We start from the raw sequence: 40,785 nt of genomic DNA, 5'->3' as shown, positions 1-40,785 counted from the left end.
GTAGCCATGTCGTTCTGTGAGCCAAGGAGTTGCCAGACATATTTGTCTTCCTAAGACCGCTTGGCCTCCGACTTCGGGAGGCGAAAGCGCTGTTCGATCGGTGTCGCTTTGCCAAGGTGATTCATCTGGCTGCGCAGGCCGGCGTCCGATATTCAATCCAAGATCCGCACGCGTATGTCGACGCGAATATGCAGGGCTTCCTCAACATCCTGGAGGGATGCCGGCATAACGGATGTCAACACCTGGTTTACGCGTCGTCATCCTCGGTCTATGGCGCAAACTCCAAGCTCCCGTTCTCGACCGAAGATGGCGTCGATCATCCGATCAGTCTCTACGCGGCTTCCAAGAGGGCAAACGAGTTGATGGCTCATTCCTATAGCCATCTTTATCGCCTTCCCACGACGGGGCTGCGTTTTTTCACGGTGTATGGCCCGTGGGGCCGTCCCGATATGGCGATGTTCATTTTTGCCAGATCCATTCTGGCTGGAGAGCCAATCCGGCTCTTCAATCACGGTCGAATGCGTCGGGACTTCACCTATGTCGACGACGTTAGCCAGGGCGTCGTTCGTCTCATCGATCGAGCGCCGCAGGGCCTCCAGGATTGGAACAGCGACAAACCCGACCGAGCGACCAGCAGCGCTCCGTGGAAGATCTACAATATCGGGAACAACAAGCCCGAGGAACTGACATATGTCATCTCGCTCCTCGAGAAGGAGTTGGGTAAGGTGGCGGTGAGGGAGATGCTGCCGATGCAGCCCGGCGATGTCGAGGCGACCTACGCCGACGTCAAGGATCTTGAGCGGGATATCGGCTTTCGGCCCGCGACACCAATCGAGGAAGGTGTCGCGCGCTTCGTCAAATGGTACCGGGACTACTACCGGATTTAGCAACAGTAGCTGACTTTCTCAAATCTGGGTAATCGGATGAAAATCTTTGTCACCGGCGGCGCCGGCCAGGTCGGATCAACCGTCATCGATATGTTCTTGTCGCGCGGCGACGAGGTGGTTGCGATCGACAACTATACGACCGGCCGGGCCGACAATCTGACCAAACATGAAAACCTGACCTTGGTCGAAGACACGATCGCGAATGCGGACGTGATCAATCGACTGTTTTCAGATTTTCGGCCCGAGATCGTCGTTCATACCGCGGCGTCCTACAAGGACCCGGAGGATTGGGGAACCGACGCTCTGGTGAATGCCGTCGGCACGGCAAACGTCGCGAAGGCCTGCAAGACCTTCGGCGTATCTCGCCTGATCTACTTTCAGACGGCGCTTTGCTATGGCACCAAGCCGCTACAGTCCCCGATCCCACTCGATCATCCGATCAATCCCGTCAATTCGAGCTATGCTATCTCGAAGACGGCCGGGGAGAACTACGTGCAGTTTTCTGGCGTGGATTGGGTCACTTTCAGGCTCGCCAACGTAATCGGACCAAGAAACGTATCCGGTCCGCTGCCGATTTTCTATGGCCGGTTGGCGAAGGGACAGAAGTGTTTCGTTACGCCAGCCCGGCGGGACTTTTGTTATGCGGGTGATTTGGCAAAGGTCGTTGTCAGGGCCGCCGATGGGGTCGGTCGCGGCACCTATCATTTTTCCTCGGGCAAGGACGTCGCGATCAAGGAGCTCTACGACGCAGTCGTGCGGGCAATGAAGATCAACGACTATCCGGAGCCCGAGGTTAAGCCGCTTGGTCCGGATGATGCCGCTTCCATCCTTCTGGACCCCGAACGCACGTTCAAGGACTTCGGCGCAGTTGAGTTCACGTCGCTCGATGAGATCGCCCGTCTGTCGGTTGAGCGCTGGCAGAGGGAGGGCGTCGTCGGTGGCTACACACACCTGAAGGAAGCGCGTGCGGAAATCCGCACCTGATCGGATCAAGTTCGATGCGCATCATTATCACTGGCGGGGCGGGGTGCCTCGGCTCGAATCTTATCGAGCACTGGTTGCCGCAGGGGCACGAAATCCTTGTCATCGACAATTTCGCGACCGGCAAGCGTGAGGTCGTGCCCGCGCTTCCGGGCTTACATCTCGTCGAAGGTTCGATTGCCGATCGTGATCTGGTGGCGAAAGCCTTTGCCGAATTTTCTCCAACTCACCTGGTACATTCGGCCGCTTCCTATAAGGATCCGGCAAACTGGCGTGAGGACATCGCAACGAACGTTGAGGGAACCGCGAATCTCATTGAACTCGCGCGGACCGCGGGTATTCGCCGGATCATAAATTTCCAGACCGTCTTGTGCTACGGGCGTCCCGAGAGCACGCCTATTGCCGTCGAGCATCCGCTGCGGCCGTTCACGAGCTATGGCATTTCAAAGGTTGCCGGCGAGCAATATCTGGCCATGAGCGGCCTGCCTTTCGTTTCCCTGCGCCTTGCGAACGTCGCGGGCCCGCGCCTCGCAATCGGTCCGATCCCGACCTTCTACAAGCGACTGAAGGCGGGACAGGCATGCTTCTGCACGGCGGCCTACCGGGATTTCCTCGATATGTCCGATTTCCTCGCCGCAGTAGACATTGCGACGGGCGACGGCGCGCCGACCGGCATCTTCAACGTATCCAGCGGAACGGGACATTCCATCAAGGACGTATACGATCTGGTCCGATCGCATCTGCAGCTGCCGGCCGATCCGGATGTCAAGGTGGTGCCTGTCGGAGAGGATGATGTTCCGTCCGTGGTACCGGATCCTACCAGGACGCAAGAGGTCCTGGGCTGGAAGGCAAAGGTTTCGTTTCAAGAGACAATTCGGCGGCAGCTCTCGTGGTACGACGCCCACGGAGTGACGGACGTCTACAGTCACCTGGCTGCACCTAAGGGGTGAAGATGAATTCTTTCAATGGAGCCACTGTCCTTGTCGTTGGCGGGGCTGGATTCGTCGGATCAAATCTCGTCAAGAAGCTGCTGGAGCAGGCACCAGCTCGGGTCGTCATAGTCGACAACCTGTTGTCGGCTGACATTTCAAACGTGCCGGACGATCCACGGGTCGAATTCATTCGGAACTCCATCGCGGATGACGCAGTTCTTGCGGCGTTGCCGGAAAATCTGGACTACGTGTTTCACCTGGCCTGCTATCACGGCAATCAGTCGTCGATCGCCGATCCGCTCGCGGATCACGAGAACAATACGCTCACAAGTCTGAAGCTCTTTGAAAGGCTCAAGAGCATTGGCTCGTTACAGAAGGTTGTGTACGCCGCCGCAGGCTGTGCCGTGGCCGAGAAGACCTTCCAAGGGGCCGAGGCTACGCGAGAGGATGCGCCGGTTTCTCTGTTTCACGACAGTCCGTACTCGATTTCGAAGCTGATCGGCGAGATGTACGGCAACTACTACTTTGCGCGGTACAAGCTGCCGTTTGTGAAGGCGCGCTTTCAGAACGTTTACGGTCCCGGCGAGATTCTTGGCGCCGGCCGCTGGCGCGGAACGGTGCATACCGTATGGAGAAACGTTACGCCGACTTTCATATGGAGAGCGCTGCACGACGACGCCTTGCCGGTTGAGAACGGCGGGATCGCATCTCGTGACTTCATCTATGTGGAAGACATGGCGAGAGGATTGATGGCGTGCGCGCTTTCGGGCGAGCCCGGCGAAATCTACAATCTCGCCTCTGGCGTCGAAACCAGCATTCTTGAACTGGCGACCCGCGTGAATTCCATCGTTGGCAATGTGACGCCGATCGCGCTGACGCCGGCGCGGGATTGGGACAGGTCCGGGCAGCGCTTCGGCGATCCGGCCAAGGCGCGTGAGAAACTCGGCTTCGTCGCGACCGTGGCGCACGAGGATGGTCTTCGGAAAACCATCGATTGGACGCGCGCAAATCGCGAGCGCATCATCGGCTGCATGCGAAATCACGTTGCGCAGCTGCCCGATGTCGCAAGGTATTCCTGAATGCTGAAGATTCTCACGGTTGTCGGCGCCCGTCCGCAATTCATCAAGGCGGCGGCTGTCAGTCGTGCGATCCGCGAGACCAACGGACTCACGGAAGTAATGGTGCATACCGGTCAGCATTTCGACCCGAACATGTCCGACGTGTTCTTCGAGGAGCTGGATATTCCAAAGCCGCAGCATCATCTCGATATCCATGGCGGTGGTCACGCCGACATGACGGGACGTATGCTGATCGCGATCGAGCCTATCCTGCTCACGGAAAGGCCCGACTGGGTTGTCGTCTATGGTGACACCAATTCGACTTTGGTCGGCTCGCTCGCGGCGTCGAAGTTGCACATTCCGGTCGCGCACGTTGAAGCGGGGCTTCGTTCGTTCAATCGCCGGATGCCGGAGGAAATCAATCGGTTGGTAACCGACCATCTTGCCACGTTGAATTTCTGTCCGACGGCCGCGGCCGTTGCCAATCTCGCCGCCGAGGGCGTAACCAAGGGCGTACATCACGTCGGCGACGTGATGTACGATGCGACTTTGTTCGTGACGGACAAGGCCGAGGAAAGTTCGACCATACTCACCAGCCTCGGGCTGGTCCCGAAGACATATTCGCTTGCTACGATCCATCGCGCTGAAAACACCGACGACCGGGAGCAGCTTCTGGCCGTCGTGCGGTTTCTGCAGGATCAGTCGCAGAAATACCCTGTTGTTCTACCGCTGCACCCGCGCACCCGACAGGCGGCTTTGCGTATGGGAGTTGCTCTCGACGGCTTGAAGATCATCGATCCAGTCGGCTACTTCGATATGGCCAAGCTTCTGCACAACGCAATTGAAGTCTATACGGACTCGGGAGGCGTCCAGAAGGAGGCCTATTTCCATCGCGTGCCCTGCACCACACTGCGTGACGAAACCGAGTGGACGGAAACGATTGCACACGGCTGGAATCGGCTCTGGATGCAACCGGCGCAGGCCGTTCGGCGCGAGATAGAGGAATACGGGACCGGTCGCGCAGCCTATAATGTCACGCGTTTGTTGAGTTCTGGCGGCTTGGCTTAGGTTGATCGAAGCGTAACTGCCGAGTACTGAAGCTTCGTAGCCTCCGCTGCTCGATTCAGTTCAGGACGACCTGCTGCAAGCCCCCATTTTGCAGGCGTTCGCTTGCCGCAGTCGTCGACGCTGCCGTCTGGTCGAATGCTGACCGCGGCGTAACGTACCAGAGCAAGAACAGCAGCCCGGTGCCGTTCGTCAGCAAGGCGGTCGAAAGCGGTACATTGAGGAGAACCTGGGGGAGCAGCCCCGCGGAGAGCAGCACGAATTGCGCGGGCAAGCCGGACGACAGGCGATTGCCGAGGGCAATGATCAGGCCGCAGCCCAGCGCGGATACCGGGGCGAGCACGAGGCCGACCGAAGCGACCCCTTCGGTGGCGAACAGCGAAGCGTTGAAGGCGCCGAGATCGTAGGCCTTGGCCATGACGGCCCATATCGGCTCGTCATAGGCGCATGCAACCACGAGCTTCAACGCGTTGATCTGGCAGAAATGGGTCAGCGGGTGCGCCGAGAAGTAGTTGTTGTAGACTTCAAGCGCGAGCGACGGGATCGCAACCATCCTGGTGTTGACGGTGCCGAAATAAACCAGTGCGGGCTTGAGCGGCAGCACCTCGGCCTTGACCAGGAAGAACAGGATAGTGCCGATCAGGATAGGCAGGAAAAACGACAGGATCGTCGTGACCCTGGCCTCAGCCAGCTTGCAGATCAGCGCGAGAAACAGCAGCCAGACCGGAGCAAACAGCGCCATCTTGGTCAGCATGATCGGGTAGAACATCAGCATCAGAAGCAGAGCGGCCCCTGCCTGCCAGATCCGCTTGCTGGCGACGAAGCAGGCGAAGGCGAACGGCAACAGGGCGTTCGAGACCATCCAGACCGCATATCGCAGGACGCCGGGCAACGCGAGCTCCGCGCGATATTTGTAGATCTCGGCGAGATCGACCAGCTTGAGGTTGTAGAGAGACCCGATGCCGATGATTGCGGCCGAGGCAATCAGGATGACGGAAGGCATCATGTGAAAGGCGCGCGCCGGCATGACGACGGCCTGCCGTACCGGCGCGGTGATGAACAGCACGGGGGCGAGGAATGCGAGCGCCGAAAGCACGATCGAGGCGAGCGCCAGGCGATGATCGTAATCGAGCACCGAAAATTCGATCAGCCAGAGATACCCCAGGACCATGATGTAGAAATAGAAGCCGACGAGATAGCCAAAGCTGAAGCGACTGATTGCGAACAGGATGACGACGGGACTGAACGCCAACACGTTGACGATTGCGGATGCCAGGTGTGACTTGTCGAAGGCGATGACACCCGGGAAGGAATCGGTGATCGTGATGCAGTACAGCGAGATGCAGCAAACCACGACGTGGGCATAGGCAAGCAGGGCAAGCTTTGCCTGGCGCCATCCGAAACCAGGCTCCAGCTGAATAGCGCGATCGTTCATTCTCACCTACCGCCGTATCGGGCTGCGCGTTTGGACCGTCTCGTGGATAGTCATCGTATTCGGCAGACTAACCCGCGATCGCCAACCGATGCCGCCTTTCGAGCCAGGGGCATGGCACGACGCCGATAAGACGACAAGAACAATGCCGGTCCTTCATCCTATTATTCCTGGTTAATAACGCAAATGCCGCTTGTTGCTCCGCGGGGTAGGGGAGCGGATGTCCCCGATCGGATCGCCGTTACCTGGCGAGGCTTGTCGCAAGCACCCTTGCCACGCTCACAAAGGCCAAGCGCGCCGAGGCAGCGCGAAATCGTGGTGCCGCGGCCACGCCGCCTGACTGGTGCATGGCCTTGCCTTACCCCGAGTTTTCTGGGTAATGGACGTTATCGCGCGGCTCGCAAGGCCGCTTGTTCCCTCGGCTCTTCGGCCGGCTGCAATGGCCGGCCACGAGACAAGACAGGGCCTGTTGCATGATCAGATTTGGCCTGCTCGGGTGCGGGCGTATCGCCAAGCGTCACTCGGATCTCCTGGGTGGCAATCACATCGAGGGAGCGAGCCTGGTCGCGGTCTGCGATCCGATCCGCGCGCGCGCCGATGCGGTTGCCGGGAAGTTCGGCGTTGCGGCCCATTACGACATGGACGAATTCCTGGCGCGGAAGGACATCGATGCCGTCGCCGTGCTGACGCCGAGCGGGCTGCATCCCGCGCATGTGATCGCCTGCGCCAAGGCCGGCAAGCACATCGTGGTTGAGAAGCCCATGGCGCTGCGGCTGCAGGACGCCGACGACATGATCCGGGCCTGCGACCAGGCCGGCGTCAAGATGTTCATCGTCAAGCAGAACCGCTTCAACGTGCCGGTGGTCAAGGCGCGCGAGGCGCTCGACGCCGGCCGCTTCGGCAAACTCATCCTGGGGACGGTCCGGGTGCGCTGGTGCCGCGACCAGGCCTATTACGACCAGGACGATTGGCGCGGCACCTGGGCCTATGACGGCGGCGTGCTGACCAATCAGGCAAGCCACCATGTCGACATGCTGGAGTGGTTCTTCGGCGACGTGGTGAGCGTGCATGCGCGCGCGGCAACGGCACTGGCCAATATCGAAACCGAGGATACGGCCGTCGCGACGCTGAAGTTCCGCAACGGCTCGCTCGGGATCATCGAGGCGACCACCGCGGCGCGCCCGACCGATCTTGAGGGCTCGCTCTCGATCCTGGGCGAAAAGGGCACGGTCGAGATTTCGGGCTTCGCGGTCAATCAGATCCGGCACTGGCGCTTTGTCGACGAGCTGCCGTCGGACAAGGACGTCGTGGAGAAGTTCTCGGTCAACCCGCCCAACGTCTACGGCTTCGGCCATCAGGCCTATTATCACCATGTGGTCGATTGTCTGGTGAACCAGCGCGCCGCGCTGGTCGACGGGCTCGAGGGCCGCAAGAGCCTGGAGCTGATCTCGGCCCTCTATGAGTCGATCGAGACCGGCGAGGAGGTCGCGCTGCGCTTCACGCCACGGCTGAGCCGGCTGGGCGTCGTTTCGTGAACCGGCCGGAGGTGCATCAGGCCACCGTGCGCGATGTCGCGTTCGGCGAACGCGTCAAGATCGTCGAGCCCTGCAACCTCTATGGCTGCAAGCTCGGCGACGACTGCTTCGTCGGCCCCTTCACCGAAATCCAGAAGGGCGTGATCGTGGGGGCGCGCACCCGCGTGCAGTCGCATGCCTTCGTCTGCGAGCTCGTCACCATCGGCGAGGATTGTTTCGTCGGCCACGGTGTGATGTTCGTCAACGACACGTTCTCCACCGGCGGCCCGGCGCGTGGACGCAAGGAGCTGTGGCGCGAGACGGTGATCGGCAACCGGGTGTCGATCGGCTCCAATGCGACGATCATGCCGGTCAGGATCGTCGACGACGTCGTCATCGGCGCCGGATCGGTGGTGACCAAGGACATCACGATATCAGGCACCTATGCCGGCAATCCGGCGCGCCGGCTGCTGACGAGCCAATAGGGCAATAGGGGAATATCGATGGCGGTGCCGTATGCCGACCTGCAACTGCAATACCAGTCCATCAAGGGCGAGATCGACGCTGCGATCGCCGGCGTGATCCGCGACAACGCCTTCATTCGCGGCAGCTATGTCGACGCCTTCGAGCGCGAATTTGCGGCGGCGGCCGAGGTCGCTCATTGCGTGTCCTGCGCCAACGGCACCGACGCGCTTTACCTTGCCATGCGGGCGCTGAAGGTGAAGCCGGGCGACGAGGTGATTACGACGGCGCATTCCTGGATCTCGACCGCGGCGATGATCACCCATTCCGGTGCCACCGTCGTCTTCTGCGACACCGACGAGGCGACGTTCACGATCGATCCGGCGGCCATCGAGGCCGCGATCACGCCGCGCACGGTCGGCATCATCCCGGTGCATCTGTACGGCCAGCCCGCGGACATGGACTCGATCATGGCGATCGCGCAGAAGCACAGGCTGTGGGTGGTCGAGGATTGCGCCCAGGCCCATCTCGCGCGCTACAAGGGCCGCATGGTCGGCACCTTCGGCGCGGCCGCGACCTATTCATTCTATCCCGGCAAGAATCTCGGCGCGATGGGCGATGCCGGCGCGGTCGTCACCAGCGACGCGGCGCTCGCCGAGCAGATGGCCATGCTGGCGCGCCATGGTGGACTGGTGAAGCACCAGCACCACATCGAAGGCATCAACAGCCGGCTCGACGGCATGCAGGCGGCGATCCTCTCGGCCAAGCTGCCGCACCTCGCCGCCTGGACCGAGGCCCGACAGGCCGCGGCCGAGGTCTATGATGCCGGCCTCAACCAGATCGAGGATGTCGTGGTGCCCGAGGTCGCGCCGGCACGCAGCCACGTCTATCACCTCTACACGATCAGGCATCCGCGCCGCGACGCGCTCGCCGCCCATCTCAACGCCAACGGCGTGCAGACCGCCATCAACTATCCCACCGCGCTGCCGTTCCTGCCGGCCTATGCGCGGTTCGAGCATCGGCCGGAGCAGTTCCCCAACGCGCATCGCGATCAGGGCCGGATTCTCTCGCTGCCGATGTTCGCTGAGATCACGCGCCAGCAGCAGGACGAGGTGATCGAGCTGATCCGGAAGTTCTGATCGCGATCGCGACCACGCGCCTGACGCTGTGGTCTTCAGCTCCCGAGCAGCAGGGGCCTCAGGAACAGCTCCAGATTGGAGCCTGAGAACAGGTAGCCCTTCAGCCCGGCCGCACGTGCCGCCTCGAGATCCGTCGGTTGATCGCCGACCAGAAAGCTGCGTTCGACGTCGACCGGAAAGCGTTCCAGCAGATCATTGATCATGCCCGGCGACGGTTTGCGCCGGTGGCTGACCTGCCGATATCGTTCAACCGTCCCTTCAGGATGGAACGGGCAGTATTCGAAGGCGTCGATATGCGCGCCGATCCTGCCGAGCTCATCGGCCATCCACTCGTGAAGCTGCCGGACGTGCGTCTCCTCGTAGAGACCCCTTGCGACGCCCGACTGGTTGGTCACGACGAACGCAAAATACCCCATGTCGTTGACCGCCTTGACCGCCTCGCGCGCGCCGTCGATCCAGAGCAGCCTGTGGCTTTCGAAGAGGTAACCGATGTCCTGGTTCAGGACGCCGTCCCGATCGAAGAAGACCGCTGGTCTTCGCGGCTGATCTCCGGAAGCGCTGCTCATGAGGTGATGATCCGTTCGTCTCCACGAGGCATGAACTAGCTCATTAGTTCACAATGCCGCGCACGACAAATGCGGACTGACCACGCCCGGGCGAGTCGCGAGAACTATCGCTCGTCCGCAATCACCTTGCCGTCGTTCGGCAGCGAGCCGGTGCCGACGAGTTCGACGGTGCCCCCCAGCTTGGTGACCGCACGCAGCGTCGCTGCAACTTCGCTCAACAGGGTATCCGGCGCCGAGGCACATTCGGCTCTCAACGTCATCGCGTCGGCCTCGCCGGCGCGCGTGACGACGAGGCGCAGCCGTCCAAGCTCGGGATGGCGCTTGCCGATCTCCGCGATCTGCTCGGGGCGCACGAACATCCCCTTCACCTTGGTGGTTTGGTCGGCGCGGCCCATCCAGCCCTTGATGCGCATGTTGGTGCGCCCGCACCGGCTCGCGCCGGGCAGGGCAGCGGTCAGGTCGCCGAGCGCGAGGCGTATCCAGGGATGGTGCGGATCGAGCGAGGTCACCACGATCTCGCCGACGTCACCCGGCGCAACGGGATCGCCGGTGCCGGGCTTGACGATCTCCAGGATCAGGTCCTCGTTGACCGTCATTCCCTCGCGCGCCGCCGTCTCGAACGCGATCAGGCCGAGATCGGCGGTGCCGAAGGCCTGGTAGGCCTCGACGCCGCGCGACTTCATCTCCTCCTGCAGCGATTTCGGAAATGCCGCGCCTGAGACCAGCGCGCGCTTGATCGACGATACGTCACGGCCGGCGGTGGCGGCCGCGTCGAGCAGGATCTTCAGGAAGTCCGGGGTGCCGCTATAGCCGACCGGGCGATAGGCCTCGATCAGCTCGAATTGCTGCTCGGTATTGCCGGGGCCCGCCGGGATCACCGCACAGCCGAGCGCCCGCGCGGAAGCATCGAAGATGAAGCCGCCGGGGGTGAGGTGATAGCTGAAGGTGTTCAGCACCACATCCCTCTCGCGAAAGCCCGCCGCGAACAGCGCCCGGGCGCCGCGCCAGGGGTCCGCCTGGCGGCCCTCGGGCTCGAAGATCGGTCCGGGCGAGGTGAACAGCCGGGCGAACGAGCCGGGCGTGTCGGCCACGAAGCCGCCGAACGGCGGGGCGGCCTTGTGCAGGGCCGGCAGTTCCGACTTGCGCAGCACCGGCAGTCCCGCCAGCGCCTCCCGGCTGGTGATGGAGGCGGGATCGGTGCCCCTCAACAGGTTGGCATAGGCGGGCGCCGCCATCGCCTTGCGCAGCACCTCGGGCAGTCGGGCGAACAACGCGGCCTCGCGCTCGGCCGGATCGCGCGTTTCAAGGGCGTCGTAATGGTCGGTCATGGCAGGTCCTTGAGAGGATGTGCGCGGGTTGCGTGCCGGTCCGCCCGTGCTATCAGACGGTGACCGCTGACATTGGGACGGTTCCAGGGAGCACGATGGCTGAGGCAGAGAGCGTTGCGGCGGACGGGGCCGCCGACGTCGTCGCGAGGCTGAAGCGCCGCATCATTGGCGAGGCCCTGCCGCTGTGGTCGACCGCAGGCTGGGACAGCACCGCCGGCGGCTTTGTCGACCGGCTGCATCAGGACGGGACAGCGGACCGCGCCGCCCCGCGCCGGATCATGGTGCAGGCGCGCCAGATCTATTGCTACGCCAAGGCGGCCCAGCTCGGCTGGTATCCGGAAGGACGCGCGGTCGCGCTGAAAGGGCTGGACTACCTGCTGGCCAAGGCCAAGGCGCCGGACGGCCGGCCCGGCTTCGTCTACAGCCTGACCGCGGAGGGCGGCGTGCACGATCCGCTGCGCGACACCTACGGCCACGCCTTCGTGCTGCTCGCGCTCGCGACCGTCTACAGCCTCGACCAGGACTCCCAGATCCGCGCCGAGATCGACGCGCTGCTGTCGTTCCTCGACACCCAGCTGCGCTCGCCCCATGGCGGCTTCCACGAGGGCCTGCCGCCCTCGATGCCGCGCCGGCAGAACCCGCAGATGCATCTGTTCGAGGCGATGATCGCCTGCTTCGACGCGACCCACGACTTGTCGTTCCAGAACCGCGCCGGCGATTTCTTCGCGCTGTTCCTCGCCAACCTCTACGACAAGCAGACGCGCACTCTCGGCGAATATTTCGAGGAGGACTGGTCGAAGATCCCGCCGGTCAGCGTCGAGCCCGGGCACCTCGCGGAATGGGTCTGGCTGCTGAAGGGATTCGAGCGCATCACCGGCTGCCCGACCGGGCGCCCGCGCGGCGAGCTGCTGGCATCGGCGCTGCGCTATCGCGACGCGGCCACCGGCTGCCTGGTCGACGAGGGCGACGCCGAGGGCAACATTCGCCGCCACACACGGCGGCTGTGGCCGCAGAGCGAGCTGGCGAAGGCGTGGATCGCGCAAGCCGAGTCGGGCGAAGCCGGCGCGGCGGACGAGGCGCGCGCTGCGCTGGTGCTGCTCGAGCGGCACTATCTCGGCCATCCCGTGACCGGCGGCTGGTACGATCAGTTCGACCGCGACGGCAATTCGCTGGTCGCCACGATCCCGGCGTCGTCGTTCTATCATGTGCTTTGCGCGGTCACTGAAGCCGAGCAGGTGCTCGGATAGGACCGCCTTCCTGGTCTGACGCGTTTTCTGCACACGCAACTCCGCCCGAAAACGCTCGATATCCTCACAGCCAGCGCTTGCGCCGCTTGAAGCTCTTCAGGTTCTTGAAGCTCTTGCGCTGGTCGCCGGCGCCGCCGAGGTAGAATTCCTTGACGTCCTCATTGTCGCGCAGCTCGTCGGCGGAGCCGTCGAGCACCACCTTGCCCTGTTCCATGATGTAGCCATGGCTCGCGACCGAGAGCGCGGCGCGCGCATTCTGCTCGACCAGGAGGATCGTGACGCCGAGGTCGCGGTTGATCTCCTTGATGATCGCGAACACTTCCTTGACGAGCAGCGGCGACAGCCCCATCGACGGCTCGTCCATCAGGATCATCTTCGGACGGGCCATCAGCGCGCGGCCGATCGCGAGCATCTGCTGCTCGCCGCCGGAGAGATAGCCGGCGAGGCCGGTGCGCTCCTTCAGGCGCGGGAAATACTTGAACACCATGTCGATGTCATCAGAGACCTCGCCGTCGCGCCGGGTGAAGGCGCCGAGCCGCAGGTTCTCCAGCGACGTCATGTCGGCGACGATGCGGCGGCCTTCCATCACCTGGAAGATGCCGCGGCGGACGATCTTGTCCGGATCGATGCCGTTGATGCGCTGGCCCTCGAACAGGATCTCGCCGCGGGTGACCTCGCCGTCCTCGGTCTTGAGCAGGCCGGAGATCGCCTTCAGCGTGGTCGACTTGCCGGCGCCGTTGGCGCCGAGCAGCGCCACGATCGCGCCCTTCGGCACCTCGAGGCTGAGGCCGCGCAGCACCAGGATGACGTCGTCATAGACGACCTCAATGTTGTTGATGCTGAGCAGCGGCGGCGGCGGGACGGCCGTCGGCCCCGGGCGGGTGGCTTCGAGGGTTTCGTTCATGGTCTCGATCACTCTCCACTGTCGTCACCCGCGTTTCGTGCGCAACTGCGCACTCGAGCGGGTGACCCAGGATTCCAGAGGCGCCGGCGATCAATCGAGAGGCCGCAGCGTACTGGATCCCCCGCTTTCGCGGGGGATGACGATTGTTGTCGAGGCTGCGCTGGGTGGCAGCCCCACGACCTCACCAGCCAAACCATTCGGGTTTGCGCGGCAGTTCGACGGTCTTCACCTTCTCGAGCTTGATCGTGCCTTTGGCCATCAGGTCGTTGATGTCGCCATCGGTCGCGCCCGAGATCTTCGAGCGATACAGGTCGACCTTCGTGGTCGGGCGGTGATCCTTTTCGGTCCAGGTCGAGGGATTGCAGACGCCGTCCATGCCGGCCGGCACCCAATCCTTCTTCTGGTAGAAGCCCTTGGCGACGTTCTCGCCGGTGGCGCCGCCGTTCTTGGCGGCCCAGTCGAGCGCTTCCTTCAGATAGAGCGCGCTGCAGACCGCGGCGATGTAGTGCACCGGCCGATAGACCTTGCCGGACGGGTCGGACATCTTGGAGATTTCCATCACCGTCTTCATGCCGGGCGCGTTGCCGCCCCAGCTCACCGCCGTGCGGAGCGGGAAGATCACGCCGTCGGCTGCATCGCCGGCGGTCTTCGCCGCGTTCTCGTCCATGCCCCAGACATTGCCGAGGAACTGGACGTCGACGCCGGCGGTCTTGCAGGCCTTCAGCACCGAGATGTTCGAGGCCGCCGTGTTGCCGAGATAGGCATAATTCGCGCCGGAGCTTTTCAGGCTGAGACACTGCGCCGAGTAGTCGCCGGGCGACAGGGCGAACACCAGCGGCGGCAGCACCTCGAAGCCGAGCTCGGTCGCCAGCGCTTCACCGGCCGCCTTCGGCGCGTTCGGATACGGATGGTTGGCGCCCATGTGGACGAATTTCGGCTTGCCGGGTTTGCCCTTGGCCTTCCAGTCCTCCGCGGCCCAGGTCAGCATCGCGCGCATCGAGTCCGAATAGCTCGGACCGTAGAAGAAATTGTACGGTGCGGGCTTGGCCTTGCCGCTGGTGCCTTCCGGATCGGTCAGCGCGGCGGCGTAGGAGCCGGAGATGTCCGGGATCTTGTCCTGCGCCAGGAAGCCGGTGAGGGCTTCGGTATCCGCCGTGCCCCAGCCCATGATCGCCGCGACCTTGCCGTCGGGCGCCGACCACTTCTTGTACAGCGCGATGGCGCGCGGCACCTGGTAGCCATAGTCGTTGCTGTCGACATTGAGCTGCTTGCCGCCGATACCGCCGTTCTTGTTGACCCAGGCGAAGGTGTCCGCGACGCCCTGACCATAGGGGGTGCCGACGTCGGACGTGCCGCCCGAGAGGTCCTGCAGATGGCCGATGGCGATTTGCGCCTGCGCGGTGGCGGCCGCGCTGCTGATCAGCAGCGCAACGGAGACCGAGCTCAAAAGGGATCTAATCGTCATTTTTGCTTTCCTCCTGCTTATTCGTTGAACCGAATTTTTGCGTTCCGTGCCTTGCGTCAATGCGAGAACGGGTAGAGCTTCCAATAGGCCTTGATCTGCCGCCAGCGATGCGCGAGGCCGTCCGGCTCGAACATCAAGAAGCCGATGATGATCAGGCCGATCGCGATCTCGCGCAGGAAGGTGATGTTGTTGTTGAGCTGCAGCGCCTTGTCGATGGCACCGCCCTTCAGCCAGGCGCTCAGCCAATCCATCGATTCCGGCAACAGCACCACGAAGGCCGTGCCCATCAGCGTGCCCATCACCGAGCCGGTGCCGCCGATGATGACCATGGCGAGGAACAGCACCGAGCGCTCGATGCCAAAGCCTTCCTGCGAGACCACGAGCTGATAGTGCGCGTAGAGCGCGCCGGCGATGCCGGCAAAGAAGGCGGCAAGCCCGAACGACAGCGTGCGGTACTTGGTGAGGTTGATGCCCATGATCTCGGCGGAGAGATAGTGATCGCGGATCGCGACCAGCGCGCGGCCGTCGCGGGTGCGCATCAGATTGGTGACGAGCAAATAGCTGATCACCATGTAGGCGAGCACGACGTAGAAATACTGCCGGTCGCCGCGCAGGGTGTAGCCGAAGATCGAGAACGGGTTGGCGCTGGCCGGCACCGAGCCGCCCGAGAACCATTCGGCGCGCGAGAAGAAGTCGAGCAGGATGTACTGCGCCGCGAGCGTCGCGATCACGAGATAGAGCCCCTTCAGCCGCGCCGCTGGCACGCCGAAGATCAGGCCGACCAGCGCCGTGACGACGCCGGCGAGGGGGATGGCGAAGAACACCGGGATCGGCGCGCTGTTGGAGATGTAGGCCGAGGTGAACGCGCCGAACAGGAAGAACGCGGCGTGGCCGATCGAGATCTGGCCGGTGAAGCCGACCAGGACGTTGAGGCCGAGGGCCGCGATCGCGAAGATGCCGATCTGGATCGCGATCGAGAGCAGGTAGTTGGACAGCAGCATCGGCGCGAAGCAGGCGAGCAGGATGCCGAGGATCGCGAAATTGCGGCTGGTCGCGGTCGGGAAGATCGTGGTGTCGGCCGCATAGCTGGTGCGGAAATCGCCCGAGGGGATGAGTGTGCTTGTCGCCATTGATCAGACCCGCTCAATATCCTTGGTGCCGAACAGGCCGTACGGCTTGATCATCAGGATGATGATCAGGACGTAGAACGGCGCGATCTCGTAGAGATTGCCCCAGTGCAGGTACTGGCTGTCGACATACTGGGCGACATTTTCCAACAGCCCGATGATGATGCCGCCGAGCACGGCGCCACCGACTGAGTCGAGCCCGCCGAGGATCGCAGCGGGAAACACCTTGATGCCGTAGGCGGAGAGGCCGGACGACACGCCGTTGACCACGGCGACCACGACACCGGCGACCGCCGAGACGGTGGCCGAGATCGCCCACGCCATCGCGAACACGTTCTTGACGGAAATGCCGAGCGACTGCGCGACCTGCTGGTTGAAGGCGGTTGCGCGCATCGCCAGGCCATATTTGGAGGCCCGGAAGAACCAGGCCATGCCGACCATCATGGCGAGCGAGACCACGAGGCTCATGACATAGACGGTCTGGATCTGCAGCCCGAACAGGCTGACCGACTGGCTCTGGAACACGCGCGGGAACGGCTGCGGGTTGACGCCGAAGATCCACTTCAGCGCGGCCTGGAACACCGTCGACAGGCCGATCGTCACCATGATCACGGAGATGATGGGCTCGCCGATCATCGGACGCAGGATCACGACCTGGATCGCGATGCCGAAGATGAACATGAAGACCAGCGTGATCGGCATGCCGACCCAGAACGGCACCTGATATTTCGTCAGCAGCGCCCAGCACACCCAGGCGCCGACCAGCAGCAATTCGCCCTGCGCGAAGTTCACGACCTGCGTCGCCTTGTAGATCAGCACGAACGACATCGCGACCACGCCGTAAAGCGTGCCGACCACGAGGCCGTTGACGATCAGCTGGATCAGGAACTGGGTGTTCATGGGGTGCGGTCGCTCCGAACTGCGGCGCCAGCACCCTCTCCCCTTGTGGGAGAGGGTGGCTTCGCAAAGCGAAGCCGGGTGAGGGGTTGTCTCCGCATCGGGATCGTGGAGAGGGTACCCCTCACCCAAGCGAGTTCGTGTCGACTGGCGGTGTAGCCCTCTCCCACAAGGGGGGAGGGCACATTCATGAGCACCGCGCTCCGGTCGCGCAACACAGTCATTCCGCGGCCTCCGCGAGCACGGCGCGGCCGAGGTCGACGACCTCGAGCGTGGTGCGGACGCGCTGCGTCGAGCCGTCCTGGAAGCGGATCACGGTGTCGACGGGGATGCGGGCCTTGCCGCGGTAGATCGCATCGATGATGTCGGCGTATTTCTCGTTGATGACGCCGCGGCGGACTTTTCTGGTCCGGGTCAGCTCGCCGTCATCGGCATCGAGCTCCTTGTAGAGCAGCAGGAAGCGCGAGATGCGTTGCGCAGGCGGCAGGGTAGCGTTGACCGTTTCGACCTCTTTCTTGAGCAGCGCATAGACCTCGGGCCGCGAGGACAGGTCGGTGTAGGTCGTGAACGAGATCCGGTTCTTCTCCGCCCATTTCGAGATGATCGAGTAGCGGATGCAGATCATCGCGGCGAGTGCGTCGCGGCCGGCGCCGAGTACCACCGCTTCGGCGACATAGGGCGAGAACTTCAGCTTGTTCTCGATATATTGCGGCGAGAAGCGCTCGCCGCGCGAGGTCTCGGCGAGATCCTTGATGCGGTCGATCACGACAAGCTGCCGGTTGTCGTTGTAGTAGCCGGCATCGCCCGAGTGCATCCAGCCGTCCTTGATGTCGGCGACCGAGGCTTCGGGGTTCTTGTAATAGCCGTGGAACATGTTGGGATGCCGCACCACGATCTCGCCGACGCCGTTGACGTCGGCATTGTCGATGCGGATCTCGATGTCGTCGGCCATCGGCACGCCGGTGGTGTCGGGATCGACCTTGCCTTCGGGATGCAGCGTATAGGCGCCGAGCAGCTCGGTCTGGCCGTACAGCGTGCGCAGCGGCACGCCCATCGCCTGGAAGAACTTGAAGGTATCCGGCCCGAGCGCCGCGCCGCCGGTCGCCGCCGAGCGCAGCCGCGTGAAGCCGAGCCGGTCGCGCAGCGCGCGGAACAGGAGCTGGTCGGCGAACATCGAGCGCTTGCCCTCGGCAAGCGCCGCCAGCCCGGTCTTCATGCCGAGGTCATAGAGCCGCTGCTTGAACGGCGAGGCGTCCATCACCCCGGCGCGGACGTCGGCCGCGATCGATTCCCAGACCCGCGGCGCGAACAGCACGAAGGTCGGCGCGATCTCGCGGAAGTCGTGCATCATAGTGTCGGGCTCTTCGACGAAGTTGACCTTCATCCGGGAGAGCAGCCCTTTGCCCAGCGCGTAGATCTGTTCCATGATCCAGGGTAGCGGCAGCACCGAAACATATTCGTCGTCCGGCCCCTTCGGATCGAAGGTGAGATAGGTCGCGCAGTGCCGCAGCACGCGCCCGGCCGAGAGCATCGCAAGCTTCGGATTGGCCGTCGTGCCCGAGGTGGTGCAGAGGATCGCGACGTCCTCGCCATCAGTGGCGTCGACCAGCCGTTCGTAGAGCCCAGGCTCGCGCGCGGCACGATCGCGGCCCAGCGCAACGAGCTTGCTCGCCTCCATCAATCGCGGATCGTCGTATTTGCGCATGCCGCGCGGGTCGGAATAGACGATGTGCTTGAGGTGGGGCACGCGATCGGCCAGGCCGAGCAGCTTGTCGACCTGTTCCTCGTCCTCGGCGAAGACCAGCTTGGCCTCGCCATAGGTGAGGAGATAGGCGGCCTCCTCGTCCAGCACGTCGCGGTAGAGGCCGAGGCTCATCGCGCCGATCGCGTGGGTTGCGATCTCGGCGGCGACCCAGTCCGGCCGGTTGTCGCCGATGATGCCGATCACGTCGCCGCGGCCAAGCCCGAGCTCGACCATGCCGAGCGCGAAATCATGGGTGCGAGTCTGGTAGTCGTTCCAGGTGAATTCGCGCCACAGCCCGAAATCCTTCTCGCGCAGCGCGATCTCGCTGCCATGCTCCTTGGCGTTGAGGCGCAGCATCTTGGGAAAGGTATTGGCCTGCGCGGCGCGACCGGCATAGTCCATCATGCCGCACTCTCCCGCACCGCCGGCTTGTCGTCGGGGTCGACCAGCACTTCGTCTTCCTCGCCGAGATAGGCGCGCTTGACATGGGGATCGGCGAGCACGGTGGCCGGATCGCCCTCGGCGATCTTGCGGCCGAAATCGAGCACCATGACGCGGTGGGAGATGTCCATCACGACGCCCATGTCGTGCTCGATCATCATCACCGTCATGCCGAACTCTTCGTTGAGATCGACGATGTAGCGCGCCATGTCTTCCTTCTCTTCGAAGTTCATGCCGGCCATCGGCTCGTCGAGCAGGATCAGTTGCGGCTCGAGCGCCATCGCGCGGGCGAGCTCGACGCGCTTGCGCAAGCCGTAGGGCAGGGTGCCGGCGGTGGCCTTGCGCACCGATTGCAGATCGAGGAAATCGATGATCTCCTCGACCTTGCGGCGGTGCTCCAGCTCCTCGCGGCGCGCGCCGGTCAGCCAGTACAGCGATCCCGTGATGAAGTTGTTCTTCAAGAGGTGATGGCGGCCGACCATGATGTTGTCGAGCACGCTCATGTGGTGGAACAGCGCGAGATTCTGGAAGGTCCGGCCGATGCCGAGCCGGGGCCGCGCGTTCGGGTTGAGGCCGGTAATGTCCTGGCCGCGATAGAACAGCTGGCCTTCGGTCGGCCGGTAGCGGCCGGAGATACAGTTGACGATCGAGGTTTTGCCGGCGCCGTTCGGGCCGATGATGGAGAACAGCTCGCCCTCGTTGACGCCGAAGCTCACTTCGGTCAGCGCGCGGACGCCGCCAAAGCGCAATGAGACTCCGCGCACCTCGAGACTATTAGCCACCCTGTTCCCTCCAGATACGGGCGCTTAGGCGCGCTCTTTATCTTCGCTTCGATCTTGCTTCGATCTTACACTTCGATCTTACATGGGCCACCGAAGGGAGACCATCCGACTAATGATGCCGGCGTTCGGGAGATCGCTCGCCCCGATCGCCTGCGTCATGCGCGGTAACGCCGCACCCCGCCTGCAAGCCCGTCTCTCGCGTCGTCCGCCTTCAGCGATCCATCGAGGAGCTGCGCGACGTTACGCGAGGTGGCTCTGAATACGAGAAAGCGATAGGTTGAATTGTCATGTGCCCGACATTTGGTCAGGAATTTTCGCTGGCATTCCAGGCCCCGGGTCCCTGGCTTCGCGCACGGCGTTGCTGCGGTGCAATATCTTTGCAGTATCTTGGGGTGGGATGCCGTCGCTAGAATGATTGCTGCTGATTACCTCAGGCGCATCGCGGCCTGGTCGCGCGAATTGAGCGAGCAAGAAATCGAAATCGCGCGCGCGGGCATTTCCGAGAAATCCTACCGCGCCAACGAATTCATCTTCATGCGCGGCGACAACTTCCAGTACTGGACCGGCATCGTCACCGGGCTGGCGCGCATGGGCATCGTCTCGCGCGGCGGCAAGGCGGCGAGTTTCGCGGGCCTCACCGCAGGCGCGTGGTTCGGCGAGGGGACCGTGCTCAAGAATGAGCCCCGGCGCTACGATGTGGTCGCGCTGCGCGACACGCGACTGGCGATGATGGATCGCCGGACCTTCGTCTGGCTGTTCGAGAACAGCGTCGGCTTCAACCGATTCCTGGTCGGCTCGCTCAATGAGCGGCTCGGCCAGTTCATCGCGCTGCTCGAATATGGCCGCACGCTGGACGCCACGGCGCGGCTGGCGCGCTCGATCGCCTCGCTGTTCAATCCGATTCTCTATCCCGACCTGACGCTGCACCTCGAGATCACCCAGGAGGAGATCGGGGCGCTGTCGGGAATCTCCCGGCAGAACGCCAACCAGTGCCTGAAGCGGCTCGAGCGGGAAGGGCTGTTGCGGCTCGAATATGGCGGGGTGACCATCCTCAACCTCGACCGGCTGCGCCACTATGGCGAGTGACGGGTTCCGGGCGCATTGAGCCGTTTTTCGCAGGCCTAAAGTCCTGATTTCAAACGATTAAGCCATTAGACTTGGGGCAGGCTGGATGCTACAGACCGGCCTCGTCGGGATCGCGCGGTTTTCGCGCTCTCTGGAGATGACATGGCGGTTAAGGATTCGGCGGCTCAGGACTCAAAGCGGCGCGTTGCGCTGATCACCGGCGTTACCGGGCAGGACGGCGCGTATCTCGCCGAATATCTGCTCGGTCTCGGCTACACCGTGCACGGGATCAAGCGCCGATCGTCCTCGTTCAACACCGCGCGCGTCGATCATCTCTACCAGGATCCGCATGCCGGCAACGTGCCGTTCCTGATGCACTACGGCGACATGACGGATTCGACCAATCTGATCCGCCTGGTGCAGCAGATCCGGCCGACCGAGATCTATAACCTCGCCGCCCAGAGCCACGTCCAGGTCAGTTTCGAGAGCCCGGAATACACCGCCAACGCCGACGCGATCGGCGTGCTGCGGCTGCTGGAGGCGATCCGCATCCTCGGCATGGAAAAGGAAACGCGGTTTTACCAGGCCTCGACCTCGGAGCTTTACGGGCTCGTGCAAGAGGTGCCGCAGAAAGAGACCACGCCATTCTATCCGCGCTCGCCCTATGGCGTCGCCAAGCTCTACGGCTACTGGATCACGGTGAACTACCGTGAGGCCTATGGCATGTTCGCGAGCAACGGCATCCTGTTCAACCATGAGAGCCCGATCCGCGGCGAGACCTTCGTGACGCGCAAGATCACCCGCGCCGTCGCCCGAATCGAGGTCGGCCTCGAGAACAAGCTCTATCTCGGCAATCTCGACGCCAAGCGCGACTGGGGCCACGCCCGCGACTATGTCGAGGGCATGCACAGGATCCTGCAAGTCGACGAGCCCGGCGACTTCGTGCTCGCGACCGGCGAGACGCGGTCGGTCCGCGAGTTCGTCGAGCTGGCGTTCGCTGAGGTCGGCCGCAGCATCGGATGGCGCGGCAAGGGTGTCGAGGAGGTCGGTGTCGACAAGGCGTCCGGCAACACCCTGGTGCAGATCGATCCGACCTATTTCCGCCCGACCGAGGTCGATCTTCTGATCGGCGACGCCAGCAAGGCGCGCGCCAAGCTCGGCTGGGCGCCGAAGACGCCGTTCGCGCAGCTGGTGAAGGAAATGGTCGCCAGCGATCTCGTCGAGGCCAGGCAGGACGCGGCCAATGGCAAGCACGGCGTTTGAGCTGAAGGGCAAGACGGTCTTCGTTGCCGGCCATCGCGGCATGGTCGGCTCGGCGCTGATGCGCCGGCTGGCGCGCGAGGAGGCCGATCTCCTGACGGTGTCGCGCAGCGAGGTCGATCTGCGCGACCAAACCGCGGTCAACGCCTGGTTTGCCGCGAAGCGGCCGCAGGCCGTGTTCCTCGCTGCCGCCAAGGTCGGCGGCATCGTCGCCAACAACACGCTGCGGGCGGAATTCCTCTACGACAATCTGGCGATCTCGAGCAACGTGATCGAGGCGGCCCACGCCAATGGCTGCGAGAAGCTGATGTTCTTCGGCTCCTCCTGCATCTATCCGCGCCTGGCGCCGCAGCCGCTGCGCGAGGATTCGATGTTGACCGGCCCGCTGGAGCCGACCAACGAGCCCTATGCCATCGCCAAGATCGCCGGCATCAAGATGGCCGAGGCTTATCGCAGCCAGTACGGCGCCGATTTCATCAGCGTGATGCCGACCAATCTCTACGGCCCCGGCGACAATTATCACCCCGAATACAGCCACGTCGTCGCCGCGCTGATCCGCCGCTTCCACGAGGCCAAGGTTTCGGGCGCAGGCAACGTCGCGGTGTGGGGCACCGGCACGCCGCGCCGCGAATTCCTCTATGTCGACGATCTCGCCGACGCCTGCATCCATCTGATGAAGACCTATTCCTCGCCCGAACTGGTCAATATTGGCACCGGCGAGGACATCACCATTGCCGAGTTCGCGCGCGTCGTCGCGGCCGCCGTCGGCTATCGCGGCGGGATCAGCTTCGACACGTCGCGCCCGGACGGCACGCCGCGCAAGCTGCTCGACGTCGGCCGGCTGGCCAGGCTCGGCTGGCGCGCCACCACCTCGCTCGAGGATGGCATCGCCCTCGCGTACCAGGCCTATCTGCGCGAGACGAAGTGACGCGGTGAACCTTCCGCCCTCCGACTGAGAATATCTGTCGGCTTGGCGACGCTGCGCGGCTAGGATGCGCGTGCCCAAGCGTGCCGCAAGAGCCGCCAGTGCGTCGGAGGAGACATCATGAAGGTTCTACGCCGCCAGTTCCTGCAACTTGCAGCCGCTACGGCTGCGCTTCCGCTCACATTTGGAAATGCGATTGCCGAGGCCTATCCGGCGCGGCCGGTTCGCCTCGTGATCGGCTATACGCCCGGCGGTTCGGCGGACCTGACGGCGCGGCTGATGGGGCAGTGGCTGTCGGAAAAGCTCGGGCAATCCTTCATTGTCGAGAACCGGCCGGGCGGCGGGACCAACATCGCCACCGAGCAGGCGCTGCGCGCGGCGCCCGACGGTTACACGCTGCTGCTGGTCGCGCCGGCCAATGCGATCAATGCGACGCTCTACCAGAAGCTCCCCTTCGACTTCATGCGCGAGATGGAGCCGATCGCGGGCATCATTCGCTTTCCCAACGTCGTGGTGGTGCACCCCTCGCTGCCGATCAAGTCGATTCCCGAATTGATCGCCTATGCAAAGGCCAATCCCGGCAAGCTCAACATGGCGTCCTCAGGTAACGGTTCGACGATCCACATGTCGGGCGAACTGTTCAAGATGCTGACCGGCATCAACATGCAGCACGTGCCCTACCGGGGCGGCGCCCCGGCGCTCACCGATATGCTGTCCGGCGTGATGCAGGTGATGTTCGACAATCTTCCGACCTGCGCCGAGCACGTCAAATCCGGCAAGCTGCGCGGACTTGCGGTCACCAGCACGACCCGTTCGGACGTGCTTCCGGACCTGCCGCCGGTCGCCGACTTCCTGCCGGGCTATGAGGCGAGCGCCTGGTACGGCCTCGCGGCGCCGAAGAACACGCCGCCTGAAATCGTCGACAGGCTCAACAAGGCCGTCAATGAAATCCTCGCCGATCCCAAAGCCAAGGCGCGCTTTACCGAGCTCGGCGCGATCATGCAGCCGGGCTCGGCCGCCGACTTCGGCAGGCTAGTGGCCGACGAGACCGCGAAGTGGGGCAAGGTGGTCAGGTTCGCCGGCGCCAAAGTGGACTAAAGCGCGATGAGATTCGGTCGAATCGTCATCGCGCTTTAACTTGTTGTTTAAGCATGGTCTTCCCGGAAAACCGCTTCCCACTTCTCCGGATCATGCTTTAGCTTCGCGCCGTCGCGCGCGGTGGATTTTTTGAAAGCGCCGCCGCCATCGCCGATATCAGCGGCCGCATGAAGAAGGCGTCTTCGGCCGGGTAGATGTCGGTGCGCAGGCCGTGGGATTTGAGCTCGTCCGATACCGCCGGTCCGACGGAAGCGATCGGCGTACGCTCGAACCCCTGGCGCAACCTGTCCTCACAACCGCGCGCCCGTGCCACCTCGATGAGCCGACGGACCTGGCCGAGATTGGTCAACGCGATCGCGTCGATGCGGCCCCGCGCCATCTCCTCGATCGCGGTGACGATGTTGGCGTCGGCGGCCTGCGCATCATAGACATAGGGCAGCACCGGATCGACCTCGGCGCCCTGTGCCTTGATCGCGCCGATCAGGGTGGCATGATCCTTGTCCGGATAGAGCTGCAGGCCGAGCCGATGGCCGGTCAGGTCGAGCTTCGACAGCATCTCCGCGACGCCTTCCGACGTCGGCTTCTCGGTCGTCATTTGCGGTTCCAGGCCGATCTCGCGCAGCGCCCGGCCGGGCTTGGGGCCGCGGGCGAATTTGCGCGCCTTGGCGAGGCTATCGACAAACTCCCGCTCGACACCGATCCGGCGCGCGACCTTCATCAGCCGACGCAGGCCTTCGCCGGTCATCAGCACGAGGTCGTCGAGCGGCCGTTCGATGGCGCGGCGAATCCAGGCCTCGATCGGCGCCGCATCAGGCGCATCGTGGATGGTGAACATCGGACATTGCAGCACGTCGGCACCCTGTTCGGCGAGCAGGCGGGAAAACTGCGCCTCCTCGCGCGTCTCGAGGATCAGGATGCGGTAGCCGTTCAGCCGTTCAGCCATGATGGTCCCTAACAAACATTGTCGTCATTTGTTCGATTTGACCCCCGCGCCGGGATTGGCGCAAGGCCGCCTGCGGTGTAGACGAGGGCCGAAAATGATCGTTCCACCAATCTGCTCAAGCTTTGGTCAATTGGCATGCCCGACCATCAGTTCGTTTTGACCCTGTCCTGTCCGGACCGTCCGGGAATCGTCTCGGCAGTCTCGACGTTTCTCGCCCATAACGGCCAGAACATCCTGGACGCCCAGCAGTTCGATGACGTGGAGACCGGCAAGTTCTTCATGCGCGTGGTGTTCACCGCGGCCGACCTCGCGGTCGAACTCGCGGCGCTGCAGACCGGCTTTGCGGCGATCGCCGAACGCTTCGGCATGGAATGGCAGATGCGCGATCGCGCCAGCCGCCGCCGGGTGATGCTATTGGTGTCGAAGTCCGATCACTGCCTGGTCGACATCCTCTACCGCTGGCGCACCGGCGAGCTCGAAATGATCCCGACCGCTGTTGTCTCCAACCATCCGCGCGAGACCTATGGCTCGCTCGATTTCGGCGATATCCCGTTCCATCATCTGCCGGTGACGAAGGAGACCAAGCGGCAGCAGGAAGACGCGGTGTGGAAGCTGGCCCAGGACACCAAGACCGATCTCGTGGTGCTGGCCCGCTACATGCAGATCCTGTCGGACGAGATGTCGGCGCGGCTGTCGGGCCGCTGCATCAACATCCATCATTCCTTCCTGCCGGGCTTCAAGGGCGCCAAGCCCTACCACCAGGCGCATGAGCGCGGCGTCAAGCTGATCGGCGCCACCGCGCATTACGTCACCAGCGATCTCGACGAGGGGCCGATCATCGACCAGGATGTCGAGCGCATCAGCCATCGCGACAGGCCCGAGGACCTCGTGCGCAAGGGGCGCGACATCGAGCGCCGGGTGCTGGCGCGCGCGATCCGCTACCATCTTGCCGATCGCGTCATCCTGAACGGACGCAAGACCGTGGTGTTCGTGGACTGATCCGCGGTTCACTCGGCTGTCGCGCTTTGACGGCTATGGTATAGCCCTGCAACGAGGCGCTGCATGAAACTCATCCACATGAGCGACATCCATCTGACGAGGCCGGGGCGGGCGATCTTTGGTCGCGATCCCCTGCGGAATTTCGATCGCGCGCTCGATCAGGTGCTTGCCGATCATCGCGACGCTGAACTCATGGTGATCACGGGTGATCTTTCCGATCTCGGTGAGCCCGCGGACTATCATTTGCTGCGCGAGCGCCTGAGCGGATTTCCGATCCCGGTGCGGCTTTGCATCGGCAACCACGACCATCGCGCGACGTTTCTCGACGTGTTTCCCGAATGCGCCGACACGGACGGATTCGTACAAGGGGTTCACGACGCTTCCTTCGGCCGCTGCCTGCTGCTCGACACGTACGAGCCGCAGACGGCCGCCGGCAGCTTTTGCCGGACGCGGCAGGCCTGGCTGGAGCGGCAGCTAGCGGAGCATGACGGGCCATTCTTCCTGTTCATGCACCACAATCCATTCCCGACGCATATCGGTCCGCTGGACCGGATCGGGCTGCTCGATGATACCGCGTTCCGGTCGATCGTCGCGAGGCACCGAAGCAAGATCAGGCACATCTTCTTTGGTCACTGCCATTTGGTGCTCAGTGGTTCGGTTGCCGGCGTCCCCACAACCTCGCTGCGTGGAACGAACCACGCCAGCTATCCCGTGTTCGCGGACGTGCTGACCGTTGCCGATCTGCCGGAGGCCTACGGCGTGGCCTTCATGGGCGCTGACTACGTCACCGTGCACATGGTGGAGTTCGGCTACCGCGGCGAAATCCTCAGCGAGGATTCCCTCGACTAGGCTGTCCCCGGGCCCGTCACAACGCGATGAAAGCCCAGCCGTGCAGCCGGATGCTCAATGGACCGCGTCCTGCGCGGTCGAGGCCGGCTTCGCCTCGTCGCCACGCTGGGCCGCAGGCATCAGCCGCTTGCGTTCCCGATCCTGCATGAACTTGTCGTATTCCGGGGTGCCCGGCCGCGGCGGCGCATCCGCCGGCAGGCCGCCGGCCCAGGCTGGAATGGTGTCGGCCATGCCGGCCGAGAGCTTCTGGTTCATGGAACTGCATCCCCCGAGCGCGCCGGCCGCGAGCGTGAGGGCAGTCAGGACAGCGATGGGGCGCGTGACGATTGGCATTGGAAGCAGGATACAGCCCTGGTCTTTATGGATGATGATCTCGGGCGCGACCGTTCGGCTGCAATTGTGCTTGTTTGTTGACATTGCCGCTGCGTTTGTACGATCGTACAAATGAATCGAGCCGGAGCGGCGGCCTTGAATGCGCGAGACCGCTTCTCGCGGAGGCATTGAGTCTTGTGGAGCGATGTTGGTATTATGATACTTGCCTCTGCAGCCAGACCCGATCGCGTCGCGCGCGGCACACGTCCATCGTCCGATTGACAGAGGGCACGGGGAGACGCCTTGTCGCGTTGCGGCTTGGCCGTGCATGCTTGAGTTAAAACAAGGCAAGAGCCGGGACCAAGGCTCGATGCAGAAGAGCGGAAGGGGGAGGGACGTCGATGTTCAATCGTCGCAAAATGTTGCTGTGGGGCGCCGCTTCGGCCCTGCTTCCGGGGTTGTGCGCCAGCATGCCGGCGTGGGCGGACGACGCCGTCAAGATCGGGCTGATCCTGCCGATGACCGGCGGTCAGGCGTCGACCGGCAAGCAGATCGATAACGCCGTCAAGCTCTACATGCAGCAGAAGGGCGACACTGTCGCCGGCAAGAAGATCGAGATCATCCTGAAGGACGACGCCGCGGTGCCGGACAACACCAAGCGGCTTGCGCAGGAACTGATCGTCAACGACAAGGTCAATTTCATCGCCGGCTTCGGCGTGACGCCCGCGGCGCTCGCCGCGGCGCCGCTGGCGACGCAAGCCAAGATCCCGGAAGTCGTGATGGCTGCCGGCACCTCGATCATCACCGAGCGTTCGCCCTACATCGTGCGTACCAGCTTCACGCTGGCTCAGTCCTCCACCATCATCGGCGACTGGGCGGTGAAGAACGGCATCAAGAAGGTCGCGACGCTGACCTCCGACTATGCGCCCGGCAACGATGCGCTGACCTTCTTCAAGCAGCACTTCACCGCCGGCGGCGGCGAGATCGTCGAAGAGGTCAAGGTCCCGCTCGCCAATCCGGACTTCGCGCCGTTCCTGCAGCGCATGAAGGATTCCAAGCCCGACGCGATGTTCGTATTCGTGCCGGCCGGGCAGGGCGGCAACTTCATGAAGCAATATGCCGAGCGCGGGCTCGACAAGAGCGGCATCAGGGTGATCGGACCGGGCGACGTCATGGACGACGATCTGCTCAACAATATGGGCGATGCCGCGCTCGGCGCGGTGACGGCGCATCTCTATTCGGCCGCGCATCCGTCCGCGATGAACAAGGAGTTCGTCGCCGCCTACAAGAAGGCGTTCGGCAATCGCCCCGGCTTCATGGCGGTCAGCGGCTATGACGGCATCCATCTGATCTACGAGGCGCTGAAGAAGACCAATGGTGCGACCGACGGCGACAAGCTGATCGAGGCGATGAAGGGCATGAAGTGGGAGAGCCCGCGCGGCCCGATCTCGATCGATCCGGAAACCCGCGACATCGTGCAGAACATCTATATCCGCAAGGTCGAGAAGGTCGACGGCGAGCTCTACAATGTCGAGTTCGCGACCTTCGAGGCCGTCAAGGATTCCGGCAAGACCAAGAAATAGCATCGTCATCGGCGGCGTGCGCCCCGGCCCTCACCACGTCATGCCCGGCCAAAAGCGCGAAGCGCGTCTTTGCGCAGGTGTACCGGGCATCCACGTCTTTCTTCCCGGCGAGCAGAAAGACGTGGATGGCCGGGACAGGCCCGGCCATGACGATGACCTTGACGTTCGAGCTGTTGTTCTTGTTGCGTCCTCACGGCTAAGCTGACTCCATGGCCTCTATCCTCACCAACCTGTTCGACGGCGTCGCCTACGGCATGCTGCTGTTCGTGCTCGCCTGCGGGCTTGCGGTGACGCTCGGGCTGATGAATTTCGTCAACCTCGCGCATGGCGCCTTCGCGATGGCCGGCGGCTATATCTGCGCCGTGCTGGTGAATAATTCCGGCTGGCCGTTCTTCGCAGGCCTGCCGCTCGCCTTTGTCGGCAGCGCCGTGATCGGCATTGCGCTGGAGCGCACGCTGTACCGCCATCTCTATAGCCGCAGCCATCTCGATCAGGTGCTGTTCTCGATCGGTCTGGTGTTCATGTCGGTCGCGGCGGTCGACTACATCATGGGATCGTCTCGGGTCTTCATCAAGCTGCCGGCGGCGCTGGAAGGCCAGATCGACCTGTTCGGTGTCGGCATCGGCCGTTACCGGCTGATGATCGTTGTGATCTGCGGCCTGCTCACCCTGGCACTGCAACTGATCCTCGCGAAGACCCGGTTCGGCAGCCGCCTGCGCGCCGCGGTCGACGATCCGCGCGCCGCGATCGGGCTCGGCATCAACGTGCCGCAGGTGTTCGCCTTCACTTTTGCGTTCGGCTGCGGCCTCGCAGGCCTCGGCGGCGCGCTGAGCGCGGAGATCCTCGGGCTCGATCCGTATTTCCCGCTGAAATTCATGATCTACTTCCTGATCGTCGTCACCGTCGGCGGCTCCTCGTCGATCACCGGACCGTTCCTGGCGTCGCTTTTGCTCGGCATCGCCGACGTCGCCGGCAAGTATTACGTGCCGAAGCTCGGTCCGTTCGTGATCTACACCGTCATGATCGTGATCCTGCTCTGGCGTCCCAACGGCCTGTTCGGCCGTACCGCGGCGCGGTGAGGCGGGCATGACGGCGCTATCAGACGTTTCCACTCACGCTATGGCCAGCGCGCGCTGGCGGATCAGCGAGGTCGCCTTCTGGGCGCTGGCGCTCGCCTGCGCCTTCCTGTTCCCGTCGCGCTATTTGATCATGACCGACATCGTACGGCTCGGTTTGTTCGCGCTGTCGCTCGACCTGATCCTCGGCTACGCCGGCATCGTTTCGCTCGGCCACGCGGCCTTCTTCGGCGTCGGCGCCTATTCGGCCGGCTTGCTGGCGCTGCACGGCATCATCAACGAGCCCGTCATCGCGCTGGTTGCCGCCGGTCTGGTTGCGGCGCTGCTCGGTTTCCTGACCAGCTTCCTCGTCATCCGCGGCGTCGACCTGACGCGGCTGATGGTGACGCTCGGCATCGCGTTGCTGCTGGAAGCACTCGCCGAGCGCTTCTCCAACATCACCGGCGGCACCGACGGGCTGCAGGGCATCGAGATGCAGCCGATCCTCGGTCTGTTCACCTTCGACATGTTCGGCAAGACCGGGTTCTTCTACTCGCTGATTGTGCTGTTCATCCTGTTCCTGCTCGCCCGACGCGTGGTGCATTCGCCGTTCGGCCTGTCGCTGCGCGCGATCAGGAACAATCCGCTGCGCGCGGCCGCGATCGGCGTGCCGGTCAACCGCCGCCTGATCGCGGTCTATACGCTCGCCGCCCTCTATGCCGGGATCGCCGGCGCGCTGTTCACCCAGACCACGGCGCTCGCCTCGCTCGACGTGTTTTCCTTCGAACGCTCCGCCGACCTGATGCTGGTGCTGGTGATCGGCGGCACCGGCTATCTCTATGGCGGCCTGATCGGCGCCGTCGTGTTCAAGATGTTGCAGGAGTTGTTTCAGAGCATCACCCCGCAATACTGGCTGTTCTGGATCGGCCTCGTGCTGGTCGTGATCGTGCTGGTCGGCCGCGCGCGCATCCATCGCTGGGTGCTGTTCGTGCCGAACCTGATCATCCGCCAGTTCGCCGGCCGCAAGGCTGCCGTTGCGGTGCCGGAGAGCGACGCGTCATGACGATCGCGCTGGAAACCCGAGGCCTGGAAAAATCCTTCGGCGCCCTTCGCGTCACCCGCGATCTTTCGCTGAAGGTGATGCAGGGCGCCCGCCACGCGCTGATCGGGCCGAACGGTGCGGGCAAGACCACCGTGATCAACCAGCTGACCGGCGTGCTGACGCCGAACAGCGGGCGCATCCTGCTCGAAGGCAGCGACATCACCGGTCTCTCCGTGCACAAGCGGGTGCTGCGCGGGTTGTCGCGCACCTTCCAGATCAACCAGCTCTATCCCGACCTGACCCCGCTCGAAACCATCGGGCTTGCGGTCTCCGAACGGATGGGCCGCGGCGGCGACTGGTGGCGACGGATGGGGACCCGGAGCGACGTCAATGCCGAGATCGCCGATATCCTGTCGCGCTTCCATCTGCTCGACGTGATGACGGAGCTCACCTCGACCTTGCCCTATGGCAAGCAGCGCCTGCTCGAGATCGCGGTCGCGATCGCCGCGAAGCCGCGGGTGCTGCTGCTCGACGAACCCGCCGCCGGCGTGCCCGAGAGCGAGCGCCACGACATCCTCGCTGCGGTCGCAGCATTGCCGCGTGACGTCACCGTGCTGCTGATCGAGCACGACATGGACCTCGTGTTTTCGTTCGCCGACCGCATCTCGGTGCTGGTCAATGGCGGCCTGCTCACCGAGGGCGCGCCCGACGAGGTCGCGCGCGATCCGCAGGTGAAGGCGGTCTATCTCGGCGAGGCCGCCGATGCCTGATCTTCTTTCCATCCAGGGCCTGCGTGCCGGATACGGCGAGGCGGTGGTGCTGCCCGATATGTCGCTGGCGCTTGCGGAGGGCCAGGTGCTGGCGCTGCTCGGCCGCAACGGCACCGGCAAGACCACGCTGATCAATTCGATCGTCGGCATCGTCAGGCGCCTTAGTGGCAGCGTCGCGCTCGCAGGCCGCGACATCACGGCGATGCGGCCTGATCAGCGCGCCCGCGCCGGGATCGGCTGGGTGCCGCAAGAGCGCAACATCTTCCGCTCGCTGACGGTGGAAGAGAACATGACCGCGGTGGCGCAGCCCGGGCCGTGGACGGTCGAGCGGGTCTACGAGATGTTTCCGCGGCTGCAGGAACGGCGCCGCAATTTCGGCAACCAGCTGTCCGGTGGCGAGCAGCAGATGCTGGCGATCGGCCGCGCGCTGACCCTGAATCCGAAAGTGCTGCTGCTCGACGAGCCGACCGAAGGCCTCGCGCCGATCATCGTTGAGGAATTGTTAAAAGCGATCGGAACCATCACGCGCTCAGGCGGCATCTGCTCGATCATCGTCGAGCAGAACGCGCAAAAGATTCTGGGGCTCGCCGACCGCGTTGTGATATTGGAACGCGGCACGATCGTGCACGATGCCGCAAGCAGCGCGCTGAAGGCCGATCCCTCCGTCCTCGAGCGCCACCTCGGCGTCTCCGGGGCCAAGGCACATTAGAAGGCACACTAGAAGGCACACTGAAAACGTCCGGGAGTTGACCATGCAGCGAACCAAGCCTCCGTTCCGCGCCGACGAGGTCGGCAGTCTGTTGCGGCCGCCGAAGATCAAGGAGGCGCGCGCCAGATTGGAGAAGGGCGAGATCTCGGCCGACGAGCTGCGCAAGGTCGAGGACATGGAAATCGAGAAGGTCGTGCACAAGCAGGCCTCGGTCGGCCTGAAGCTTGCGACCGACGGCGAGTTCCGCCGCTCCTGGTGGCACTTCGATTTCCTCAGCCATCTGACCGGCTGTGAGCTGTTCCATCCCGACATGGGCATCCAGTTCGCCGGCGTGCAGACCCGGCACGACGCCATCAGGGTGATCGGCAAGCTGGATTTCTCCGATCATCACCCGATGCTCGATCACTTCCGCTTCCTGAAGAAGTACGCCGACCAGGCGCATGTCACGCCGAAGATGACGATCCCCTCGCCGGCGGTGCTGCATTTTCGCGGCGGCCGCAAGCTGATCTCGAAGGAGGTCTATCCGGACCTCGAGGACTTCTATCAGGATCTCGGCAAGACGTACCGCAAGGCGGTCAAGGCGTTCTACGACGCCGGTTGCCGCTATTTGCAATTCGACGACACGGTGTGGGCCTATCTGTGCTCGCAGGAGGAATTGCAGAAGTCGCGCGACCGCGGCGACAATCCGGACGGTTTGCAGGAGATCTACGCCCGGGTCATCAACTATGCGATCGCCGACCGTCCGTCCGACATGGTGATCACGACCCATGTCTGCCGCGGCAATTTCCGCTCGACCTGGATCTCCTCCGGCGGCTACGAGCCGGTCGCCGAGACCCTGCTCGCCGGCACGAATTACGACGGCTACTTCCTCGAATATGATTCCGACCGCGCCGGCGGCTTCGAGCCACTGCGCTTCCTGCCCAAGGGCAACAAGGTCGTGGTGGTCGGCGTCATCACCTCGAAGTTCGGCGAGCTCGAGAAGAAGGACGACATCAAGCGGCGGCTGGAGGAGGCATCCAAATTTGCCCCGATCGAGCAGCTCGCGGTGTCGCCGCAATGCGGCTTTGCCTCGACCGAGGAAGGCAACATTCTCTCCGAGGAAGAGCAGTGGGCCAAGCTGCGGCTCGCGGTCGAGGTCGCGAACGAGGTGTGGGGGAAGTGACGCGCTAGCGTCATTCCGGGATGGTGCGCGAGCACCAGACCCGGAATCTTGAGATTCCCCGGGGCGCAATTGCGCCCCTGAGGTTCGACGCTGCGCGTCGCCCCGGAATGACGCTGTCCCGTCGCACCATCATTGCTCCGCCAGATAGACCTCGCCGAGCAGCGACGAGTTCGACCACGGCACCTGCTTGCCCTTGGTCGCGGCGACGACCTCGGCGCGGACCCGGGTCAGCATCTGCTGCACCTCGAGGCCGGGCGTGCCGACATGGCGCGACAGCGCCGCCGAGAACGGACTGTTGGCGCCTTCGCCGTCGAGCGCGACCTGGCCCGGCGCGGTCGCAAACGCGATCAGCGTGCCGGCGCCGAGCGTCGAGCCCGATCCGAGCGAGGCGGGCGCGGCAAGGCCGGAGCCCGCTTCGATGCCGCGGCTTGGACCTGCGGAGGCCAGCTGCGGTGCCATCGGATTGTTGCGGCAGGCATCGAGGATCAGGATGTTGGTGCGGATCTGGTCGTCGAGCCCGGCCATGATGGTGTCCATGTCGACCATCGCGTCGGTCATGCGCGCGCCCGCCCTGAACTCGATGTCGACCGGCACGAGATAGTTGCGGCCGTCGACCTGCACGCCGTGACCGGCATAGTAGACCACGGCGATCTGCGACCGCGCCGCCTCGCGCAGGAAATCATTGATCGTCTTCCGCATCGTGTCGCGATCGAGATCGTGTCCCTCGGAGACGGTGAAGCCGATGTCGCGCAGGCTCCTGGCGATGGCGCGCGCATCGTTGGCCGGATTGGGCAGCGCCTTGACATGCGCATAGGCGCCGTTGCCGATCACCAGCGCGAGGCGCCGGCCGGTTGCTGCCGCCGGGGCCGCCGCGGCGGGCGGCGCCGGTGCCGGTGTCTTGACGGAAGCGGCCGGTGGCGCGGCCGGGCTGCTCTCGGCGGCCGGCGCTGCCGCGGTCTTGCGCGGTGCCGCGTCGGCCTCCTTGAGCAGCGCGAGCCGCACCTTCGCGGTGGCCTGGTTGGCCTTGCTGCCGGCATCGGACGCCACGCCTTCGAGCACCGCGGCGTAATCTTGCTTGGCGTGCGCAGCATCGCCCTTCGCTTCATAGCTGAGGCCGCGCTGGGTATAGGCCGAGATCAGCACGCTGCCGGGCGGCGTCATGATGTTGACGGGCGCTTTGGCTTTGGCGAGCCGGATGGCCTCCGACGTATCCGCAATCGCGCGCTCGATCTCGCCCTTGGCACGCCAGATCACGGCGCGGCTGATCAGCGGCTGCGGCAGCGACGGGTCGATCCTGACCGCCTCGTTGATGTCGGCGAGCGCGCCGCCGAGATCGCCGAGCGCCCGCTTCGAGGCGCCGCGGTTCTGATAGGAGAAGGCCGACTTCGGACCGGCCTTGATCGCGGCGTCATAGTCGGCGATCGCCTTGGCATAGTCGCCCTTGCTGCGATAGGCGTTGCCGCGGTTGTGAAAGATGATGCCGCTCGGCGGCCCCAGGCGCAGCGCATCGTTGAAGTCGGCGATCGCGATGTCGTACTCGCCTTTGTCGAAATAGGCTGAGCCGCGCAAATTGTAGACAGCGGTGCTGGGCTTGAGGCGCAGCGCCTCGGTGGCGTCGGATATCACCTGGGCGTAGTTGCCCTTCTTGTTCCAGCCGACCGCGCGCCAGAAATAGATGGTCGCGAGCCTCTCGCCGGAAAACACCTTCAGCGCGATGATCTTGGCGCAGGCGTCGATCATCTGGTCGGCCGGTGTGGTCTCGGTCGTGCAGAGCGGGCCGAGCTGGGAGCGCGCCTGGGCGAAACAGGGCGCCGACCAGAGCAGAGCGGCCAGGAGGGCGGGGATCAGGAGCAGGCGGCGCATCGGTCATCCGGGGGTAAAGCCGTCATGGCGATCGACGACGGCAGGGCGGTCCAAGAGACGGTCCAGGGGGCGGTCCTGACTGTTTGGTGATCGGGCAGCAGAGGGGGGTTCAACTGGTGGGAAAATGGTGATAAGACGCTGTCAGTCATCAATTCTGCCCACTTCCGTCCCACTCGCCGCTGCCCACCCCAGGCGCCATGAAGAACGACGAAATCCTCAGCCAGATCACGGATTTCTGCCGCCGCTCCGACATGGCGGAGACGACGTTCGGCCGCCGTGCCGTCAACGACGGCAAGCTGGTGTACCGGCTGCGCGAGGGCAAGCGCATCACCATCGATACGCTCGACCGCATCAACGCCTTCATCGCGACCTCGACGCCGGGCGGCGTGGCGCCGCCGCGCGGCCTCGTGGTGCCGCCGGAAAAGCGCGATCCACGGGGCAATTTCCGGTTCTTCGAGAACCGCCAGCGTTACCTGCTGTTCGTCCACACCTGCAGCGAGAAGCGAGTGATCGCCGACCGGGTCGCGCTGGAACTGGCGGCCATCCACCCGCGGCCGCCGGCGCTGCGGGTGTTCGATGCCGGGATGGGCGACGGCACGGTGCTGGCGCGGGTCCTGCGCGCCATGCATGGCCGCTTCCCGCATATGCCGTTCTATGTCGCCGGCAAGGAACTGAGCCTCGAGGACGTCCGCCTGACCCTCGACAAGGTCCCCGACCGCCTGTTCGAGCATCCGGCCAGCGTCTTCGTGTTCACCAACATGTATTACGCCGAGGCGCCCTGGCTGACGCCCAAGAACTCCGCGGCGGCCGCCAGCATGATCTGGCACGAGGTGCCGCTCCGCGGGGCGTCCTCGGGTGAGTTCGAGGCCCAGATCGCCGAACTCGGTCCATTCCTGGAGCAGAACTGGCGGGCCAATCTCAGCCCCGGCAATGCGATGCCGATCTATGAGCGGCCGGTGGCGCTGGTCCTGTACCGGGACGATCACCGGTTCCTGCTCGATTCCATCATTCCGCGGGCCGGCCGCACCGAAGCCAATTTCGATCTTGTGATCGCCTCGCAACCCTACCGTGCCAAATCCTCGGTGAACTTCCGCGCCAAGCGGATCATCGCGCCGCTGGCCCGCGCGCTGCGCGGCGGCGGACGGCTGATAGGAATCCACTCCCACGGCGGCGACCCCGGACTTGAAATCATTCAAGCGGTCTGGCCCGGAGAAAATCCTTTCGCCGTCAGCCGTCATGAGATACTGCGCGCGGTGAAATACGAGTTGGGCTCCGCCGGACGCGAGCTGAACTTCAACGCCTACGCCGATAACCGTTCGATCTTCCGATATGATATGGAAGCGCTGCCCAATGAGGTAACCGGCTCGATCGGAACCTCGACGGCCTTTGCTGCGTGGAATGCGGCGGTGTATGTCGCGCAGATCGAAGATGAGCGGTTGACCGAAACGACCGAAAACGGACGAGCTCTCGAAGCCACACGCGAAGTTCTCCGCAAACACAACGGGCTGTGGTTCTACGACGAATCCTACGTCATCTCGCGGCGACGAGACTGACATGCCGGGGACATATTCACCAACCAACGTCGGACTTCGACTTAACAAGGGGTTTGCTTGATGCGCGCGTCTTACCTGTTCACCAGCGAGTCGGTCTCGGAAGGCCATCCGGACAAGGTCTGTGATCGTATCTCGGATGAGATCGTCGATCTGTTCTATCGCGAGGGACCGAAAGCGGGCATCGACCCGTGGCAGATCCGCGCGGCGTGCGAGACGCTCGCGACCACCAACAAGGTGGTGATCGCCGGCGAAACGCGCGGCCCGAGCTCGGTCACCAACGACCACATCGAGAGCGTGGTTCGCTCTGCAATCAAGGACATCGGTTACGAGCAGGACGGCTTCCACTGGAAGAACTGCGACATCGAGATCCTGCTGCATCCGCAGTCGGCCGACATCGCGCAGGGCGTCGACGCGCTGCAGCCGGGCGAGGTCAAGGAAGAGGGTGCCGGCGACCAGGGCATCATGTTCGGTTACGCCACCAACGAGACGCCGGACCTGATGCCGGCGCCGATCTTCTACGCCCACAAGATCCTGCGGCTGATCTCCGAAGCGCGCCACTCCGGCCGCGAGAAGGTGCTGGGCCCGGACTCCAAGAGCCAGGTGACCGTGCAGTACGAGAACGGCAAGCCGGTCGGCGTCCGCGAGATCGTGGTCTCGCATCAGCATCTGGTCGAGGACCTGTCGTCCAAGCAGATCCGCGACATCGTCGAGCCCTATGTCCGCGAGGCGCTGCCGAAGGAGTGGATCAGCGACAAGACGATCTGGCACATCAATCCGACCGGCAAGTTCTTCATCGGCGGTCCCGACGGCGATTCCGGCCTGACCGGCCGCAAGATCATCGTCGACACCTATGGCGGCGCGGCTCCGCATGGCGGCGGCGCGTTCTCCGGCAAGGATCCGACCAAGGTCGACCGCTCGGCGGCCTATGCCGCGCGCTATGTCGCCAAGAACATCGTCGCGGCTGGCCTTGCCGACCGCTGCACGCTGCAGCTCGCCTATGCGATCGGCGTGGCGCGTCCGCTGTCGATCTACATCGACACCCACGGCACCGGTAAGGTGTCGGAGGATCAGCTCGAGAAGGCGGCGGCCAAGGCGATGGATCTGACGCCGCGCGGCATCCGCAGCCATCTCGATCTCAACCGCCCGATCTACGCGCGCACCTCGGCCTACGGTCATTTCGGCCGCACGCCCGACAATGAGGGCGGCTTCTCCTGGGAGAAGACCGATCTCGTCGAGCAGCTGAAGCGCGCGCTCTGATACTTGCGTCATTCCGGGGCGCTCGCGAGAGCGAGCGAACCCGGAATCCCTAATCATCATCTCGAGATTCCGGGTTTGCCTCTTCGAGGCGACCCGGAACGACCCGTTCAACAACAGGACGCTCAAATGAACGCCCCCGCGAAGCCCGGCTTCACCGACTACATCGTCAAGGACATTGCGCTCGCCGATTTCGGCCGCAAGGAGATCTCGCTGGCCGAGACCGAGATGCCCGGCCTGATGGCCACCCGCGAGGAGTATGGCCCCAAGCAGCCGCTGAAGGGCGCGCGCATCGCGGGCTCGCTGCACATGACGATCCAGACCGCGGTGCTGATCGAGACGCTGGCCGCGCTCGGCGCCGACATCCGCTGGGTCTCCTGCAACATCTACTCGACCCAGGATCACGCCGCCGCCGCGATCGCCGCCGCCGGCATTCCGGTGTTCGCCGTCAAGGGCGAGACGCTGACCGAGTACTGGGACTACACCGCGAAGCTGTTCGATTGGCACGGCGGCGGTACGCCGAACATGATCCTCGATGACGGCGGCGACGCCACCATGCTGGTGCATGCCGGCTACCGCGCCGAGCAGGGCGACACCGCCTTCCTCGACAAGCCGGGCTCTGAGGAAGAGGAGATCTTCTACGCGCTGGTCAAGCGCCTCCTGAAGGAGAAGCCGAAGGGCTGGTTCGCCGAGATCGCCAAGAACATCAAGGGCGTCTCGGAAGAGACCACCACGGGCGTGCATCGCCTCTACGAGATGGCCAACAAGGGCACGCTCCTGTTCCCGGCGATCAACGTCAACGACAGCGTCACCAAGTCGAAGTTCGACAACCTCTATGGCTGCCGCGAGTCGCTGGTCGACGGCATCCGCCGCGGCACCGACGTGATGCTGTCGGGCAAGGTCGCGATGGTCGCCGGCTTCGGCGATGTCGGCAAGGGCTCGGCCGCCTCGCTGCGCCAGGCCGGCTGCCGCGTCATGGTCTCCGAAGTCGATCCGATCTGCGCGCTGCAGGCGGCGATGGAAGGCTATGAGGTCGTGACCATGGAAGACGCGGCGCCGCGCGCCGACATCTTCGTCACCGCCACCGGCAACAAGGACATCATCACCATCGAGCACATGCGCGCGATGAAGGATCGCGCCATCGTCTGCAACATCGGTCACTTCGACAACGAGATTCAGATCGCGAGCTTGCGCAATCTGAAGTGGACCAACATCAAGCCGCAGGTCGACGAGATCGAATTCCCCGACAAGCACCGCATCATCATGCTGTCGGAAGGCCGGCTGGTGAACCTCGGCAATGCGATGGGCCATCCGTCCTTCGTGATGTCGGCCTCCTTCACCAACCAGACGCTGGCGCAGATCGAGCTGTTCGCCAACAACAAGGACAGCAAGTACGCCAAGAAGGTCTACGTGCTGCCGAAGACGCTGGACGAGAAGGTCGCCCGCCTGCACCTCGCCAAGATCGGCGTCAAGCTGACCGAGCTGCGCAAGGACCAGGCCGACTATATCGGCGTCAAGCAGGAAGGTCCGTACAAGTCGGATCACTACCGCTACTGATCCGCGCTCGCAGCGATCGATCACGTGAAGAGCCCCGGCATGGTCCGGGGCTTTTTGCTGGGCTGACTTGCAGCCGCCTCTCCATTCGTCAGGGCGACACCGATTGTGTGGCGCGGCTTGCATCTACAACCCGTCGTCCCGGCGAAGGCCGGGACCCATACGCCGCGGCGGATGTTGTCGGCGGGACTCGTCATTCCAGCATCGCACAACAATGAACTTCGGTGGTTATGGGTCCCGGCCTTCGCCGGGACGACGATGAGGATGGTTCTGGGTTCATGATGTCAGCCAAGCTCTCGGTGTAATCACCCGCGCATGCGCATGAGAGAGCGGCTGAACACTCTGATCACTTCACCGCAATATCGACACCCCGCGCCGTGCCGTGCCCCAGCTGCCGCGAGATATCGCCGGCACAGCCCCGCAGCGCGGCGGCGATCGCGCTGTCCCAGCTGGCGTCGAAGGTGCCTTCCGGTCCCATCGCGGTGATGACGAGCGCAACGTGGCCGGCGTGATCGAACACAGGCGCGGCGAAGGCGTTGACGCCGGGCAGGGGATCGCCGATGGCCCGTGCCAGCCCGCGGCTGCGGACCTCGGCGAGGATCTCGTCCGTCTTCGCGTCCACCGGCGGACGTTTCGGATTGTAGCCGACGCCGAGGCGATCGAGGCCGCTCTCGAGCGCGGTCCTGATCGCGTTCGGCGGCATGAAGGCGGCGAAGGCGCGGCCGGTCGCGGTCTCGAGCAGCGCCACCACCGATCCGACGCGCATCGCGATATGCACCGGATGGCTCGGCTCCTCGAGCCGCACCACGGTCGCGCCG

At 64.0% G+C, this 40,785-nt stretch carries 37 protein-coding genes (1 of these 37 running past the window's edge); 24 read left to right on the top strand and 13 right to left on the bottom strand.

Annotated features, from left to right (window positions below; translation table 11 throughout):
* The first annotated feature begins 89 nt into the window (after window positions 1–89).
* Genes QJT82_RS16830 through wecB form a run of 5 tightly spaced genes read left to right on the top strand, consistent with a single transcriptional unit; the run spans window position 90 to window position 4,926 of the window.
* The gene (locus QJT82_RS16830; protein WP_281446650.1) at window positions 90–887 is read left to right on the top strand and encodes an NAD-dependent epimerase/dehydratase family protein; all 798 of its coding nucleotides are present in this window, start codon (window positions 90–92) and stop codon (window positions 885–887) included.
* A gap of 36 nt (window positions 888–923) precedes the next feature.
* The gene (locus QJT82_RS16825) at window positions 924–1,871 is read left to right on the top strand and encodes an NAD-dependent epimerase/dehydratase family protein (RefSeq protein ID WP_028343083.1); all 948 of its coding nucleotides are present in this window, start codon (window positions 924–926) and stop codon (window positions 1,869–1,871) included.
* Window positions 1,872–1,885: 14 nt separating this feature from the next.
* On the top strand, window positions 1,886–2,818 hold the full coding sequence (locus tag QJT82_RS16820; RefSeq protein WP_028343082.1) for an NAD-dependent epimerase/dehydratase family protein: 933 nt from the start codon (window positions 1,886–1,888) through the stop codon (window positions 2,816–2,818).
* 2 nt (window positions 2,819–2,820) lie between these two features.
* The gene (locus QJT82_RS16815) at window positions 2,821–3,879 is read left to right on the top strand and encodes an NAD-dependent epimerase/dehydratase family protein (RefSeq protein WP_035632526.1); all 1,059 of its coding nucleotides are present in this window, start codon (window positions 2,821–2,823) and stop codon (window positions 3,877–3,879) included.
* Entirely contained in the window at window positions 3,880–4,926 is a 1,047-nt protein-coding gene (gene wecB / locus QJT82_RS16810; protein WP_028343080.1) for a UDP-N-acetylglucosamine 2-epimerase (non-hydrolyzing), read from the top strand.
* A gap of 55 nt (window positions 4,927–4,981) precedes the next feature.
* Here the strand turns inward: wecB and QJT82_RS16805 are convergent, their stop codons facing one another.
* Window positions 4,982–6,358 (bottom strand): hypothetical protein, encoded by a 1,377-nt coding sequence (locus tag QJT82_RS16805; RefSeq protein ID WP_051448049.1) that lies wholly within the window; start codon window positions 6,356–6,358, stop codon window positions 4,982–4,984.
* 470 nt (window positions 6,359–6,828) lie between these two features.
* Between QJT82_RS16805 and QJT82_RS16800 the strand changes: the two genes are divergently transcribed.
* Genes QJT82_RS16800 through QJT82_RS16790 form a run of 3 tightly spaced genes read left to right on the top strand, consistent with a single transcriptional unit; the run spans window position 6,829 to window position 9,470 of the window.
* Window positions 6,829–7,890, top strand: coding sequence for a Gfo/Idh/MocA family oxidoreductase (locus QJT82_RS16800; RefSeq protein WP_028343079.1), 1,062 nt, complete (start codon window positions 6,829–6,831; stop codon window positions 7,888–7,890).
* Entirely contained in the window at window positions 7,887–8,354 is a 468-nt protein-coding gene (locus tag QJT82_RS16795) for an acyltransferase (protein WP_028343078.1), read from the top strand. Before QJT82_RS16800 ends, QJT82_RS16795 begins: the two co-directional genes overlap by 4 nt.
* 18 nt (window positions 8,355–8,372) lie before the next feature.
* Window positions 8,373–9,470 carry a DegT/DnrJ/EryC1/StrS family aminotransferase gene (locus tag QJT82_RS16790; protein WP_259242327.1) on the top strand — a complete coding sequence of 366 codons (1,098 nt, stop codon included), beginning with the start codon at window positions 8,373–8,375 and terminating at the stop codon, window positions 9,468–9,470.
* A gap of 35 nt (window positions 9,471–9,505) precedes the next feature.
* Here the strand turns inward: QJT82_RS16790 and QJT82_RS16785 are convergent, their stop codons facing one another.
* Together QJT82_RS16785 and QJT82_RS16780 are read right to left on the bottom strand one after the other, a co-directional pair.
* On the bottom strand, window positions 9,506–10,036 hold the full coding sequence (locus QJT82_RS16785; RefSeq protein WP_028343076.1) for an HAD family hydrolase: 531 nt from the start codon (window positions 10,034–10,036) through the stop codon (window positions 9,506–9,508).
* A gap of 104 nt (window positions 10,037–10,140) precedes the next feature.
* Window positions 10,141–11,364, bottom strand: coding sequence for an AMP-binding protein (locus tag QJT82_RS16780; RefSeq protein ID WP_028343075.1), 1,224 nt, complete (start codon window positions 11,362–11,364; stop codon window positions 10,141–10,143).
* Window positions 11,365–11,459: 95 nt separating this feature from the next.
* On the opposite strand from QJT82_RS16780, the gene QJT82_RS16775 reads away from it, so the two are divergent.
* On the top strand, window positions 11,460–12,611 hold the full coding sequence (locus QJT82_RS16775) for an AGE family epimerase/isomerase (protein ID WP_028343074.1): 1,152 nt from the start codon (window positions 11,460–11,462) through the stop codon (window positions 12,609–12,611).
* A 64-nt stretch (window positions 12,612–12,675) separates the two neighbouring features.
* Here QJT82_RS16775 and QJT82_RS16770 read toward each other — a convergent pair whose 3' ends face one another.
* The 6 genes from QJT82_RS16770 to QJT82_RS16745 all read right to left on the bottom strand — a co-directional run bounded on the left by QJT82_RS16770 (window position 12,676) and on the right by QJT82_RS16745 (window position 19,971).
* Window positions 12,676–13,515: an ABC transporter ATP-binding protein gene (locus QJT82_RS16770; RefSeq protein WP_018272667.1), complete on the bottom strand. Its 840-nt coding sequence runs from the start codon at window positions 13,513–13,515 to the stop codon at window positions 12,676–12,678.
* A 181-nt stretch (window positions 13,516–13,696) separates the two neighbouring features.
* The gene (locus QJT82_RS16765; protein WP_028343073.1) at window positions 13,697–14,980 is read right to left on the bottom strand and encodes an ABC transporter substrate-binding protein; all 1,284 of its coding nucleotides are present in this window, start codon (window positions 14,978–14,980) and stop codon (window positions 13,697–13,699) included.
* A gap of 56 nt (window positions 14,981–15,036) precedes the next feature.
* The gene (locus tag QJT82_RS16760) at window positions 15,037–16,110 is read right to left on the bottom strand and encodes a branched-chain amino acid ABC transporter permease (RefSeq protein WP_028343072.1); all 1,074 of its coding nucleotides are present in this window, start codon (window positions 16,108–16,110) and stop codon (window positions 15,037–15,039) included.
* Window positions 16,111–16,113: 3 nt separating this feature from the next.
* Entirely contained in the window at window positions 16,114–17,007 is an 894-nt protein-coding gene (locus QJT82_RS16755; protein ID WP_028343071.1) for a branched-chain amino acid ABC transporter permease, read from the bottom strand.
* Between the two features lie 217 nt (window positions 17,008–17,224).
* Complete coding sequence (locus tag QJT82_RS16750) at window positions 17,225–19,153, bottom strand: long-chain fatty acid--CoA ligase (protein WP_028343070.1); 1,929 nt, start codon at window positions 19,151–19,153, stop codon at window positions 17,225–17,227.
* Window positions 19,150–19,971 (bottom strand): ABC transporter ATP-binding protein, encoded by an 822-nt coding sequence (locus tag QJT82_RS16745; protein ID WP_016847995.1) that lies wholly within the window; start codon window positions 19,969–19,971, stop codon window positions 19,150–19,152. Before QJT82_RS16745 ends, QJT82_RS16750 begins: the two co-directional genes overlap by 4 nt.
* A gap of 411 nt (window positions 19,972–20,382) precedes the next feature.
* Here QJT82_RS16745 and QJT82_RS16740 point away from each other — a divergent pair, with 411 nt between their 5' ends.
* The 4 genes from QJT82_RS16740 (at window position 20,383) to QJT82_RS16725 (ending at window position 24,319) form a co-directional block, all read left to right on the top strand.
* Window positions 20,383–21,057, top strand: a complete 675-nt coding sequence (locus tag QJT82_RS16740; RefSeq protein ID WP_028343069.1) for a Crp/Fnr family transcriptional regulator — start codon at window positions 20,383–20,385, stop codon at window positions 21,055–21,057.
* 141 nt (window positions 21,058–21,198) lie between these two features.
* Window positions 21,199–22,299, top strand: coding sequence for a GDP-mannose 4,6-dehydratase (gene gmd / locus QJT82_RS16735; protein WP_259242330.1), 1,101 nt, complete (start codon window positions 21,199–21,201; stop codon window positions 22,297–22,299).
* The gene (locus tag QJT82_RS16730) at window positions 22,280–23,224 is read left to right on the top strand and encodes a GDP-L-fucose synthase (RefSeq protein WP_276552782.1); all 945 of its coding nucleotides are present in this window, start codon (window positions 22,280–22,282) and stop codon (window positions 23,222–23,224) included. The genes gmd and QJT82_RS16730 overlap by 20 nt, the downstream gene beginning before the upstream one ends.
* Window positions 23,225–23,341: 117 nt before the next feature.
* On the top strand, window positions 23,342–24,319 hold the full coding sequence (locus QJT82_RS16725; RefSeq protein ID WP_028341584.1) for a tripartite tricarboxylate transporter substrate binding protein: 978 nt from the start codon (window positions 23,342–23,344) through the stop codon (window positions 24,317–24,319).
* Window positions 24,320–24,416: 97 nt separating this feature from the next.
* Here QJT82_RS16725 and QJT82_RS16720 read toward each other — a convergent pair whose 3' ends face one another.
* Window positions 24,417–25,262, bottom strand: a complete 846-nt coding sequence (locus QJT82_RS16720; RefSeq protein WP_028341585.1) for a uroporphyrinogen-III synthase — start codon at window positions 25,260–25,262, stop codon at window positions 24,417–24,419.
* A 135-nt stretch (window positions 25,263–25,397) separates the two neighbouring features.
* Here QJT82_RS16720 and purU point away from each other — a divergent pair, with 135 nt between their 5' ends.
* Both purU and QJT82_RS16710 read left to right on the top strand, forming a co-directional pair.
* On the top strand, window positions 25,398–26,261 hold the full coding sequence (gene purU / locus QJT82_RS16715; protein ID WP_028341586.1) for a formyltetrahydrofolate deformylase: 864 nt from the start codon (window positions 25,398–25,400) through the stop codon (window positions 26,259–26,261).
* Window positions 26,262–26,324: 63 nt separating this feature from the next.
* Window positions 26,325–27,110 (top strand): phosphodiesterase, encoded by a 786-nt coding sequence (locus tag QJT82_RS16710; protein ID WP_028341587.1) that lies wholly within the window; start codon window positions 26,325–26,327, stop codon window positions 27,108–27,110.
* A 54-nt stretch (window positions 27,111–27,164) separates the two neighbouring features.
* Here the strand turns inward: QJT82_RS16710 and QJT82_RS16705 are convergent, their stop codons facing one another.
* Entirely contained in the window at window positions 27,165–27,443 is a 279-nt protein-coding gene (locus QJT82_RS16705) for a hypothetical protein (protein ID WP_028341588.1), read from the bottom strand.
* A gap of 380 nt (window positions 27,444–27,823) precedes the next feature.
* Between QJT82_RS16705 and QJT82_RS16700 the strand changes: the two genes are divergently transcribed.
* From QJT82_RS16700 to QJT82_RS16675, 6 genes are all read left to right on the top strand, one after another.
* A complete protein-coding gene (locus QJT82_RS16700) occupies window positions 27,824–29,005 on the top strand; it encodes an ABC transporter substrate-binding protein (RefSeq protein WP_028341589.1) in 1,182 nt (393 codons plus the stop codon).
* 209 nt (window positions 29,006–29,214) lie between these two features.
* Window positions 29,215–30,084, top strand: a complete 870-nt coding sequence (locus QJT82_RS16695) for a branched-chain amino acid ABC transporter permease (protein ID WP_028341590.1) — start codon at window positions 29,215–29,217, stop codon at window positions 30,082–30,084.
* A 7-nt stretch (window positions 30,085–30,091) separates the two neighbouring features.
* The gene (locus QJT82_RS16690; RefSeq protein WP_028341591.1) at window positions 30,092–31,123 is read left to right on the top strand and encodes a branched-chain amino acid ABC transporter permease; all 1,032 of its coding nucleotides are present in this window, start codon (window positions 30,092–30,094) and stop codon (window positions 31,121–31,123) included.
* Complete coding sequence (locus tag QJT82_RS16685) at window positions 31,120–31,872, top strand: ABC transporter ATP-binding protein (RefSeq protein WP_028341592.1); 753 nt, start codon at window positions 31,120–31,122, stop codon at window positions 31,870–31,872. The genes QJT82_RS16690 and QJT82_RS16685 overlap by 4 nt, the downstream gene beginning before the upstream one ends.
* Entirely contained in the window at window positions 31,865–32,581 is a 717-nt protein-coding gene (locus QJT82_RS16680) for an ABC transporter ATP-binding protein (protein ID WP_028341593.1), read from the top strand. The genes QJT82_RS16685 and QJT82_RS16680 overlap by 8 nt, the downstream gene beginning before the upstream one ends.
* Before the next feature lie 43 nt (window positions 32,582–32,624).
* Window positions 32,625–33,743: a cobalamin-independent methionine synthase II family protein gene (locus QJT82_RS16675; protein WP_028341594.1), complete on the top strand. Its 1,119-nt coding sequence runs from the start codon at window positions 32,625–32,627 to the stop codon at window positions 33,741–33,743.
* Window positions 33,744–33,872: 129 nt separating this feature from the next.
* Here QJT82_RS16675 and QJT82_RS16670 read toward each other — a convergent pair whose 3' ends face one another.
* Entirely contained in the window at window positions 33,873–35,606 is a 1,734-nt protein-coding gene (locus tag QJT82_RS16670; RefSeq protein ID WP_028341595.1) for a caspase family protein, read from the bottom strand.
* Between the two features lie 197 nt (window positions 35,607–35,803).
* Between QJT82_RS16670 and QJT82_RS16665 the strand changes: the two genes are divergently transcribed.
* The 3 genes from QJT82_RS16665 (at window position 35,804) to ahcY (ending at window position 39,970) form a co-directional block, all read left to right on the top strand.
* Window positions 35,804–37,159: a hypothetical protein gene (locus tag QJT82_RS16665; protein WP_028341596.1), complete on the top strand. Its 1,356-nt coding sequence runs from the start codon at window positions 35,804–35,806 to the stop codon at window positions 37,157–37,159.
* A gap of 60 nt (window positions 37,160–37,219) precedes the next feature.
* Window positions 37,220–38,416 (top strand): methionine adenosyltransferase, encoded by a 1,197-nt coding sequence (gene metK / locus QJT82_RS16660; RefSeq protein WP_028338318.1) that lies wholly within the window; start codon window positions 37,220–37,222, stop codon window positions 38,414–38,416.
* Window positions 38,417–38,542: 126 nt separating this feature from the next.
* Window positions 38,543–39,970 carry an adenosylhomocysteinase gene (ahcY, locus tag QJT82_RS16655; protein ID WP_028341597.1) on the top strand — a complete coding sequence of 476 codons (1,428 nt, stop codon included), beginning with the start codon at window positions 38,543–38,545 and terminating at the stop codon, window positions 39,968–39,970.
* Window positions 39,971–40,313: 343 nt separating this feature from the next.
* Here ahcY and QJT82_RS16650 read toward each other — a convergent pair whose 3' ends face one another.
* Window positions 40,314–40,785, bottom strand: partial view of an IclR family transcriptional regulator gene (locus QJT82_RS16650; protein ID WP_028341598.1) — the 3' portion only. The gene runs 335 nt beyond the window's last position; 472 of the gene's 807 nt are visible here — the last part of the coding sequence; its start codon lies beyond the right edge, outside the window; it ends in the stop codon at window positions 40,314–40,316.

The organism is Bradyrhizobium sp. Mp19 (assembly GCF_029952935.1).
In the GTDB taxonomy this organism is placed as follows: domain Bacteria; phylum Pseudomonadota; class Alphaproteobacteria; order Rhizobiales; family Xanthobacteraceae; genus Bradyrhizobium; species Bradyrhizobium elkanii.
This window is presented reverse-complemented; position numbering and strand designations above follow the sequence as displayed.

Bases quoted from the DNA above. Each gene is read 5' to 3' on its own strand.
- QJT82_RS16820 (WP_028343082.1), top strand. From the start codon at position 1,886: ATGCGCATCATTATCACTGGCGGGGCGGGGTGCCTCGGCTCGAATCTT.
- QJT82_RS16725 (WP_028341584.1), top strand. From the start codon at position 23,342: ATGAAGGTTCTACGCCGCCAGTTCCTGCAACTTGCAGCCGCTACGGCT.
- QJT82_RS16675 (WP_028341594.1), top strand. From the start codon at position 32,625: ATGCAGCGAACCAAGCCTCCGTTCCGCGCCGACGAGGTCGGCAGTCTG.
- QJT82_RS16815 (WP_035632526.1), top strand. From the start codon at position 2,821: ATGAATTCTTTCAATGGAGCCACTGTCCTTGTCGTTGGCGGGGCTGGA.
- ahcY (WP_028341597.1), top strand. From the start codon at position 38,543: ATGAACGCCCCCGCGAAGCCCGGCTTCACCGACTACATCGTCAAGGAC.
- QJT82_RS16700 (WP_028341589.1), top strand. From the start codon at position 27,824: ATGTTCAATCGTCGCAAAATGTTGCTGTGGGGCGCCGCTTCGGCCCTG.
- wecB (WP_028343080.1), top strand. From the start codon at position 3,880: ATGCTGAAGATTCTCACGGTTGTCGGCGCCCGTCCGCAATTCATCAAG.
- QJT82_RS16685 (WP_028341592.1), top strand. From the start codon at position 31,120: ATGACGATCGCGCTGGAAACCCGAGGCCTGGAAAAATCCTTCGGCGCC.
- QJT82_RS16690 (WP_028341591.1), top strand. From the start codon at position 30,092: ATGACGGCGCTATCAGACGTTTCCACTCACGCTATGGCCAGCGCGCGC.
- QJT82_RS16740 (WP_028343069.1), top strand. From the start codon at position 20,383: ATGATTGCTGCTGATTACCTCAGGCGCATCGCGGCCTGGTCGCGCGAA.
- QJT82_RS16790 (WP_259242327.1), top strand. From the start codon at position 8,373: ATGGCGGTGCCGTATGCCGACCTGCAACTGCAATACCAGTCCATCAAG.
- QJT82_RS16760 (WP_028343072.1), bottom strand. From the start codon at position 16,110: ATGGCGACAAGCACACTCATCCCCTCGGGCGATTTCCGCACCAGCTAT.
- QJT82_RS16770 (WP_018272667.1), bottom strand. From the start codon at position 13,515: ATGAACGAAACCCTCGAAGCCACCCGCCCGGGGCCGACGGCCGTCCCG.
- QJT82_RS16750 (WP_028343070.1), bottom strand. From the start codon at position 19,153: ATGATGGACTATGCCGGTCGCGCCGCGCAGGCCAATACCTTTCCCAAG.
- gmd (WP_259242330.1), top strand. From the start codon at position 21,199: ATGGCGGTTAAGGATTCGGCGGCTCAGGACTCAAAGCGGCGCGTTGCG.
- QJT82_RS16730 (WP_276552782.1), top strand. From the start codon at position 22,280: ATGGCAAGCACGGCGTTTGAGCTGAAGGGCAAGACGGTCTTCGTTGCC.
- QJT82_RS16825 (WP_028343083.1), top strand. From the start codon at position 924: ATGAAAATCTTTGTCACCGGCGGCGCCGGCCAGGTCGGATCAACCGTC.
- metK (WP_028338318.1), top strand. From the start codon at position 37,220: ATGCGCGCGTCTTACCTGTTCACCAGCGAGTCGGTCTCGGAAGGCCAT.
- QJT82_RS16785 (WP_028343076.1), bottom strand. From the start codon at position 10,036: ATGAGCAGCGCTTCCGGAGATCAGCCGCGAAGACCAGCGGTCTTCTTC.
- QJT82_RS16755 (WP_028343071.1), bottom strand. From the start codon at position 17,007: ATGAACACCCAGTTCCTGATCCAGCTGATCGTCAACGGCCTCGTGGTC.
- QJT82_RS16705 (WP_028341588.1), bottom strand. From the start codon at position 27,443: ATGCCAATCGTCACGCGCCCCATCGCTGTCCTGACTGCCCTCACGCTC.
- QJT82_RS16665 (WP_028341596.1), top strand. From the start codon at position 35,804: ATGAAGAACGACGAAATCCTCAGCCAGATCACGGATTTCTGCCGCCGC.
- QJT82_RS16680 (WP_028341593.1), top strand. From the start codon at position 31,865: ATGCCTGATCTTCTTTCCATCCAGGGCCTGCGTGCCGGATACGGCGAG.
- purU (WP_028341586.1), top strand. From the start codon at position 25,398: ATGCCCGACCATCAGTTCGTTTTGACCCTGTCCTGTCCGGACCGTCCG.
- QJT82_RS16780 (WP_028343075.1), bottom strand. From the start codon at position 11,364: ATGACCGACCATTACGACGCCCTTGAAACGCGCGATCCGGCCGAGCGC.
- QJT82_RS16695 (WP_028341590.1), top strand. From the start codon at position 29,215: ATGGCCTCTATCCTCACCAACCTGTTCGACGGCGTCGCCTACGGCATG.
- QJT82_RS16670 (WP_028341595.1), bottom strand. From the start codon at position 35,606: ATGCGCCGCCTGCTCCTGATCCCCGCCCTCCTGGCCGCTCTGCTCTGG.
- QJT82_RS16800 (WP_028343079.1), top strand. From the start codon at position 6,829: ATGATCAGATTTGGCCTGCTCGGGTGCGGGCGTATCGCCAAGCGTCAC.
- QJT82_RS16710 (WP_028341587.1), top strand. From the start codon at position 26,325: ATGAAACTCATCCACATGAGCGACATCCATCTGACGAGGCCGGGGCGG.
- QJT82_RS16720 (WP_028341585.1), bottom strand. From the start codon at position 25,262: ATGGCTGAACGGCTGAACGGCTACCGCATCCTGATCCTCGAGACGCGC.
- QJT82_RS16765 (WP_028343073.1), bottom strand. From the start codon at position 14,980: ATGACGATTAGATCCCTTTTGAGCTCGGTCTCCGTTGCGCTGCTGATC.
- QJT82_RS16775 (WP_028343074.1), top strand. From the start codon at position 11,460: ATGGCTGAGGCAGAGAGCGTTGCGGCGGACGGGGCCGCCGACGTCGTC.
- QJT82_RS16805 (WP_051448049.1), bottom strand. From the start codon at position 6,358: ATGAACGATCGCGCTATTCAGCTGGAGCCTGGTTTCGGATGGCGCCAG.